This window comes from Corynebacterium sp. CCM 9203, from assembly GCF_041357675.1.
In the GTDB taxonomy this organism is placed as follows: domain Bacteria; phylum Actinomycetota; class Actinomycetes; order Mycobacteriales; family Mycobacteriaceae; genus Corynebacterium.
Genome location: NZ_JAUERY010000001.1, coordinates 692,056 through 749,726, shown reverse-complemented (window position 1 = coordinate 749,726; position 57,671 = coordinate 692,056). Strand labels below are relative to the sequence as shown.

Below are 57,671 nucleotides of genomic sequence, written 5' to 3'. Positions count from 1 at the left end.
ACCACGGAATCGCGGCGGGAGATGGACGTCACTTCGTGATCCTCCTGATTCTCCTGGGAGTTGACTTCCTTGTTCTGTCAACCGCCTACAGGTACGCGTCACGTCTTGGTTGGATCTCCATGAACTACGTCGAACACGGACTCCGCATGCGACTGACTGACCGCATGCTCGACCCACGTGGGCTTGGGGGCCGACGCAGACTTCCGGGTGAGCTGCTCGCCATCGCCTCCACCGACGCCCGGCAGGTTGCCATGAGTACGCAGGCGCTCCTCTACCCTGTCGGGCAGATGGTCGGACTCATCTTCGGTGCCGCTATTCTGCTGAGCATCTACTGGCCACTCGGTATTGCAACCATCCTTGGGGCACTCGCTGTCCTTTTCACGGCAGAGAAGGTCGGAGGTCCTCTGGCCAGCCGATTCCGTACCCAGCAACAGGCTGCCGCGGAGGCCGCTGGAACAGCAGCGGATATGATGCAAGGGGTACGGGTGATCAAGGGGCTAGGGGCGGATGGAGCAGCGGAGCGTCGTTACCGGAGCCTCTCCCGGAAAGCACTGGCGGCGACCCTACGGTCAGTGAACTCCAATGCAGTGCTGACCGGCTCCATGAGGATCACCGGGGGCCTGCTCATCGCGGCAATCGCCGTCGCCGGTGCGCTCCTCGCGGTCACCGGAACGATCACTCTCGGTCAGATGATCACGGTGATCGGACTGGCGCAACTTGTCACCGAGCCGCTCAACTTCATCGGGGATTTCGGAGCAGTCCTCTGGGCCACTGGAAAGGGCAGTGCCGACCGGGTACTGGGCGTTCTTCAGGCGCCACGGGTATTTGACGGTGTTCGATGTGATTCCCGGGTACCCGGCCCTGGGGTGGTGCTCGATGTCACGGCGGGTGCAGACAGGGTGCTTTTCCGGCCTGGCTCCCTGACCGTGATCGACCTGCCGTCCGCGGATGTTGCCCGACTGACCGATCTTTTGTCGATGACTGTTCCTGCAGCGCCCGGGCTGATCCGGCTCGGCGGCGTCGACGTCGCCGAGCTCGATGTTGACACGGTCCGATCGCGGGTACTCGTGTCACCGCATCGGGCGCAAATTTTCGGGGGAACCGTTATGAGCACGATCGAGGAGGGACTTGGGTACGCAGGAACACGAACACCCGGATCGTCGATAAGCGTCGATACGGCGGCACTCGCCGCGGGACTGGACGACATCATCACTTCGCCCCGTGGACTCGACACCGTGACCGGGGATGCCGGTGAACAACTTTCCGGTGGACAACGCCAACGTCTGGCACTTGCCCGTGCTCTGGTCGCTGATGCCGAGATCCTCATTCTCGATCATCCGACGACCGCGGTCGACTCGGTGACGGAAGCACGTATCGTCGCCCGTGTCAGCAGACTACGTTCCGGTAGAACCACGGTGGTGTTCACCGGTTCACCGACATGGCGTGCCGCCGCAGAACAGGTGTACGACGCAACAGCCGGAAAGAATGAGCTGACCTCGTGACCCGTCAACCAGATGGCACCGGCCGCACCCGGAGCCGTTGCCCCGATACTTCCGGTGCCAGCCATGCACTGCACATCGCCACCGGATCTCAGGTTTGGCGTGTGGTGACCACGGAACTCCGTCCACACCTCGGACGATTCACCTCAGCGCTCATCCTTCTGATTCTCGGCTCCGCAATCGGACTCGTCTCGCCCCGGTTGATGGGGGAACTCGTCGATCTCGTACGTGATGGGAGGCCTTTGCTGGGCCATACCGGAACCACAGCGGTCTGGTGGGCTGCGGCTGCGATGGCATCTGCGGTCGGTGCCATGGCACTGATAACGGGGTTTGGTTACATACTCATGGCAGGCACCGTGGAGAGGATCATCGCATCCCTCCGTGAACAGGTTGTCTCCGCTGGAATCGGTATGCCCGCTGAACGGATAGAGGAAATCGGTGTCGGGGATCTCGTCTCTCGAACAACCGATGACGTGGCGGAGATGACGCGGGCAGTGAATCAGTCACTCGCGTCGCTGGCCATTGGAGGCTTCGCGGTTGTGGTCACCGTCATCGGAATGGCGTTCCTGGATGTACGGTTTCTAGGGGTAGCGGCGGTGCTCATCCCTATCTACGTCGTCATTGTGCACCGGTACCGGAGGAAAGCCCCGGAGACCTACCTCTGCCAGCGTATGGAGATGGCTGAACGAGCGACCGGGATTCTCGCCAGCCTCCGCGGGCTCAGGACCGTGCGTGCCTTCACCCTCCAACCGGTCCGCCGAGAGCAGATCGGGGAACACTCCTGGCATGCGGTGGAACTGGGTATCTGGATACGGATCCTCATCAACCGCCTGTTCGGCGGCGTCAATCTGGCTGAATACCTTGGAATGACCGGAGTGCTGGTGACGGGTTGGTTCCTGGTTGACGGTGGACATGTGAGTGTCGGGGTCGTGACCACCGCTACCCTGTACTTCCTTCGACTGTTCCAGCCCATCGGAATGCTCGTCGTGCTCGCCGATCCACTCGCGTCTGCGGCAGCATCGTTGCGCAGGGTCGTCGGTGTCATAGTGGAACCTGACAGCCGTGCACCCGACACAGACGGTGGACCGGGGATCCCCGACGGGCCTCCACCAGATCTGAGAATTGAACACCTGAGTTTCAGCTATCCGGGCGGAAACCTCGTCCTCGACGACATTACATCCGCGGTTCCGGCAGGTACCGTGACAGCACTGGTGGGAGCCTCTGGTGCCGGGAAAACCACCCTCGGTGCTCTGATCTCAGGCCGCAGGCCGGCCACATCCGGCCGAATCCTCATCGGTGACACCGATACCCGAACTCTTTCTCCCGGCCAGCGGGCCCGTGCAGTGTGCCTGGTCACCCAGGAAGCTCATGTCTTCGCTGGGACACTCAGAGATGACCTGCACCTCGCCGCGCCGGGGGCCGATGACGGAGTCCTCCTCGACGCGCTCCGGAGTGTCGGCGCGGAGGACTGGGTCTCAGCATTGCCGGATGGCCTGGATACCGTGGTTGGAGAACGCGGTGAGGTCCTGGGGCCCGTCGAAGCTCAACAGGTGGCACTCGCTCGGGTACTCCTCGTCGACCCGCCGGTTGTCGTTCTTGATGAGGCAACCGCGGAGGCCGGTGCCCGTGGTGCTGCGGCACTCGAAGAAGCCGCGTGGAAAGTCGTCCGGGGGAGAACCGCCGTGATCATTGCTCACCGGCTTGACCAGGCGGTCCGAGCGGACGAGATCTGGTTGATGGATGCCGGACGGATCGTGGAGCAGGGGCCCCATCGGAAACTCGTGGCTGAGGGCGGTGCCTACGCCCAACTCTGGGAGGTCTGGTCCCGGGGGCGATGACGACTGCCCGGACACATATCAGCGGTCGGTGGCCGCGTCCGTGTCAGACATTACCTAGCGATAGAGTTTCAGGTGACCAGTGAACAATGTTCAACTCTGACGCGAGGAAGCGATGACCGACACCGTCACCTTTGACCAGCAACACATCTGGCACCCGTACAGTCCGACCCCGGCGGTAATGGATCCGCTGCCCGTGGCGTCGACCACGGGTGTGCGCCTCACCCTGGAGGACGGGCGGACGCTGATCGACGGGATGAGCTCCTGGTGGGCTGCCTGCCACGGGCACGGGCACCCGTCGCTGGTTGCCGCCGCCCACCGGCAGATCGACACGATGAGCCACATCATGTTCGGTGGTCTCACTCACCGTCCGGCGGTCGATCTCGCCGAACGGCTGCTTCGGATCGCGGGAGAGCCGTTGAACAGGGTGTTCTTCTGCGACTCGGGTTCCGTATCCGTCGAGGTCGCGATCAAGATGGCGCTACAGTACCAGCGGGGAAAAGGACACCCGGAGCGCAACCGACTGATTACCTGGCGGTCCGGCTATCACGGTGACACCTTCGGGCCGATGAGCGTGTGCGATCCCGACGGCGGCATGCATTCACTGTGGGCCGGAACCCTGACCGAGCAGATCTTCGCCCCTGCCCCACCTGTCCGGGGAACTTCGGTGGCACAGCGTCACGATTATCTTCGGCAGGTCGAGGAACTGATCGATGAATCGGTCGCGGCCATGATCATCGAACCCGTTGTACAGGGGGCCGGTGGGATGCGGTTCCACGACCATGAACTCGTCACCGGTGTCCGGGAACTGTGCGACCGGCACGGGATCCTGTTCATCGCCGATGAGATCGCAACCGGCTTCGGCCGCACCGGTGACCTGCTGGCTACCCGGGCTGCCGGGGTGCACGCTGACATCCTGTGCCTGGGGAAAGCCCTGACCGGAGGTTTCATGTCACTGGCCGCCGTTCTAGCAACAGATGAGGTTGCTTCGATGATCCAGAAGCCGGAGGGGGGTGGTGCGCTCATGCACGGACCGACCTTCATGGCGAACCCGTTGGCTTGTGCGGTGGCAGCCGCCGCCCTTGACCTGGTCGAGGAGGGATACTGGCGGGAGACGGTGCCCCGAATTGAACGAGAGCTTGTCCGTGGGCTTGAGCCACTCCGGGATCTCCCGGGCGTTGCAGATGTCCGGGTGCTCGGCGCGATCGGCGTTGTGGAGATGGTCCACCCGGTCGACATGCGCGCAGCGACAGAGGCCGCTGTTGCTGCGGGCGTCTGGCTCAGACCGTTCGGACGGTTGATCTACACCATGCCACCTTTCACCGCCACGACGGAGGACGTCGCGGAGATCTGTACTGCCGTCACCGCTGCTGCGGGAGCAATGGGGGCAGAATGACCGTGCACATCATCACCGGCACGAACACGGACGTCGGAAAGACCATCGCCACGGCCGCGCTCGCCGTGCGACTACACACCACCGGCCGTGCCGTCACCGTGGTCAAGCCCGCCCAGACCGGGGAACCCGAGGGACAGGGGGACCTGACGACGGTGCGCCGACTGGTCGGGGAGACCGTGACGACCGTCGAATTCGCCCGCTATCCCGAACCACTCGCACCGAATCTGTCGGCCCGGCGCGCCGGGCTTGGGCAGCTCGATCTCGAGGAGACATCGGCCAGGGTCCGGGACCTCGATGCCCGGGGCCGTACTGTGCTCGTCGAGGGTGCCGGTGGGCTGCTGGTCCGGATCGCCGACGACTGGACCATTGCGGATCTCGCCGCGGATCTCGCCGCCCCAGTCACCGTCGTCACCTCTCTCGGGCTAGGGTCCCTGAACTCGGCTGAGCTCACGGTGGAGGCTGCACGGCGTCGAGGTCTAGGTGTCATTGGCCTCATCGGTGGGTGTCTGCCCCCGAACCCGGACCTGGCGACCCGTCTGAACCTCCGTGAGCTGCCCGAGGTCACTGGTGTCCCGCTGCTCGGGTGTATTCCGCAGGGTGCCGGAAAACTTGACCCGGTGAAGTTCGCGCGCGCGACGGAGCACCTCGATGCGGAACCTTTTTCGAGGTGAAATGGCGTCCGGGCGTTGACCAGGCTAGAGTTGGCGCGTTACACAACCACATAGAAAAGGACACGATCACCGTGAACCAACCCGCTCGCCGAGACGGCACACCGGAAAAGAAGAAGCGCGCCGCTGACATCTACGTCTCCAAAGCCAAGCCAGCCCGCCACCAGCATGTCCAGTCCGACCATGATCACCGCGCAGCCACTGTCGGTGATGCCGCAGGAGAGGGTGTCCGACTCCAGAAGGTTCTCGCCCAGGCGGGCGTGGCCTCCCGCCGGATGGCCGAGAAACTCATCGACGCAGGTCGCGTCGAGGTCGATGGCCGTATCGTCACCACCCAGGGCATGCGCATCAATCCCAACACCGCCATCGTCCGTGTCGATGGTGCGAGAATCCGTGTCAACGAGGACATGGTCTACTTCGTGCTGAATAAGCCGCGCGGAGTGCAGTCCACGATGAGCGATGACATGGGACGCCCCTGCGTCGGAGACATCGTCGGCGAGAAGCTCGACGCCGGTCAGCGCCTGTTCCACGTCGGGCGCCTCGATGCCGCGACCGAGGGGCTGCTGCTGCTCACCAACGACGGTGAACTGGCCAACCGCCTCATGCACCCCAAGTACGAGGTGTCTAAGACGTACCTGGCCACTCTCGTCGGTGAAGCTGACCGCAAACTCGTCAAGGAGCTCAAGGAAGGCATTGAGCTGGATGACGGTGTCGCACGTGCGGACTACGTCCAGATCGTCGATGTCCACCAGGGAAAGTCCATCGTCCGCATCGACATTCACGAGGGGCGAAAGCACATCGTCCGCCGCATGTTTAAGACCGCCGGTTATCCGGTGGAGCGGCTCGTGCGCACCAAGATCCACACCGTGTCCCTGGGTGAGCAGACCCCGGGCGCGATCCGTGCCCTCAACAGTGCGGAGCTCGGTAGCCTGTACAAGGCGGTGGGAATGTGACGGCCGACCTATCGAACATGCCTGACGGTGGGCTAATCGTCGCCGTCGACGGTCCCAGCGGGACCGGCAAGTCCACGGTGTGCCGTGCACTTGCCTCCCGCTTGGGGGCCCGTTACCTCGACACCGGTGCGATGTACCGGGTGGCGACACTGCACGTGCTCAGGCAAGGCATCGATCCCGCTGATACGGATGCGGTCATCCGGGCGACCGCCGACCTCCCCCTCGAGGTTAGCGACGATCCGATGTCCACTGCGGTCCTGCTAGCTGGGGAGGACGTGTCCGGGGTCATCCGCGAGACGGAGGTCACCCGTAGCGTTTCGGCCGTGTCCGCCATCCCCGAGGTGCGCCTCAACCTTGTCGAACTGCAGCGCAGCCTTGCACGGCGTGCGCATCGGTGCATCGTGGAGGGCCGCGATATCGGAACCGTGGTGCTCGTTGACGCTCCGGTGAAGGTTTTTCTTACTGCTTCTCCGGAGGTGCGCGCACAGCGACGTTTCGACCAGGACACGGCCGCTGGTCGGGACGTTGACTATGACACGGTTCTCTCGGATGTCATCCGCCGTGATGAACTCGATTCCACCAGAGCGGCATCCCCGCTCAGCCCGGCCACGGACTCCGTGGTTATAGACACCTCCGACATGACGCTGGAGCAGGTCATCGACCGGCTCGTCCAGCTCACCTCGGATAGTGCAGAAAGGACGCGCTCATGAGCGACACACAGCATTCTTCCCCCGACGACGAGCAGGAGACGATGTTCGTCTATCACACCCAGGGTGGTGAGATGGATGCGGTCGGCGTTTTCGCCGATGAGGATGTGGCGGCTCCGCACGGAGGTCACGCCGCCAAGGACTTCGATCCGGCAGAGTTCGGTGAGCGCAACATCGACGATGCCGGGGACATCATCGACCCCGAGTTCGATGACACGGACTTTGCTGACGCCGATTTCGGCGAGGACTTCGGTGATGAGGACTGGGAACGCATGGAGGAGGCGTTCGGTGTCGAACGTCCCGAGCACGTCGAAGAATCCCTCTGCACGGTCGCGATCGTCGGACGGCCGAATGTGGGGAAATCGACACTCGTGAACCGGTTCATCGGACGCCGTGAAGCGGTTGTCGAAGACTTTCCCGGTGTGACACGGGACAGGATCAGTTACCTGGGGGACTGGAACGGGCGTCGCTTCTGGGTTCAGGACACCGGTGGCTGGGATCCCGATGCCAAGGGTATCCACGGCGCCATAGCCCGCCAAGCTGATGTGGCCATGGCCACCGCTGATGTCATTGTCCTCGTCGTCGATACCAAGGTTGGTGTCACCGAGACCGATGAAGTCATGGCCCGTAAGCTCCAACGCGCCGAGGTTCCGGTCATTCTGGTGGCCAACAAGTTTGACTCTGATTCACAGTACGGAGATGTTGCGGAATTCTGGTCGCTGGGACTAGGGGATCCTTATCCGGTGTCTGCGCAGCATGGTCGGGGAGGCGCTGACGTCCTCGATAAGGTTGTTGCTTCCTTCCCCGAGGAACCCCGCCGGAAATCGATTCTCGAGGGGCCGCGGCGGGTTGCGCTCGTCGGAAAGCCCAACGTGGGTAAGTCTTCTCTGCTGAACAAGATCGCGGGTGAAGAGCGCAGCGTCGTCGACAATGTCGCCGGAACCACCGTTGATCCTGTCGATTCCCTTGTCCAGCTGGATCAGAAACTGTGGAAGTTCGTCGATACCGCTGGCCTGCGCCGTAAAGTCAAGAATGCGCAGGGACACGAGTTCTATGCGTCGTTGCGCACCAAGAGCGCCATCGAGGCAGCCGAAGTCTGCATCTTCCTCATCGACGCCTCGGAAGCCATCTCTGAACAGGATCAGCGCGTACTGGCCATGATCATGGATGCCGGTAAAGCACTCGTCGTGGCCTACAACAAGTGGGATCTGATGGACGAGGACCGGCGTCCGCTCCTGGAACGTGAGATCGATCTGCAGCTCGCCCACATCCCGTGGGCGCGGCGGGTGAACATCTCGGCCAAGACGGGGCGTGCCCTCCAACGCCTTGAACCTGCGATGCTCGAAGCCCTGAAGTCCTGGGACACTCGCGTGTCTACGGGGCAGCTCAACACCTGGTTGCGGGCCGTCATCGCACAGAATCCACCACCCATGCGCGGTGGACGTCTCCCGCGTGTCCTCTTCGCGACCCAGGCGTCGACCCGACCGCCGGTGATCGTGCTGTTCACCACCGGATTCCTTGAAGCCGGATATCGACGCTACCTGGAACGCAAGTTCCGGGAGTCCTTCGGTGGTTTTGAGGGGTCACCGGTTCGTATCGCGGTACGTGTGAGAGAGAAGCGTAAACGTAAGTAACACATCGTTCGGCGGTGGCTGTACAACGCCCCGGTCATGGTGAGGACCCCGATCCTTGCACGACCGGGGCGTTGTAGCTGTTGATGACAGGACATTTTCAACAAGAGATCTTTGAAGATTTTATTCCCTAAAAAACTATTTTCAATAAATTTTCGTGAAAATACTGGTCATGGGGTTGCATGTTTGGGCTGTTTTCAACTACGATCATTTTTAGAGCGGCTGGTTGATCATAAGGTTTTCAATAAAGGAAACCTTGATTTCCTCGGTCACGTCTTCAACCCGATCACATCTAAGGAGCACCTGTCATGAGCCACACCTTCCACGAGGGTCACGATCACGAGCACGGCGAGAACTGCGGCCATGAGGCCGTCCGTCACGAGGATCACATCGACTACATTCATGACGGTCACCGTCACTACAAGCACGAGGATCACTGGGACGAGTGCGTTGCGGTCTAGGTCCTGCGCTTGATCCATACGACCGAGTCCACCGGACGGGAATTCCCGTCCGGTGGACTCGGTCGTATGTGGTGATGGATCGATGGGGCTTCGGGGTAGTGGATCCGGGTCATTTTACCGGTGGCTGGGGTGGGAAAATTGTCGGACGGTGTGGGGTATGGAACACCGCTACACTGGCCACATGAAGAGGAAGTAAAAATGAAGGGCCGATGTCTGAAAACATCGGCCCTTCATTTGGTCGGACTGACAGGATTTGAACCTGCGACCCCTTGACCCCCAGTCAAGTGCGCTACCAAGCTGCGCCACAGTCCGCTGTTGTTTCCGATATCTACCGGAGCAACTGCCATAGATTACAACAATATCCGGGGATAGCGCCAATCCGCAGGCCACGATAGGAAAAATCGGGCTAGATGATGAGCCCGAAGTCACCATCAGTCGCCAACGTAGAACCACCGTCCACTGACACGGACGAAGATGGACTTCTCCTCCAATGAGCCCGATCTGCCGTCAATGCTCCGGTAATACGCCGTGAAGTGCACGTACCCCGTTTGATCGAATGGTCCACCACCGGCCGTGTCATGGATGACGAGACGGAGAAAGTTCGTGCTGTCATCCATGACCAGGCCATCCGGGCGGGTATCCGGATGCCAGGACGACAGCAGATACGGAACATCTCCGATACAGAATGCTGAGTATCGAGAACGCATCAGAGCTTCCGCAGTCGGAGCCTTCCGGTGACCGGTGAGAAGCGGCGCGCAGCAGTTTCCGTATGTATCCCCGCTGCCACATGGGCACCTGTCAGTAGCGTCGAGAACAGAGTGCAGCACCTCAGTTGTCTCCGTCGATCAGTTCAGACGATGCGGTGATGATCCGTTCGATCACGCTCGTCCGTGCCGCTGAGAGAAGTTCGTTGCGCTGTTCGTCGTCAAGGTCGCCGATAAGTTCGATCCGGCGACGTAGAACCGTGGACTCGTCATCGGAGCCGACAACTCGGGACACCGTCACCTTCACATCATCCAGACCATGGATCCGAGCTTCCTTGGCTGCGATCCGGACGCACTGGGATGTCGCGGACGCAAGTGAGGCGATGAGCAGTGCGGTGGGCGAGAGCCCGAGGTTCCGCCCACCCAGGGAACGTTCCCTGTCAGTGGTGATCGTCTCGTGCTCGATACGAACCAGGTCGGTGAACTTCCCTGCAGGGATGGACCGTGCTTCGGCCACTCCCTCCGGCATGACATCGGTATCCCCATCTCCGGATTCACCACTGAGATAGGGATCGGCCCAGGTCCGGATCAGGTTCGCGGCCCGTTGCGCGACACCCGGTCGGGTGCAGAGGTGGTCGGCTTTGTCGAGTGCGATCAGTGACTTCGGGTAACGGGACAACTGGAAGATCTTCTGGGCGTTGTCGATTCCCACAGTCTGATCCGTCGGTGCGTGGAGGAGAAGAAGTGGGCGACGCAGGCGGCCTAGATATTCCTCGGGATTGATCTCTGCGAGGTCCTCGAGATAACCACGGGAGATGGTCAACTCGCGGCCGCCGAGGGTCAGAGTGACTGCTCCGGCAGCATCGACCTCGCTGATCCGGTCCGCAAAGTGGAGGACGGAGTGTGCCGGATCAAATGGTGCTCCGATGGTTGCGACAGCGCGCAGTTTAGGCATCTGTGCACCTGCCTTCAATGCTGCCGCACCGCCGAGTGAATGTCCGATGAGTAGTTGTGGTGCAGAGTGGTTCTCATCCAGCCAACGGTAGGCTGCGACGAGATCTGCGACATTCGAGGAGAATGATGTCTCTGCGAAACTCCCCTCAGACTGCCCGAGACCGGGAAAATCGAAACGGAGACACGCGATACCCTGTTCCGCCAGGGTCTTGCACACCCTGGATGCGGCCGGAGTAAATCGTGAACCCGTGAAGCAGTGGGAGAACATCGCCCACGCTGTCGGCGGGGTATCGGGAAGGTCGAGAGTTCCGGCCATCATCTGTCCGGAACTGCCGGGCAGCTTCACGCTGACGGAATGCACGGGTGCTCGCTTTCGGTTGCTGTGTGTAGCTGGGATTTCCGTGGCCTGATTCAGCCGTCGCCCAGTGTCAGGGCCACTCTATTCCAGAGGACGATGCTCCGCTAAGTAGTGGTCGGATCTCGTGTGGGGCGTGTGTTGGTTAAGGTCGTGGTAGCTACTAGTACGACAGTGAGCAGTCCCTGAAGAGTGACCGCTGTCCCCATCGACGAGTCAAAGGATGTCCCACGTGGCAGGATTCAACTGGTTCTGGAAGGCTATGGGCGGCCAACAGAGCCGTAACCAGAAACGGAGCCGTGCGATCGTCGACAAGGCGCGGGCGATCAATGAGGAGCTCGAGATCCTCGATGATGCCGCACTCGCTGACAGAGCGCGTGATTTGACAGATGGTGGTGCCATCAAGGATCCTGCCGCTCTTCTCGCGGTGCTCGGTGTGGCCGCCGGGAGAACTCTGGGAATGACTCCGTTCGCAGTGCAATCCCAGGCGACGCTTCGGTTGCTGGAAGGAGATGTCGTCCACATGGCGACGGGAGAGGGGAAGACTCTCGTCGGTGCAATGGCTGCGACAGGTTTCGCATTGACCGGAAAGAGTGTGCACTGCATCACCGTGAACGATTATTTGGCGAAGCGAGATGCGGACTGGATGTCTCCGCTGGTCGAGTTCTTTGGGCTGACCGCCGGTGCGATCTCGGAGAAACTGGATACGGAGGAACGACGCGAGATTTACGCTCGGGATATTGTCTATGGTCCGGTCAATGAGATCGGGTTCGATGTGCTAAGGGACCAGATGATCACGGATCGCTCTCAGGCCGTACAGCGGGGGGCTGATGTGGCAATTGTCGACGAGGCTGACTCTGTGTTGGTCGACGAGGCGCTCGTTCCGCTCGTCCTGGCAGGCAGTGAGCCCGGTCGCGCACCACGCGGCCGGATCACCGAAGTCGTCCGGACACTGGACCCGGGTACCGATTACAGCCCTGATGACGAACGACGCAATGTGTTCCTCACCGATGAAGGCGCGGCTAAGGTGGAGCACGCCCTCGGAATCAGCTCGCTCTACGACGATGAGCATGTGGGAACCACGCTCGTGCAGGTCAATCTCGCTCTACATGCGCGGGAACTACTAATACGGGACGTGCACTACATCGTCCGTGACGGAAAGGTCGCCCTGATCGACGCTTCTCGCGGCCGGGTCGCGGATCTCCAACGCTGGCCGGACGGCCTACAGGCCGCAGTGGAGGCGAAGGAAGGCCTCGTCGTCACTGAGGGAGGTCGGATTCTGGACACGATCACACTTCAGGCGTTGATGGGGCGTTACCCGACGGTCTGTGGGATGACCGGAACCGCCGTGGAGGCCACCGATCAACTTCGTCAGTTCTATGATCTGCGGGTATCGGTGATCGAACGGAACCGAGAACTGAGACGATTCGACCAGGCTGATCGGATATTCGCGACGCTCACGGAGAAGAACGACGCCATCGTGGAGGAGATTCGTGGTATTCACGAGACGGGTCAACCGGTTCTCGTCGGTACCCAGGACGTCGCAGAATCCGAGGAACTCGCTGCTAGATTGCGGGAACACGACATCGAGGTTTCGGTACTCAACGCGAAGAATGACGCGGAGGAGGCACGTATCATCGCCGAGGCCGGCGATCTCGGTAGAGTGACCGTTTCCACACAGATGGCTGGTCGTGGGACCGATATCCGACTCGGTGGCGCCGACGAAGCAGATCGTGAGTGTGTCGCCGAGCTTGGGGGCCTAGCCGTCATCGGTACCTCCCGCCACCGTACGTCTCGCCTCGATAACCAGTTGCGTGGTCGCGGCGGACGGCAGGGGGATCCCGGATTCAGTTTATTCTTTGTTTCTCTCGAAGATGATGTCGTTACCACCGGTGGTGCGGGGGAGGAAGTCACTGCAACACCTGATGCGAACGGGGAGATCGATTCGAAGCGTATCCGGGACTTCGTCGAGCACTGTCAGCGCGTCACCGAGGGCCAGTTGCTCGAGATCCACTCCCAGACCTGGAAATACAACAAACTGATCGCGGACCAACGAGAGATCATCGACGGCCGACGTGCTGAGATCCTGGATACTGCGGCAGCTTGGGACTCCCTGTCACAGCGGGCGCCTGACCGCGCTGCGGAGCTCGTGAAGAAACTGCCCTCGGAGGTGCTGGTGACGGCTGCTCGGGAGATCATGCTTTACCATCTCGATAGCGCGTGGTCGGAACATCTGGCGTTACTTGATGACATCAGAGAGTCAATTCACCTCAGGGCGATAGCACGGGAGACACCCATCGACGAATTTCACCGGATTGCGGTGAGTGAATTCAAGGAACTGGCGCAACGTGCGATGGCTGATGCCGTGGACACCTTCCGGAGCATCCGGATCGATATGGACGGCGCGCATCTGAAGGATCAGGGACTGATGCGTCCTTCAGCGACATGGACCTACATGGTCAACGACAATCCTCTGTCGGGTGCAGGTAACTCGGTTATGGGATCCATCACCTCGATGTTCCGGTGAGTGGGTCGGGTCGCGTGATAACCGCACGCCAGAGGGGGTGCAGGCCAGGGGGTGCAGGGCTGAGCCACCGGAGATGCCCGGTACCCGCTATGATGAGAGTCAACGCTAGTTTTTTGTGATTTAACGTCGATCCGGAGGTTTTACATGAGCGACAACACCGGCTTTCCCGAGGCACAGGCCGAAACCACCTCGGTATTCCGCGCTGACCTGCTCAAAGAGATGGAATCCGGCGCGGCTGCCGGATCTCCCGCGAACACCACCGGGATAACCGGGACGGAGAACCTGCCTGCAGGTGCTGCGCTTCTGGTGGTCAAGAGAGGACCGAATGCCGGTTCCCGTTTTTTGCTTGATCAGCCGACCACGACAGTCGGTCGTCATCCCGAAAGCGATATTTTTCTCGATGACGTGACAGTTTCCCGTCGCCACGCTGAGTTTCGAGCCGCCGATCAACGTTTCGAGGTCGTCGATGTCGGCAGTTTGAACGGAACATACGTCAACCGTGAGCCGAAGAACTCTGAAGTTCTCTCCAGTGGTGATGAAGTCCAGATCGGAAAATTCCGTCTGGTTTTCCTTGCCGGGCCGACGAAGTAGCCCGCACACGGACACACCACCGAGGATGCCGTCTCCCGTGGAAATTCTGCGGGAGGCATTCCCAGATTTCCCGATAACCCGATCCGACGAATCCGAGTGACCACGCACGTGACTGCCCTAAGAAAGACCGCAGGCGACAACGCCCCGGGTACCCGTTCCTCGAAGCCCACCAAAACCATGTCCATTGGGGTGGTTCTGGATCATCTGCGCACCGAATTTCCTGATGTGACGGTGTCCAAGATCCGGTTTCTGGAGTCCGAGGGCCTGATCACCCCTCAGCGGACGGCGTCCGGGTACCGCCGTTTCACGGAGAGTGATGTGGAACGGCTGCGCTACATTCTGGTTACGCAGCGGGATAATTATTTACCGCTCAAGGTTATCCGTGAGCAGTTGGAGGCCATGGACTCGGGTGCCGTCACCGCGATCCTCACCACATCTGAAGCAGCTCCTCTGATCAGCCCGGAGAACTTTCGTGCACCAGTTCTCACCCGGCTGACCGCAACTGACGTTGCGTCCCAGGCCAGTGTTGAGGAGCATTTCGTCACCGAATTGGCGGGTGCTGGTCTGATCCGGACGGATGAATCCGGTTTCTTTACCGCAGATGATGTCCGAATCGTGCACACAGCTAGTGCACTCGGCGAATTTGGTTTTGATGTCCGCCATCTGAAGAGCCTACGAACCACAGCGAACCGTCAGGCTGGTCTCATCGGCCAGGTCGCCGCACCAGTGGCAAAATCGAAAGGTGAGGGTGCTCGTCAGCGAGCTGAGGAGCTTTCCCAGCAAATGACCGCTCTCGTCGTCTCCCTCCATGCGTCACTGGTGAAGAACGCCCTGCGCGACGAACTTGGCTGAGAGACTGGTGTTGTCCGACTTCCAGGTAGAAGCCATATCGCCGTCCGTAGAAAGGTCATGAGGTATTCGATGAACGAGGATGAGCCGGTCGAGGTCACGTACCGTGGCGTTTATGTCGCCGGGCCGGAGAGCTTTACCTGCATGGTTCTCGACTGGCCTGGTACCGGACGGGTACTTCCCATTTGGATAGATACAGCGCAGGCCGTGACACTGAAAGCTCTGGCGGAGGGAACCTCTCAACGACGTCCTGGTGCTCACGAGATCATTGAGTCGTTGTTGACCGGTTTTGGTGGAGGACAACCCCACATCCAGATCAGTAGCTGTTGGCAGGGAGTCTTCAACGCTGAAATTCACACGGGGCTTGATCATCCGGATGCGGAGTACGCGATGGTCGATGCAAGAGCTTCGGACGGTGTCTTGCTGGCGTTGACTGCCGGTTACCCCATTCTCGTCAACCGCTCCGTCCTCGTCTCCCAATCCGTGTATCTCGGCGATGCATCGCCGGAATCGCTGTTTGACGGATCTATGGACTTCTCTTCGGCGAGCGGCGATCTTCCTACTGCGGAGGTTGTTTCTGCGTCCGGAGACGCCGCAGCGGATGCGGATTTCGAACAGCTCATGGAATCCCTCGGGGTGTTCGAAGCTGATCTCCTGGGGGCGGTATCGTCGGCAGACGATACGGATTCGGGTTCGTCCGGGGGCGGAACCGGGGGTGAAACTGGAAGCTCATCGAGTGTGCTTGATCGGGAACAGGGCGGGGTCGAAAACACGGTGAATGACAGTGATGTTACTGGTGATGGCCGTGATGGGGATGGTGGCAATGATGACCCCAATACTTAAATCTAAAGTTGAGGTTTAAGTTACCGGCGTGTCGCCGCAGTGCTCCTTGACGCTGAACTAGTCTTACCGAAGAATGAGCTGCAGGAAGCTAGATCACACAGGAGAGATTCATGAGTAATACCACCCGCCCCGTTCAGGAGACACTGTTTGATTTGGGGCCCGATAAGGAAGTCGGATACCGGGTTCCTACGGCCTGTCAGGTAGCGAACATCACGTACCGTCAGCTCGACTACTGGGCTCGGACGGATCTGGTCGTTCCCTCGATTCGCTCTGCTCGGGGATCCGGATCGCAGCGGCTCTACTCCTTCAAAGACATCCTCGTACTGAAGATCGTCAAGGGGTTGCTTGATACGGGTATCTCACTCCAGAATATTCGTCAGGCTGTGGAGAAATTGCGTGATCTTGGTGTCGAGGATCTCGCGACGATTACTCTGGTATCCGACGGAACCACGGTATACGAGTGCCGTTCGGCAGAAGAGGTCATTGACCTTCTCGGTGGTGGGCAGGGTGTGTTTGGCATCGCTGTCCCCGGGATCATGAAAGAACTCACCGGAAGTATCTCCGCTTTCCCCCACGAGCGTGTCAATCAGGATTCCGATACTGCGATGATCGTGGCTGAAGATGAGCTAGCTGCGCGTCGCCGTCGTCGTAACGCCTCTTAAAGCTGTTCCCACCCGCATGCGTTTTGCGGCGGACCCGGACTCTAAACCACCCCAGGATTTCTCTCCTTCCGGGGTGGTTTTTGTGTACTGGGGTTGCAAGACGTACTGAAGAGCGGGGCCGTTCGATCAGGGGCGCTCCACGCCGAAAGCGTTCTGAAGGTGCTCGGCGATGGATGCGACCGTCATTTCGGAGACGAAGTTGTTCCCTCCGCGGGATGTCGCCCATTCTGCGAGAATCGGATCCACGGGGCCGGTACCGACGTGTACCACCTCCGGGGTGACCAGATCAGAGGTTCGTGTGCTGAGTGAAGTACGGAAAGCGCCATCGCTGATGTCATCCACAGAACCGGAAGTGATGATGATGAAGCGGACCGGGCCACCGGTTTCGCGGGCATGCTCTGACACCGCGTCAAGGGCAGCCGGAACCGCTTCCCTCGTTAGAGGAACACCACCCGTTCCAAACCCCTTGACCGCCTGTGCTGCATTGATACCGGCTGAATCATCAAGGAAGCTGATATTGTCCCGCCAGCCTTTCGTCACGCCGGGTGACAAGGGCGACGAGTAGTTCCACAGTGCAACCCGGCCTCCGGCACGTCCGACAGAAAGAATTAGGGGATCAAGGAGCCGTGCAACTTCGCCTGCTATCCGGTGACCATCGAGGAGTTCGTCCATATTGCCTGAAGTGTCCAGAAGTACGAGTGTGTCGGCACCGGAGTCCACCGAACCCCGAGATTCCTCCGGTACTGTCGCGAAGCGTTCACTGATGACTTCTGCTGTGGTGAGCAGTTGTCGCTGCCGTTCTGTTGGCTGGGTCTGTTCGACATGTTCCGCAGCGTATCTGGCGAAGTCTGCCGCAGCCCTCGCCTGTTCCTCGTTCACCCGATCCGTGGCGGTCAGTGGAACAGCGACCGTGCTGATGGGGAGATCGTCAGGTGAGTAAAAGAAATAGCCTTCCGGGGTTAAGTCCTCCGTGACGGCAAGAAGTGGAGTACCGTCCGCCACAGCCTCTTCAACGCTGAGCGGGTGATCGTTGCGGAGGAGCTCGACCCCTTTGTCGGCGTCTCCGCCAGACAACGCGGAGGCCATGACGGCCCGGGTGTAAGGGTCAGTCCCGGTCGGGATCACGATGCCTTGTGTCGCCAGTTCATTCCAGTTTTCACCGGTGACGGCGATGTCACCGGTGTGTGCGACACCGATTGCCTGGGTGAACACGATCGGCCATGTGTCAGAGGCCGGAGAACGATCCACCGCGTTGAGCGCGGCACGGGTGACGGACTCTGGGCTGGATGTAAGAGTTAGGGCGGCATCAGTCTCCATCGGGACGATCTGGGGATCTATGCAGTAGTCCCGCACGACTGGAGCAGAGTTTCGGTAGTTGGAGAGTAGTTCGTCGACATGAGGGGAGGGCTCCGCTTGGATCGGAAGCGTGAGTGTGCCGTTCAGACAGGGAGGGGAGGAAGTCACATGGCTGCGATGGGTCTCGGTCCGCACGCCCATCCACCACATGATGACGCCGACAATCACCCCGACGCTGATCAATCCGATAATGAGTTCTCGGGACAGCCGCCAGTTATCATGTCCGTCTGCGTGTCGTCCCATGTCGTTCTCCTGACTGTTTTCTCTCCCGTCCTCTCCTCTGAGTAGCACGGGTCAACATCTTGACCGGAAGGCATCTACAGAGCAACTCTACTTGCTGCATCAATGAGATTGATCAATCTACGGCGAAGAGGTGCTGCGCGTCGGGAGAGGTCGCGTTGCCGGTTGATGTAGGTACGCTTTCCTTCGGTGGTTTCGATCGGTACCACACCGAAACCGAGACCCCGAACATCGTAGGGTGATGCCTCCATATCCAGGACACGGGCTGCACGGGCCAGCGCGAAGCAGTCGAGAAACAGATCTCCGGGTACGAGTGGAACGAGTTTACTCGCCCACTTGTACAGGTCCATCGTGGCGTGGACGCACCCGTGTTGTTCCTTTCGGAGCTGTCCCTCCCTACTCAGCGGGGTGATGTTCAGGGGCCGGGCAGGTTTGGTGAAGAAGCGGAATGCATCGTAGTGGGTGCACCGGATCTGGTGCTTCTCGACGACAGAGTTGGTGCCACTTTGTCCCAGCCGGAGTGGCAGATCGTGACGGGGGGTTTCAGTCCGGTAGACCATTGCCCATTCATGTAACCCCAGGCAGTCAAAGTGTGCCGTATTTTCTTCGGTGGAAGAGAGAAGCTCACGGATGTAGTGGAAGGATCTACTCCGCCGATCCCACAGTCCGGTGATGTCGACACCTGCAGATCCATCGACGGTGGTTTCGTAATCGCGCCATTCACGATGAGGGCAGTCACCGGTGAGCCTCACTCCCGCACCGGGATGCCACCTGGCGAGTTGAGCGGGCGTCACAGGGTAGTAGTCGAAGAGAAAATCCCAGACGGGATGCTTCTCACCGCGGCTACGCCGTCTCAGATGGTCGGCGGTGAAGTCGTGGGCGCGTTCTGCGTGAGCGGATGCGAGGGGAAGCCACTGATCTGGCGTCAGGATCTCCATGCGCATCATGCCTCTTCGTGGGTCCAGTCTCGGACCGTACCAACGAATTCTTCGATGAGATCCTCCAGGGTGACGATGCCGATGAGTTCACCGCGCTCATCACGAACCTGGGCCATATGTGCGGAGCGTCGTCGCATCAGCCGCATCGTGTCGTCGAGGGTTCCTGCAGCCTCGACAGTGATGAGTGGCCGTAGTTCGGACTGTTTCACGACGTCTTTGAGCGTCGCGGTGGGAGAGACCATCCGATCGAGAATATCCTTGACATGTATGTATCCGACGTAGTTCCCGGCAACTCCGGTAATCGGGAAACGGGAGTATCCGGTCTCACTGACTGCATGCTCCACTGCACCCAAGGTGGGGCCCTTCGCCCCGAAGTCGAGGGTGTGGACATTCGGACACGCGATGAGAACTTCTCTGATCGTCCGGTTGTCAGATTTTAATGCCTTGTTGAGGCGGGCATGTTCCTCGGCGTCGAGTAGACCCTCGGAACGGGATTCGGTAATCATCGTTGCCAGCTGCTGTGGCCCGACCGAGGTATCCATTTCTTCGCGCTGCTCGATGCCGAACATTTTCAGGGTCACTCCGGCGAACCAGTTCATCGCCACGATAACCGGGCGGGTGACCTTGACGAATAACATGTGGGGTGGGACCAGAACCATTGCGACGGACTCGGGCCCGGCGAGTGCGATGTTCTTCGGAACCATCTCACCCAGCACGATGTGAAGATAGGTGACGATTCCGAGTGCGACGGCGAACGCGACCGGGTGTAGAAGATTGTCCGGTAGACCCAAGAGGTGTGCAGGCCCCTCGATGAGGTGTGCGATTGCCGGTTCCGCAACTTTACCGAGAAGAAGGGAAGCGATGGTAATGCCGAATTGAGCACCAGCGAGCATCATCGACAGTCGCTCCGAAGCCCACAGAACGGACCGAGCGCGTGTCTTTCCCTGTGCTATCAGGGAGTCGAGCCGATCACGGCGGGATGAAATCAGGGAAAACTCGGCGCCGACGAAGAATGCGTTGATCGCGAGGAGAACGACAGCGAATAAGACCGCTGAATAGTCACTCATGCGTACTGCTCCGCTTCTTCGTCGGTGATGGGGGTGAGGTAGACGCGTTCTACGCGTCGTTCATCCATGACTGTGACCCGGGCGATCCAACGCCCACGGATGCCGGATTCGAATTCGTCCATCGAATCCCTCCCTGTCTGGGGGAGCAAGACGATGTCCCCGGCACGGGGGATTCGTCCGAGCGTTGCCATGATGAGACCGCCGAGGGTTTCGTAGGGTCCATCTGGGGCGAAGTAGCCGGTCTTCTCCGGAAGGTCATCGACGCGGACGAGTCCCGAAACATCCCAGTTAGCTCCGTTCTGGACGTAGTCGCGCTCGGCGTCGGCATCGTCATGTTCGTCGTACACCTCGCCGAGAATTTCCTCGACGACGTCCTCGATCGTGACGATTCCTGCGGTTCCACCGTATTCGTCCGCTACGAGTACAACCTGGGAACCTGCAGAACGTACAGCGTCGAGTACTGCGTCGCCATCGAGACTTGCGGGAATGACGGGGATAGGGCGTGCGAGAGTTCGTAAGCTGGTTCTGGCACGGTTCTCTCGAGGTACCGCGAAAGCCTCTTTCACATGGACGACACCCACCGTCGCGTCAAGGTCTCCATCCGTTACTGGAAAACGGGAGTGACCGGTGGACAGAGCGAGATTGAGTAGATCCTCGACGGTGTCATCGACATCGAGATCCTCGATAGTGGAACGTGGGGTCATAAACTCTTCAGCGGTTGCCTCTCCAAACTTGAGGCTTCTGTCCAGCATGATGGCTTTCGACTTGTCCAGACCACCGTGTTTCGCGGAATTCCGGACGAGAGCACCGAGTTCCTGGGCACTACGTGCGGATGCCAGCTCATCTGCGGGTTCGATGCCCATCCGACGCACCAGCCAGTTCGCGGTTGAGTTCAGAGATTTGATGAACCACCTGAATATCTTGTTGAAGATGCGGACGGGGCCGACCGTGATTCTCGCCGCCATGAGGGGGTCGGTGATCGCCAGGTTTTTGGGCACGAGCTCGCCGTAGACCATCGACAGCAGCGTTGCCGCGACCATCGCCAGAACGAGTGCTATGGGCCGCGCGGCCGCCTCGCTCAGACCGAAGAGCTCAAGAAGCGGATCAAAGAACTGCGCCAGCACCGGTTCCGCGAGATAACCCGTTGCGAGGGTGGTGATCGTGATACCGAGCTGCGCACCCGACAGCTCGAAGGAGAGATCGTTGTGCGCTTTCTGAATGTGTTTCGCCCGGGCATCGCCCTTGTTCGCCACATGGTTCTCGATGCTGGATCGTTCCAAGCCGGTGAGTGCGAATTCGATGGCGACGAAGAATCCGGTCCCGACGGTCAGGGCGATGAACCCGATCAGGGCGAGAATGCTGAGGAGTATGTCCATGAGCCAATCGTATGGGTGGAGGGGACGCGGTCAGCGGCGGCGTCGGCGACGCGGAGTACCATCTGCACCGGGTTCCGGCCGGGGTTTGCGGTCGACGGTGCGTTCAGCGCTGGGGGAGACCTTACCGCGTGCCTGGCCGGTTCCCCTAGCTGCCGCTGAGTCTCCGGAGGGGCGTGCGGAGCGTCGACGCTTGGGAGGGACACCTCTGGCGCCTCCACGGCCCTGACTCCGGGACTGCTGTTGCTTGGCCCCCGGATTCGTGAGGGGCTGACCTGACGGAGGCCGAGCACCTGTGATGGTTGCGAGTTCGGGGGACGTCGGAGTCACTCTGATTTCATCGGCGGTGACTCCGGCTTTCTTGAACAAGGTGCGGATTTCGGCGACCTGCTCGTCAGTGACCAACGTGACGACGGTCCCTTTCTCTCCGGCGCGGGCGGTACGTCCGGCACGGTGGAGATAAGCCTTGTGTTCGGCTGGAGGATCAATATGGACAACAAGGGACACATCGTTGATGTCGATTCCACGGGCTGCGATATCCGTGGCTACGAGAACCGGGATCGTTCCGTCAGCGAAACCCGCGAGAGCGTTGGCTCGGGTGTTCTGTCCTTTGTCTCCGTGTAGACCGACGGCATTGATACCGACGCGACGGAATTTTTTCACCTGCCTGTCGACACCGTGTTTGGTGCGCATGAACATGATGGTGCGCCCGACGCGGGCGGCGATCTCGGCGGCGACCTCACTGCGATTGTCGCGGTCACCGACAAGAAGGCGGTGGTGGGACATGGTGTCGACGGAGGCGCCGACGGGCGCGGTGGAATGCGTCACCGGGTCGTGGAGATAGCGTTTGACAAGCTTTGTCACGTCACCGTCCAGCGTCGCGGAGAAGAGAAGTCGCTGTCCACTTTCCGGGGTGAGATCCATGAGCTTGCGGACCTGCGGGAGAAACCCCATGTCGGCCATCTGATCAGCTTCGTCGAGGGCGGTGATTTCGACATCCTGGAAGGACAGGATTTTTTGGTTGATCAGGTCCTGGGCGCGTCCCGGTGTCGCGACGAGGAGGTCGACGGGACGGGCGAGTGCGCTGATGTTGCGTTTGATGTTCACTCCGCCGACGACCTCGAGAACACGGAGACCGAGTGCTTGCGCCGGAGCGTCGAGACGCTCTCTGACCTGGGCCGCGAGTTCCCGGGTAGGGACGAGGACCAGGGCGCGGGGACGTCCTGGCTTGGAGGATCCGGACCCAGCTAAGCGGGTGAGCATGGGGAGACCGAAGGTGAAGGTCTTACCCGAGCCGGTCGGCCCACGGCCGAGAACATCCCGCCCGCTCAGTGCGTCCGGGATGGCCGCAGCCTGGATGGGGAAGGGTTCGGTTATGCCCTGTCGCTTCAGTTCATGAACGACGGGTGTGGGCAGACCGAGATCGGAAAAAGTTGTCATTTAGTCTTGGACCTCTGACCTGTCTCCGGACCACAACGTGTGGAAGTGTCCGGGACGGTCGGTTCTTTCATAGGTGTGGGCACCGAAGTAGTCTCGTTGCCCTTGGATGAGAGCTGCAGGGAGCCGCTCTGCACGGAGACTGTCATAGTAGGACAGAGAAGATGCAAATACCGGGACCGGCAACCCCTGGCGAGTTGCAGTGATGACAACCCGGCGCCATGAATCGACAAGATCCACCATCTCACCGGTGAAGTAGGAATCGAGCAGCAGGGACTCGATCTCCGGGTCAGCGTCGTATGCGTCCCGAATACGATTGAGGAACGTGGCTCGAATGATACAGCCGCCGCGCCATATCGTCGCCAGATCGCGGGGGTCAACGTTCCAACCGTGCTCCTGCGATCCCGCGCGGATCTCATCGAAACCCTGTGCATAAGCCACAAGCTTGGAAGCATAGAGCGCCCGTCGGACGTCCTCCACGAAGCGTTCCCGCTCATCGGCGGAGACCGGTCCCGCAACGGTCCCCGAAGGGAGAACCCCTGCTGTCGCTGCACGCTGGGAACGTGCACCGGACAGCGCTCGTGCGAACACGGCCTCGCCGATAGCGGTCACGGGGATTCCGAGGTCGAGAGCTGCCTTGACGGTCCAGCGACCGGTCCCCTTCTGGCCCGCAGCGTCGACGATGACGTCGATCAACGGGCTGCCGGTCTCCGCGTCGACCTGATCGAGTACCTCAGCGGTGATTTCCACCAGGTAGGAATTGAGGTCACCTGTATTCCATTCCCGGAATACTCCAGCAATCTCCTTCGGCTTCATGCCCGCCGAATAGCGGAGGAGGTGGTAAGCCTCGCCGATGACCTGCATGTCGGCGTACTCGATACCATTGTGGACCATTTTGACGAAGTGGCCTGCGCCATCTGGGCCGATATGGGTGCAGCACGGCGTGTCGTCGACCTGTGCCGCGATGGATTCGAGGAGAGGCCCGAGATGTTCATAGGATTCGGCGGGGCCACCGGGCATGATGGCTGGGCCGTTCAGTGCACCTTCTTCGCCGCCGGAGATACCGGCACCCACGAAGTGCAGACCACGGGCCCGCATCTCCGACTCACGGCGGATCGTGTCGGTGTAGAGGCTGTTGCCCCCGTCAATAATGATGTCACCCTCATCCATGGCGTCAGCGAGTTGGCTGATGACGGCATCCGTGGCGGTACCGGCTTGAACCATGATGAGAGCTCGGCGGGGGCGCTGGAGTGAGGCGACGAAATCCTCGATCGTCTTCGCGGGGAGAAAGGTACCCTCGTCCCCGTGTTCGGCGATGAGAGTATCGGTGCGCTCGGGGCTGCGGTTGTACACCGCGACCGTGTGTCCGTGGCGGGCGAAGTTCCGGGCGATGTTGGATCCCATCACAGCAAGTCCGACAACGCCGATCTGGGCGAGGTGCTTCTGGTCAGTCATGTCTCCACATGGTACCCGCTCATGGTGTCCGACCGGGCACTGGAGGTCTGCTAACTGGGTGAAAGCCCCAGATGTGACACTTCACGCTTCGTGCCCCCTGTCACGTTTCCACGCCAAGCGGTGGAGATGATTAAGGTTGAAGTATGGATCCCAGTAGCCTCAATCTCAGCCAACTCTTCGCACTCGCCGCCGATCGCCCGCTGCACATGCGTGAACTCGCCCGCTTCGCCGACTTGAACGACGGAGTCGACCGGCTGCTCGGTCTCAGGTATCTGGAGATCACCCCGGACGAGGTTCGGGCAGAAATGCACATCAGCTCAGATCACCTCGATTGCGGAGGTAGCTCGGTGTCCCGTGCGGTGTGCCTGGCTGTCGCGGAATCCGTCGGAAGTGTAACCGCCGCCGTAGCTGCACGGGGGAAGCCGATTACGGTAGCCCACGTTTCCGGTGAGTTCTGCCGGAACATCGCCGCAGGGGTTATCGAGATCACTGGCACCCTCATCAACGACGGTCCGGTCGCGCTCGTGGACGTCAGCGTGACGAACCGTGGCGAACTTATTCTCCGCAGTACACAGCGTTCCGTGCGGGTGGCGCCCACCGCCCATTAACCATGCTCGGTAGTTCGGACCGCGATCGCACCTGGACGGAAGTACTTCGGAAACTATGCTGTTCAGCATGGAAACAGCGGAGCCGACACTTGCCGAACTGATCATGCGTGCCACGGACCGTGACCTGACACCTGGAGAGATCGCGGACGTCAACCACTACAACAAAGGGGCTGATCGGCACCTGGGTACCCGGTACACCCGAATCGGACCAACTGGTGTGCGTGCGCGTCTTAAAGTCGGTCCCGAACATCTGCAACCCTTTGGCCTCGTCAATGGAGGTGTGTTTGCACTGCTCGCAGAATCCACGGGTTCAATCATGGCGATTATCGCGGCGAAGGCTGTCGCAGTCGGAGTCAACAACAACACGGACTTCCTCAGATCCGTGACGTCCGGAGTGATTGAGGTCGAGGCAGTTCCCGTCCATGTCGGCGGTACGACTCAGGTCGTTGACATCACGATGAAGAACAACGGCCAGGTTGTGGCGAAGAGCCGCCTGCGGACGTTGTGTCTCCGTGGCTAGTCTGTTCCAGGTATATGTCATTCCGTGTCAGGTGGTGCCCTGGTTTTCACTGTCGGGAGCATGTGGCAGTGCAGCGGAGATCGGGCGATGGCCGGGTCTCGGGATCCGTGACAGTCACATGATTCAGCCTCGGCAGATGGAGCCTCATCTCCAATTCGATGTCCAGCTTCGTGATGTGGGCACCGAGAGAGAAGCCAGCAGAGTTCAGACGTGAATAAAAGATAGCTCCGTGTATCGACTGTCGGCAGAGAGTTCCCGTGCTTGTTGGCTATAGCCGTTATCATGTGCGCCTCAACCAGCCTCGTGATGAGAATAGTGACGAGCGGACGGGCAGTTGCGGATTTTTCTTAAACAGGTGACGTTGGAAAGAGGGCCTCGTACATTCGTGAGTTGGAGGATCTACATTCTGAACCTGTCCGCCTGATCGAAGAACTCTCGTTCGTGGACACACGCGCTGAGGTAGGCTCGTGCAGCCAGAGCCCGCTGCTGTGGGGATGCCGCTGCGAGTGCTCGTTCGACACGCTCCACCGCAGACTTTGTTTCGGCGATAAACTCATCTGCCGCGTATTCCTCCAACCATGCCCGATATGGATGTTCGGCGTGGTTGTGTTCGGACAGTGTGAGTCCGATTTCCACGTACAACCAGAAGCAGGGGAGTACTGCAGCGGCGCCGATCACATAATCTTCGCCGAGTGTGCTGGCGCGGAGAAAATCAGTGTAAGCGGTGGTCACCGGTGATGGTCCGCCGATTCGTTCCCGATGTGTTAACCAGGACCGATGTAGTTCAGCCTCTCCCAGGATGCAGCCCACCGCGTTTTGTGCCCACCCGATACGGTCCTCGGTGTTCGGGGCTTTGACGGCGAGCGCAGCGAGTGCTCGTGAGTATTCGTCGAGGTAGTGGGCGTCCTGATCGAGGTAGAACGTGAATGTGTCTTCCTGGAGCGTTCCGTTACGCAGGCCACTGATCAGGGAGAGCTCCATGATCTCGGTCCAGACGTCTGCGGTTGCAGCCCAGAGCGCAGCGGTCCAAGGTCCGGCGGGGGCAACATGGGGGGTAGGTGCGGTTCTTTTCGACGGAACGACCAGGAAATCTGGGGAATCAGCCGTTGGAAGCGGACCTGTGAGATGCTTCCAGGGGGTGGTGTCGGCGGCGCGGGCCAGCCGTCGGGCGCGGTGTCCGTGATCAATGGGACCGTGTCCCCCTCCGACCTCGAGACGGTGCGCGTGTAATATCGCTTCGTTCAGCCAGCTCGTCACCCACTCCAGTGCCGTGCCCGGGTCTCCGTCGGAGACGAGGCGTGTTGCTAGAGCTGAGGAGAGGGAGCATCCAGTTCCGTGTGTACAGGTCGTTTCGTGACGGGGTGCGGACACCGGGTGCACCTGTCCGTCAGGAGTGACGAGAGCATTGCCCGCATCCTTTCCGTTCAGGTGTCCGGCCTTGACTACGATGGAGGTTTTCGTCGCAGCGGCGAGTCCACGTGCCTGGTTGACCGCGCCGACAAAATCCGTCGCAGGTTTTTCTCGGCACAGGATTGCGAGTTCGGGGATGTTTGGGGTCACAATGTCGACGTCGCGTATGAATTCGCGGAGTGCATCCTCGGCGTTGGAGCTTAGGAGCCGGTCCCCCGAGGTCGCGACCATGACAGGATCCAGAACGATCCACCGGGGACGATGTGCCTCCAGATACCGCTGTACCGCAGTGACCGTGGCGGTGTCTCCGAGCATTCCGATCTTCACGGCATCGACCTGCACATCGTCGAACACAGCGTCGAGTTGGGCGTGCAGAAAATCTAGCGGCGGGGTGTACACCTCGCGCACCTCGCGGGTGTTCTGTGCGACGAGTGATGTGGTGACCGCCATTCCGTAGCCTCCGGCGGCGGTGATTGACTTCAGGTCCGCGTGAATGCCTGCACCACCACTTGGGTCTGTGCCGGCGATGGACAGGATTCGGGGGACTGCTGGGGTCACTTCTTCTCCTAATTTGTTAGCTCTGAATGGATGACCGAGGGCCGGAATCGGGTGAGGAGTTGACGGGCGGTGTCGCGTGGTGCCGAAGAGGTCATCAAGGCTGAAGAAACGCAGATACCGTCCACCGCGGTTACCCCCAGCTCCTGTACGTTGTCGACGGAAATTCCCCCTACGGCGACACTCGTGACACCGGCTTTGAGTGCAAGCCGTGCGATCTCGTCCACTCCTTTTGTTCCTAGCGGAGGAACCTGTCGGCGCCTCGATTTGTTCGACCAGACTGGACCGATGCCGATCACGTCGGGGAGTCTGACTCCCTGATCTGTGCATGCGGTGAGAAGATCCGTCAGATAATCGGGTTCGTCCACCGACACACCGATCATCAATTCACCGGGCATCCTGCGACGTGCCTCAAGGTAGTCGATGTCATCCCTGCCGATGTGAAGGTGGAATCCGTGCCGGAGCGCTACCCGGAAACGATCGTTGACGAATACAGGGACCCTGAATGGGGTGTGAGGGCCCGGCTCCGCGACGGTGCGGGACACCGCACCACGGATGCGTAGTGCCTGTTCCGCGAACACAGCATCGCTGGCAGTCTTGTCCCTAACCTGGATCACCGTTGCACCGCCCCGGACGGATTCGGTAACCACCTCGGAGACATGCTCGGCCGATGTGGTGCCACCGGGATCAGCGATCAGATAGAGACCCCAATGGGTGTCAATGTGATCAGGCACTGCTACTCCTCGTTATCCCTGGGAACCGTAGTCAGGTGGCCGGATCCCGATGACAGATGACTGTTTTGCCGAGGGTAACACGAGTCCCATTTGTTCGAGTTAGGATCACCTTCTTTCCGGCGAGTTACCCGGTTCCTAGATGCTGTGGTCGGTAGCGTGGACCCCATGCCGACGTGGAAAGAAGTTCTCGCAGCGAATCCCGATCATTCCGAACAGTATGCAGCTCGGTGGCGTACATTTGCCGCCCAGGGCCGCGACCTTGATGGCGAAGCCCGACTACTCGATGCACTAGCACGACGACGGGGGGCGCGAATCCTTGATGCGGGCTGTGGCACAGGCAGGGTCGGGGGCGTACTGGCTACTCGGGGGCATCAGGTCACCGGCGTCGACCTCGATCCGGTTCTGATCAGTCACGCCAGGGCCGATTTCCCCGATTGTCGCTGGGAGGTTGGCGATCTCACTGTCGGAGAGATCCCGGGGAGGGACTACGACCTGATTGTCTCCGCTGGAAACGTAATGACATTTCTGCCTGTAGACGGCAGGGTATCGGCGTTACGGTATCTTGCGGGGGTGCTCGCTGAGAACGGGCGAATGGTGATCGGTTTCGGTGCCGGTCGGGGCTATGGATTCGATGAATTCATTGACGATACGGTCGAAGCAGGGCTTCAACCACAGCACCGGTGGTCAACCTGGGAAGCTGACCCCTTCACCCCGGAATCGGATTTCCAGGTTGCCGTTCTCGTCCACGGTAGGCCGCCCGCGGAGTTTCTCCGATAGGGGCGAGGCAGGGCGTCGGAAGTTGACGCATTCTCCGGCGCTGAGAGGGGCACGGAAAACGGGAGTGGCCCGCCGAGGTTTTCGGTGGGCCACTCCCGGGATCATGGGCGATCATCGAAAATCGCCCTAACAGGGGTGCGCTCAGGCATCCTCGGTTTTTCCGGAGAAACGGGTGGTGTCCTTGACCTCGATGAGGTCATCACCTTCGCCGGCGAGGTCTCGCAGTTTCGAGAGAGCTGTGCGGGCGTGCATCTGCTGCCGGGTGGTAGCCAACTGCCAGCGATTCCTCGACAGGACATTCAACCCCCATGCGATGGCTGCAACGAAACGGTTGCGGAAGCCGACCAGGAACATTACGTGGACGGCGAGCCAGAGTAACCAGGCGAAGAAGCCGGTGAATTCGACCTTGCCGATCTTTACGACAGCGGAGAAACGAGACACCGTCGCCATCGATCCCTTGTCGTGGTACTCGAAGGGCTCACGCTCGGAGGCGGGGACACCGTCGATGGAACGGATGATCTGCTCGGCGGCATACTCGCCCGCCTGAATGGCGACCTGTGCGACACCCGGCAGTTTGTTCAGCGACATCATGTCGCCGACGATGAAGACGTTGTCGTGCTTTCCGACGGAGCAGTCCGGGTTCACGGGGACACGGCCTGCACGGTCGGCCTCGACACCGCACTGGTCTGCGACAAGTTTGCCCAGCGGGGAAGCCTGAACCCCAGCAGACCAGATCTTACAGAATGCTGGGATCGTCTCGACGGAGTCATCGACCATGGACTTGTAGGTGACGGCAGTCTCGTCGACGTTCGTGACCATCGCATTCAGCTTCACTGTGACGCCGAGCTTTTCCAGCCGACGTTGTGCACTCCTGCCTAGGCGCTTACCGAAGGGGGGGAGGACCTGGGGCGCACCATCGAGGAGCACGATCTTTGCGGCAGCAGGATTGATATTAGAGTATTCGCCTTTGAGGGTGCGGTGCGCCATCTCCGCCAACTGGCCGGCGAGTTCCACGCCTGTGGGACCGGCGCCGACGATGACGAAGGTTAGCAGGCGATCACGCTCAGCCGGGTCGGTGCACAATTCGGCGCGTTCGAACGCGCCGATAATACGGGCACGGAGTTCCAGCGCATCGTCAATGGACTTCATGCCCGGCGCGTATTCGGCGAAATGATCGTTGCCAAAGTACGACTGACTCGACCCAGCGGCGACGATCAGAGAGTCGTAGGAGAACGTCCGGCTGAAATCACCGAGCTGTGCTGAGACCTGCTTTTCATCGACATCAATGTCGGTGACCTCGGCCTTGACTACGTGGACGTTGTCCTGGCTCTTGAGGATCTGGCGGGTGGACGGAGCGATCTCACCGGAGGAGAGGATACCTGTTGCCACCTGATAGAGCAGAGGCTGGAAGAGGTGGTGGTTGGTGCGATCGATCAGGGTTACGTCGACGTCGGCGTCCGCGAGTTTCTGGACGGCGAACAGGCCACCGAAACCCGAGCCGATGACGACGACGTGATGGCGGCCGCCTTCGGGACGGAAAGGCTTGTCAGTCATATAGGTGTTGTCTCCTGGATGAGGATCTGGTGCCGCGGGAACAGCCGCAGGCGGTACGGGGACTCATCGTAGTACGTTGTCGGATGAATCACATCACCCCGGCTCCTCATGCGCTGTCTACCGGTGGCGCAGGCAGTGACGGGATACTATCGATGTACGTTCATGAGGCGCTCCACCCGGCGCTTGCTGCACACCTAACCGCCCCACAGAAAACGGAAGTAACCAGCCCCATGCGTGGCCCGACATCCGGGGGATACACCCCTGCCCATCTCGCCCATGTCAACGCCGACCGGTGGCCAGGCGTCGCTATTATGCCTGACAACAGGCTGCTTCGTTACCGGGCACGGGCCGCTGAATCGCGTTTTGCTGCCGCTTGCGATATGGCCGGGATCAGCCTCGACCCGGATTCTCCGGGAGGTGCGGATCTTACGGTCGAACACGAAGAGCTTTTTCTGCGGCTGGCGGACAGTGGTTGGTTGGGACTTGCAGAAGGCTACATGGCTGGGGAATGGCGAAGCCGTGACCTCGTTTCCAGCCTTGCGGGGCTTCTGGAATCCGGTTTCGCACCTCGTGGTCGGCTGCGTTCAGGGGCCCCAGTGTCTCTCAAAATCGGCGGGTACGCGGGTGGGGAACTCCCCAGTGATCTGGTACGGCTCTTTTCCGGGGACGGGATGTCTGCTTTCGGTGCGCGATTTGCTTCCGGGGTTCCGACGACGGTGCGTACCTCGGTCCCGAGCTTTGTGCGGGGAGCAGGCAGGGGAAGTGAACCATCGGGCCACTTCGTAGATATCACGACTCTCGCGCCACCTGTCGCTGTCGAACGGGCGGATCTCGGTGCAGCGCAACAGCGGGCCGCTGAGTCGCTGCTTGATGCGGCGAGAGTTCGCAAGGGAACGGATCTGGTCGAGTTTCCGTGTGGTGGCGGTACCGTCGCGCTCGCCGCTGCACGCCGCGGTGCCACCGTCGACTGTCTGACGGCAGACCCCGGCCTGGCTGAGAGTGTCCTCCTGCTCCTCGATGAAGATCCGGATGGAGGGCGGGTACACGTGGCGGTTACCAAGAACCCGATTCCCACGCGCCTGGACTGGGGCGGCAGATATGATTCCCTGGTGAGTGTGGAGAAACTGGAGGTTCTCGGGGCGACGGAGCGGACACACTACCTGCACTCCCTGGAACGGATGCTCACTCCGGGAGGATACGCTGCGTTGCAGAGCGTTGTCGCTACGGAGAAGATGGGGCGTACCGGTCGGGATGCCCTGTCGATAGGCCGAGCCTACATTTGGCCTTCACTGGATCATGTCATGGTGGAGGAGATCCACCGGGAGATCGACAGAATGACGAGGCTCCGAATCGTCGCTGAGGCGCATTTCGGGTCCCATTACGAGACAACTCTGCGTCTGCAACGGGAGGTGTTTGCCGCAAACGAGAGGAACGCCGCGGCAGCGGGATTTGATGTCGTGTTTCGACGTCTGTGGGATTACCAGTTGGCACTGATGGAGGCGATGTTCCGACTGGGGTGGTTGGATGCGGTTCAGGTGACCGTGACAGGGCGATACCACCGCTTCCGTTGAGGGTTATCTGTCAGTGGTTCCAAGCACGCAGGATCCAGTCTCCGAATGCACGCCCGGCGGGTTCGACGATGACGATGCCGGTGTTCCGGAGGGGAATCATAGCTGCACGTGCCCCGTCCGCTCCCGTCGCGCTCGCCGTAAAGAGCTTCATTGCGGTGGCGTGGGTGACCATCACGACATCCCGTCCAGAGGCCGTGGTGTCGGGTTTCGTCTCGAGCAACGCGTCGACGACTGGCCGGAACCGGGAGAGGAACATGGCGAGGGTCTCTCCTCCCGGAAGGCTTGCTCCTGGGTCTCCACCCAGGGCACGTAGACAGACCTCCCGGTAGTGGGTTACTGCGTCGTTAGAGGTGAGCCCCTCCAATTCGCCGGCCGAGAACTCGTGGATGCCGGTCTGTGTGCTGACGGGTACCGTACCCGGTGGAAGGGACGCCGATTGTTCGATCGCTGTGGAGAGGAGTTGTCCTGTCCGTACCGCTCGGACCGCAATCGACGTCACCACTGCAGCTAGTCTTCCGGGCTGGCCGTCGTGGGCTCCAACGAGATCGGCGATCCGGTGGCCGACCGCGGTCGCCTGTGTCTCGCCTCGGGCGGTGAGGGAAGCTCCCGGTGGTTGAGTGTCCAGTACACGGCGAACATTGGCGCTGGTTTCTCCATGCCGGACGAGAAGGAGTCGAGTGTTCATGTGCAACCTTCCGTGCGTTCCCTCAGAAGTGGCGTGGTGGTGTGCCCAGTGTGGTTTTGGTCGGGAGTCGGATCAGTTTTCCCTGATGGTCGCGGTGTGTGTGACCTCGGATCGGTGATGTTCCTCGATCCGGGCACGGGCTTCCGCGCGTCTGGCGGTGCGGATGATTCCGATGATCTTTATCAGCATCGGGATCAGTACGAGGGAGACACCTATCAGGATGAACCAGTGCATGAAACGCTGGACGAGGGGTATCTCGCCGAGGAGGTATCCGGTTAGTGTGAGCCCGGCTCCCCAGAGAATGCTGCCGATGACCGAGTAAAAAGTGAAGGCGCGATGGCTCATCCGGGAGAACCCGGCGACTACTGGGGTCACCGTTCGGACCACCGCGATGAATCTGGCGAGAGTCACTGTTGCGGGTCCGAAACGATCAAAGTAGTGGTTGGTTCGTTCCACCGCCTCGGGGCCGATCCAACGCATGGTCTGGGATTCGAGAACCTTCGGTCCGACCCGGCGGCCGATGAAGAAACCGAGCTGGTCACCGAGGATCGCGGCCAGTGGGATCCCGATCAGCAGAGTCCACAGCGGGGTGAATGGTTTCTCGGCGTGCGCCATGATACCTGCAGTGAACAGCAGGGTGTCCCCCGGGAAGATGAAACCGATGAGAAGTCCAGTCTCCATGAACACAACTATGAGGATGCCCGCGAGCCCGAAGGAAGTCAGCAGCATGTCGACGTCAAACAACTTCTTCCTCCTGATGGGAGAGTTCCTGCAGGAGGATCCGAATCGATTCACCTGCGTCGTGAAAAAAGAGCACCGTTGTGGATAATTAATATCCAAATGATACGGCACCGCGGAGGGTCCTGTTTCTGCGAGGTAGCTCGGGGCGCCGAAGAAAGGGCTTACCACACGAATCGAATCTGGAAAACGGGAGGTCCACGGGACGGTTTCCTACCGCATCGACTGGAGTCGGTGGATCGGGTGAGTACCTTCCTGGGTAAATATCCAGCCCATCCGGTGGTGACCGTTCTCCGGGGATGGATGTCTGAGGGGATTATCCGCCACGGTGTCGACCCAGGCACCGTGGCGATTCCTCCGGGATTCGGCTGGTCCCATCCGTGGTCACGTTGTCGATCATTTCGCCACGGCGGATCGGCCAGCCGGGTGGTCGATGAATGCTCCACGAGGGGCAGATGAACGCTGAGCCTCCGCTGTTCAGCTCGCCGTCGATGGTCGTGAAGGTATCGTTCTGCTAGATCTCCGTCATATCCAGATTCCGGGTTTCCTGCATTTTCCAGATGGCGAAGAGGGAGACCAGTGAAATGAGGGTGAGATAGGCGCCAACCGATGCAACCCCGTAGTTCGCGACGAGTGCGGTGGCGATGAAAGGCGCGACCGCTGCGCCGAGGATCGAGGCGAGGTTGTAACTGATTCCTGATCCGGTGTAACGGATGTTGGTGGGGAATAGCTCGGGGAGAACAGCCGACATTGGCCCGAAAACAAGACCCATGATGAACATACCGATGGTAAGGAAGACCAGTACGCTGATAACGTTCGCGGTATCGATGCTCAGGAAGAGAGGGAAGCTCAACCCGTAGAGGATCAATGCCACGGAAACGGCGATGAGGGTGGACCGGCGCCCACGAGAGTCGGCCAGCCGGCCCGCTAACGGAATGCCGATGACGAAAGCGAAGATGGATATGAGCTGAATCTTCAGGAAGTCGATGTAGGGGATACCGAGGCCCAACCCCTTATCTCGGGAGCCGATTCCGTAGGAGAGTACCCAGGTGGTGACGAGGTAGAACAGGGTGTAGCAGCTCACCATGATGAATGTGCCGAGGATCAGCCTACGCCAGGAAGTCCGGAAGACCTCCGCAACCGGGGCCTTGACTTTCTTACCGCTTTCGACTGCTTTGGTGAACACCGGGGTTTCTTCAAGCTTGAAACGGACATACAGGCCGACAATGACCATCACTGCGGACAACAGGAAAGGAATCCGCCAGCCCCAGGTCATGAATGCCCCAGTTGTGTCGCCGTTCTCGTGTCCCAGGATGCTGACGAGGATGAGGAATAGTCCGTTGGCTGCGAGGAATCCGAAGGGGGCACCGAGTTGGGGCCACATGGCGGCCCAGGCGCGTTTTCCGTCCTCGGCCGTTTCGGTGGCGAGTAGTGCGGCTCCGGACCATTCGCCGCCGAGACCGAGCCCCTGGCAGAACCGCATCAGCGCCAACAACGCCGGAGCGATGATTCCTACCGTTGCGTAAGGGGGGAGCAGTCCGATGAGGAACGTTGCGATCCCCATCGTGAGGAGGGAACCAACAAGAGTTGCCTTCCGCCCGATCCTGTCACCGAAATGTCCGAACAGGATTGATCCGAGTGGCCGGGCCACGAAAGCAAGGCCGAAGGTGGCGAATGAGGCCAGTAGTGCGATGGTCGGGTCCTCGTTCTTGGGGAAGAACAGGTAGGGGAATACGGCTACTGCAGCGGTGGCGTAGACATAGAAATCATAGAACTCGATTGTGGTACCCACCAGTGAAGCGATGATGATACGGCGACGCGTGCGTCGGTCGAATTTCGGTGTTGGAGCGGATGAGGTGGTGGTGATTCCGGTCATGGATGTTCGTGGGTCCTTCAGACTTGAGGAATAAACGTGTCGACGGTCGGATCCCCGTTCTGTAGCGACTCGGATGAGAAGGGAAAACGACTGCCAATGGGATTAGAAAACCGGGGTGTGGCGGTGGGAATCGCCACGGTTGAGCAAAAGATACGGTACACCCATAATCCTCTTCCGTAGAACCTTAATTTCATGTTGTTGAAATTCGATTCCTGATTCTAGTCGTCACACTGCGGTGCGTTTCTCTGCTGCTGTGACAATGTTCCGGGCCATGGTGGGGAAGACCATTCCGTGGAAAGGCAGGATCGAGTACCAGTAGATGAATCCGGTGAGTCCTTTCGGGAAAAAGATCGCCCGCTGCCGGTAGATGGTTTTTCCGGAATTATCGACGTCTGTCCGGAACTCTAGCCAGGCATCCCCACTGACCCGCATGTCAGCTCGGAGGAGAAGTCGATTGGGGCGATCGATCTGCTCAACCGTCCACCAGTCGAGAACGTCACCGATCCGGAGGTGTTCCATCGAACGGCGTCCCCGGATCAGACCAGGTCCTTGGGCGAGCTGATCCAGAACGCCTCGGATCTTCCACAGCAGTGGTACTGAATACCAGCCGTTCACCCCACCCACGGATTCGATCACGGAGAAGAGGTCATGCGGGTTGGCTTCAGTGGAAAGTGCACGCTCATCGACGAATACCTTGCGTCCGGACCATTCAGGATCGCTGGGCAGGGGTTTTGCTGCGGTGGTGCGGTCATCTGTCCAGTGGGTCTCCACTGAATCGGCCTCAAGGTCGGCCAGCGCAAGCCGGATTGACGTGGGGTAGTCGATGAGTCCCTGTTCCGGTGGCGGGATCACACGGTCGATGTCCCGTTCCCCGACGATCGCGTCGACGGAAAGGGACTGGATCAGTGGTTTCGCAACCCCGGAGGGGACGGGAGTGATTATCCCGACCCAGTGCGAGGCCAACCACGGGGAGAAGACGGGGACCGGTAGCATTGGACGCTCGCGCAGCCCGGCGATCCGAGCGTACAGGTTCATCATCTCACCGTAGGTGTGGTTATGCGGTCCGCCGATGTCCCAGGTTCTGGACCCCGGTACCGTGACTGTCGCTGCGGCAGCGAGATAGTGGAGGACATCATCGACGGCGATGGGGGTAACCCGGTTATGAACGAACCGGGGCGTGATCATCACCGGGAGTCTGTCCGTCAGGTGTCGGATCATCTCAAATGAAGTGGAGCCAGATCCGACGATGATCCCAGCCTGGAACACGATGGCGAGCAGACGCGATGTGAGAAAAACATCCCCCACCGCGTGTCGTGAATCCATGTGTTGGGAAGACCTGTCGGGGTCTTGTAATCCGGACAGGTAGATGAGGCGTTCGACACCGGCGGACTCGGCTAGCGCGGTCATCGTGCGGGCGCATTCCAGTTCCACCGCTGCGAAGGAATCAGAGTCCCCCATGGAATGCACGAGGTAGTAGATCACGTCGATGCCATCGCAACAGTCATGAAGCGAGTTCGGGTCGGTGAGATCCCCGGTGACTACGTCCACGGCATCAGCCCAGGGAACTCCGGTGATCCGGTCAACGTCGCGGACCAGAACCCGGACACGGTGACCCGCTTCGAGGAGATGGGGGACGAGACGCCCCCCGACATATCCTGTTGCGCCGGTGACAAGGATGGAACGGGAGCTTTCTGGGGTATCGGTCATATTCCCGAGCGTATCGGTTACTTCCTCGGTCAGGGGGTGACCACGGGTCGTGATGCCTTCTCCAGCAGACACGCGACGTTCTGGTAGGGCTTACCGGCAATCATCTCCAGCCCCATCTCACAGGTCCGGTTGTCGGAGACGAAAGCATCGAAATGACCGGTGAGCGCGCTGCGCTCTTCTCGGGTGGCAGATTCGAGCAGTTCGGGATGCAGTAGACCTCGGTCTCCGGCGGTCCCGCAACAGGTGGCCTTGTCCGGGACGACCACCTCATCGGCGACTTTCCCGACAAGCGCGACGAGATCATCGTTGATGCCCATGTGGGTGGTCGAACATGTTGGGTGGACGGCGACCCTCCCTGCGGAATCGGTGAACGTGAGCCCGTCGACTACTTCGTCCCGCAACCAGTCGACGACATCCAGTATCCGGATTCTGGCGAAGTTCTCCGCAAGCTCACCGTCGAGGACTCCGGGGACCTGTTCTAGGAGTCCGTGCGTGCAGCTCGCGGCGTCGATGACCACTGCCAGCGCTCCACCGTCAGTCCATCGCCACAGGTCGCTGGCGATGGTGCGGGCACGGTCCTCGAACCCCCTGGTGTATCCCTTGGATGACCAGGGGGTGCCACAGCAGTTGCCCTCGACGTTCCCAGGTATCCACACCGGTCGACCTGACCGGCGGCCGAGTTCGACGATGGCGTGCGGGAGTTCGAGCTGATCGGCCGGCGCACCGTGGGGACGGCCGAAGATCCGGTTGATGCAGGCGGGGAAGTAGACGGCGGTGGCACCCTCGCGGTGTGTTGTGGGCAGGGTACGGGGTGCTGGGTGCGGCAGCTTTCCCGGAATAGTGGGCAGAATGTCGGGTGAGATCACGGCTCTACCCGCGTTTGCCGCAGTTCGTAGAGGCCCGGTTCCTGCGGTACCCCCGAGGAGAGCGGCGGCCCTAACACCACCACGGGCCACCCTCTCGATGTGCCGGAAGTTCCGTGCGGCGCTGAGAGCGATGTGCTCGGCGGTACTATCGTGCTCCGCCGCACGGAACATCTTCATGACCTTGCCCGTGTCGATGCTGATCGGGCAGGCGATGGCGCAGGTTCCGTCGGCGGCGCACATTTCGACGGCGTCGTACTCGTATTCCTCCTGCAGCTTTGCGAGCACCGCACTGTCCGCGGCCTGCCGCGCCATTTCGCGACGCAGGACGATCCGCTGTCGGGGGGTAACCGTAACGTGACGGGAGGGGCAGATCGGTTCACAGAACCCGCATTCCACACAGGCGTTGATCTCGTCCTCGACTTTGGGGAAGGACTTGAAGCGTTGGAGGTGGATGTCCTGGTTGCGGGTCAGTTTCACGTTTGGGGCGAGAATGCCCCGGGGATCGATGAGCTCCTTTATCCGCCACATCAGGTTCCACGCACGCTCGCCCCACTCCCGGAGAAGGAAGGGCGCCATGTTCACACCGGTTCCGTGCTCGGCTTTGAGAGATCCCTGGTAGTTGTCGATAACCAGGCGCGCGAGATCATCCAAGAAATCCGCGTAGTGGGCGCGTTCGTCGTCATCATCGAGTCGGGGGAGCAGGAAGAAATGAAGATTACCGAAAGCTGCGTGGCCCATGACCATTTCCGGATACCCGTACCTGGAGAGAAGATCCAGAAGGTCAGCGGCCGCCTGTCCGACCTGTGCGGGCGGGAAGCAGACATCCTCGGTGATCAGTGCCGTGCCCTGCGGGCGGTCGGCACCGATGAGACCGAACAGTCCGTTACGGATCTTCCACGCCCCACGTTGGCCCGCCGAGGTACGGTCGAAGGTGAGTGGTGAGACGAGTTCAGCGTCAGCGAGGACATCCTCCGCAGTTGTGATGGCCTCGTTGAGTGCATCTTCGGAGGTCCCGCCCACTTCGAGCAGCAGTGCCGCCGTGTTGTCGTCGATGTCCGCCCACTCCCGGGGTGCTTCACGGAAGTTGTCGACGGATCGCTTCAGTACCGGTGCCACGAGCAGTTCACAGGCTAAGGCACCGGTCTCCATCAGTGGGGCGACATAGGAGGCGGCTTGTCGGAGATCAGGGAGCATCACCCATGCGACCGCCTTGTAGCGGGGCAACTGAATGGTGCGGATGACGGACTCGGTGATCGCTCCGAAGATCCCCTCGGATCCGACCATCAGGCGCATGAGGATGCGGACGGGAGTGTCCTCATCGAGGAAAGCGTCCAGACGTAGACCGTTAGTGTTCCGAATGGAGAACTTCCGACGGAGAAGCGCGACCAGGTCGGTGTCGCCCCGGATCTCATCACGCAGTGCCAGGATGCCGGCGACGAGCTCCGGATCGGAGGTTTCGAGTTTGGCCTCGGCATCGGGATCCGTCGTATCCACGATCGTTCCCGAGGGCAGGACGAAGGTGGCGTCCTCCAGCGTGTGATAGCTGTCTCTCTCGAGAGAACAACGCATACCACCGGCGTTGTCGGCGAGAACGCCCCCGATGGTGCACACCGAGGTGGAACCGGGGTCAGGGCCGATCATGTAGCCGTGGCGGGCGAGCACAGCCTGGGCATCGCCGAGGACCACACCCGGCCGCGACCAGATCCGCTTGCCACCATCTCTGATCTCCATGCCGGTGAAGTGAGTTTTCACGTCAACGAGGATGTCCTCGCTCATGGCCTGGCCGTTGAGTGAGGTGCCTGCGGAACGGAATGTGAGGTGCCGACCATTTCGCGCCGCGAAGCGCATGATGGCTGCTAGATCTCGCGCGTTCCTCGGTCGGACGACGACTTGCGGCACCGCCCGGTACGGGCTGGCGTCGGAGGCGTACCGCACCAGATCACTGACCCGTGTCGAGACGTTTTCTTTCCCGAGGAGCGTCTCAAGTCCTTTGCGGAGTGGGAGAGGGGTGCCGTTAACGCGCTCGGCGGGCACTGCATCCGGTTGCGGAACGGCACCAGCGGGGCGTCCGATACGGTGTGTATCCGGGGTCAGCAGCTTCTTCATGGGTGCAGTTTAACGCGCGTGAAATGACTCAAGATGACACATATCGCTGAATGCCTATGGTGGAAAAATTTAGGGTGACCTTGTTTTTCGCTGTCAGAGGTCGTCTACTTCGGAAAATCGTGATAATTCCTACACGTCATACGGGGGTATTTACATGGGGTAGGCAGAGTGGGATTCGGTTCACCGCTCCGCGGGGTCTCCGCTACGGTAAACCCGGAGTCACCGCAGCCCCGCTCAACCCAGGCGGTCGAACAGTGACAACCGGACCAGTCACCACCCCTGACAACCGGACCAGGTACCGTGCCGTGTGTGCATCGTGGCGTCGACATGCGTCCCGCACCATCGGCCGGACACAGCACCGCACAGTCAGTGGAAGGAAGCCCGTGTCCCTGCTCGACAGTCACAGCGCCCCGCACTCGCCCCAGGCATCGCATACCGAAGAGCGCTCCGCGACACTTGCCGTTCTCGCGTTCCCGGCGGTCGTCATCCTTTGCGCACTCATCGCCTATTTGACCCCGGGCGCATTCATCCCGATGAAACCCTGGATCACCCCGGGTCTCATGGTCATTATGTTCTGCATGGGGCTCACACTCACGCTGCCTGACATCGGGATGGTGGTGAAACGCCCGTGGCCGATCTTCCTCGGTGTAGTGGCCCAGTACATCGTGATGCCGTTGTCGGCCGTTCTCGTGGCGAAGCTGCTCAACCTTGGCCCAGAAATAGCCATTGGCCTGCTCATGCTCGGATCGGTCCCCGGTGGCACCGCCTCGAACGTCATCGCCTATCTCGCGAAGGGCGACGTCGCGCTATCCGTGGCGATGACCAGTGTGTCCACACTCCTTTCACCGATCGTCACGCCGATGCTCATGCTCTACCTCGCTGATGCCCAGGCGAACGTTGACGCAGCGGGAATGACCTGGTCGCTGGTCAAGACCGTACTCATCCCGGTCGGCCTCGGTCTCGCCCTACGGATGTTCTTCGGTCGTCTCGTCAATGCGATCCTGCCCGTGCTGCCCTGGTTGTCCATCGGAACAATCGGACTCGTCATCATGGTTGTTGTCGCGCTGTCCGCCGCGAAACTTGCCGTCGTCGGATTCGTCGTTCTCCTCGGCGTGATGATCCAGAATCTCATCGGCTACATCATTGGCTACTACGCGCCGAAGCTCATGGGGCAGAAGACCGCGGCCTGCCGGACCACAGCCATCGAGGTGTCGACGCAGAACTCCGGTCTCGCCTCTGCCTTGTCGACGCAATTCTTCACGCCTGAAGCGGCGCTTCCTGGAGCAATAGCCGCGATCTGGGCGAATGTGTCCGGAGCGATCTACGCTGCCATCGTCAGGCGCCGCCCGTTGCGGGACTGAGCATCCGCCGATAGGCGTGGGGAGCAGGGCTACCGGGACGATCGGAGCCGGGTCACGACCCGCGCGAGACAGTCAGCAGTGGTACGGAGTTCCCCGGCCGTCGTTGTGTGCCCGAGACTGAACCGGAGTGCTGTGCCGGCGCGGGCGTCGTCGATGCCGATGGCCCGCAGAACATGGGAAGGTTCGAAGGAATCTGCGGAACACGCCGGCCCGGACGAACACACGACCCCACACTGTTCCAGATCGATGAGCATGGTTTCCCCGGTGACACCATCAATGGTGAAGGAGGCTATCGACGGTAATCTGTTGCTCGGATCTCCGGTGAGCCTGGCACCGGGAACAATGTGCAGAACCCGCGAGATGAACCCGTCCCGAAGGGTGGTGAGTCGCTCGGCGTAATCGGGGCGCGCAACTTCTACGGCGGCGAGTGCGCTAGCCAGGGCGACGGCTCCGGCGACGTTCTCGGTGCCGGAGCGCAGACCTCGCTGCTGCTTCCCGCCATGGATGAGTGGTTCCAGCGGCACTGTGGAACGGAGCCACAGCAGCCCGATACCTTTCGGAGCCCCGATCTTGTGGCCGGACAGTGACAACGCATCGACACCGAGACCGTGCCCCCGCCCGGAGGGGGTAATCCTGATGTCGATCTGTCCCGCAGCCTGAACAGCATCGGTGTGCAGCGGTACCCCGTGGCGTGCGCACACCTCACCCAGGCTGGGTAGATCCTGCACGGTGCCTACCTCATTGTTCGCCGCCTGCACGGAGACCACTGCGGTGTCAGGACGGATGAGACGGTCTAGTTGCCGGGGATCCACGCGCCCGTGAGAATCACAGTCGAGGTAGTCGACGGACACACCGTGCAGTCGGCGCAGGTAGTCGGCGCTCTCGAGAATCGCACTGTGTTCGATCCGGGTGGTGATGATATGACCGCGGCCTCCGGATCGAGCTGCGGCCAGCGCGATACCCTTGATCGCCAGGTTATCCGATTCCGTGCCACCGGACGTGAAGATCAGCTCGTCGGGTCGGACCCCGAGTATGCCCGCGATGACCGTGCGAGCGGCGGTGAGTGCACTGCGCGCGGCAGCCCCGGGCTCATGGTGGCTCGCTGGATTACCGAATTCGGTGGTCAGATAGGGCCACATCGCTTCCAGCGCAGATCTGCGCACGGGTGTTGTCGCCGCATAGTCGAGGTAGATGATGCGGGTTATGTCACTGTCGTTCATCGGGGCACACCGTAATGTCGAGTCCGAGATCGATCGCTCGGGCACTGTGTGTGAGAGAGCCGACGGAAATGAGGTCCACCCCCGTCGCAGCGACCTCCCGGACAGTCGTCAGGTCGATGCCCCCCGACGCTTCCACGAGCGCTGCACCTCCGATGGCGGCGACACCTGCGCGGAGCTGGTAGAGCGTGAAATTATCCAGCATGATGGTGTCCACCCCGGCGGCGAGGACCGCAGGGATCTGATCGAGCCGATCTACCTCCACCTCGATGTGGGTGGTGTGGGGTAGTCGTTCTCTCATCTGGCGCAAGGTCTCTGTCACAGACAGCCCACCTGCAGTGAGGACCGTGAGGTGATTGTCCTTGACCATGACGGCGTCCGAGAGTGTGGCCCGATGATTGTGTCCGCCACCGTCCCGGACCGCTTTCTTCTCCAGCACCCGGAGTCCAGGTGTGGTTTTACGTGTGTCGACGATCCGGGCGCCGGTACCGTCCACGGCAGTTACGTACCGGTCGGTGAGCGTGGCGATCCCCGACATACGCTGTACGAAGTTCAGACCGACCCGCTCCGCTCGGAGAACAGATCTGGCGGTCCCTGAGACCTTGGCGAGGATGTCACCGGAACGGAATCCGGTACCGTCGGTGACCCGGAGAACGACGCAGGTGGCGGGATCGACGCGCTGGAACGTTGCCGCGAAGACAGGACCCCCTGAGAACACGCCGTCCTCGCGGGCTGTGAGGGTCGCGGTGGCGCGGGCGTCAGACGGGATCAGGGTCTCGGAGGTGATGTCGCCCCACGGTGCGTCCTCGCTGAGGGCGTTGTCGATGATCCCGTTGATCTGGACAGCGGTAGGGTACACGGTCAGTTCCCCTTTCCAGTGTTTGATCCGGCCATCGGGCGAGGGGCAACAGAGAGCATTCGTTCCAGGGCGACGGCCGCGCTCTCCGCGATCGCCGCGTCGACGGTGATCCGGTTCACCGTTTCGCCGTCGACAAGGGATTCCAGGACCCACGCCAGGTATCCGGGGTGGATCCGGTACATGGTTGAGCAGGGGCAGATCACCGGATCCAGACAGAAGATGGTGTGTTCGGGATGCTCGGCGGCGAGCCTCTGAACCAGGTTGATCTCGGTCCCGATCGCGAACACCGAACCGGGCGGTGCCGCGTTGATCGCCTTGACGATGAAATCGGTGGAGCCTGCGGAATCCGCAGCATCGACGACCTCCATCGGGCATTCCGGGTGGACGATGATGTTGGCGTCCGGGTACTCGACGCGGGCACGGTCGATCTGTTCGACGGTGAATCGCCGGTGGACCGAACAGTACCCGTGCCAGAGGAGGATACGGGCGTCTATAAGCTGATCTCGGGTGTTTCCACCGAACGGACGGTTGGGGTTCCACAGCGGCATCTGCGCCAGCGAGATTCCCCGGGCGCGGCCAGTGTTGCGGCCGAGGTGCTGGTCGGGGAAGAACAGGACACGCTGGCCCCGCTCGAATGCCCATTCCAACACCGCGCCAGCGTTTGAGGAGGTACAGACGATTCCGCCATGCTCACCAACGAACGCCTTCAGCGCAGCAGAGGAGTTCATGTAGGTGACGGGGACGACCGGGGCGCGACCATCCGGGGCGGTGGTCGAACCGTAGATCTCGTGCAGTTGCGCCCAACAGTCGATGACCGCACCGAGTTCGGCCATGTCCGCCATCGAGCAGCCGGCTGCGAGGTTCGGGAGGATGACCTTCTGGTGGGACCCCGAGACGATGTCAGCAGTCTCGGCCATGAAGTGGACCCCACAGAACACAATCGATTCCGCGTCGGGTCGGGTCCGTGCCGCGTTCGCGAGTTGAAAGGAATCGCCGACGAAATCCGCGTGCTGAACGATCTCATCACGTTGGTAGAAATGTCCGAGGACGACGACTTTCTCGCCGAGTGTCTTCTTCGCGGACCGGATGCGTTCGTGGAGTTCTGTCTCCGATGTGCGCCGGTACTCGGGAGGCAGGGTGCCCTGTCTGGGAGCGTCGTCGACTATCGGGTCTGACATGGATGCACCGGGTCCATATCCTGGGATGGCGTCGAATGCCCAGGGATCTTCGGTGAGTGAGCTACTGCAGGAAGATCCGGGACGAGCACCGGCAGCGATCAGCCGCAGTGCCCGATCTACGGAGGCCTCTGGACGTGAATGTGTGGTCGGAGGGGGAGTCGGCATTGTCTACTGTTCCTCGGGTTGCATATGGGTACTTGGTGGTTAGGCTTCGTACGAGGGGTGGGCTGGACCCGGAGCACGATAGCTGTAGAGCTTGGGCGGTCGATGAGGGGTGCCTGTGACTACCTGCCCGGTGTCGATGAGATCGGGGGATGAGGTCATCGAACGACGGAAGTTTGCGGGATCCAGGGGATGCCCGAGAATTGCCTCGTGAACGTGTCGTAGTTCGGTGAGCGTGAAAGTCTCGCCAAGGAAAGACCGTGCGATGGCTGAATACTCGACCTTGGTTCGTAGTCGATCTAGGGCGTAATCGACGATTGCCCGGTGGTCGAATGCGAGATTCGGCAGGTCTCCGGCGGGAAACCAGCGGACGTTTTCCCGTTCCCCGGCGTGCTGTGCCTCGTCGGTGCGGAGAAGTGCCCAGTAGATGACGGAGACGACCCTGCCGGTGGGAGAGCGGTCCACATCGCCGAAGGTGTAGAGCTGCTCGAGATAACTGGGTCGTAGGCCGGTGGTCTCCGCCAGTGTGCGCGACGCGGCGTCCTCCAACCCCTCGTCGACGGGTAGCCAGCCTCCCGGCAAAGCCCATTGGCCGAGGTGCGGGTCGCGGGTCCGTCTGACGAAAGGCGTCCACAGGGACGGTGTGGCCTCGGGTTCCGGACGAAGGGCGAAAATCACGGTGGATACGGCAAGGCGGGTATCGGGTTGGTGCACCGTTTCTCCTTTCATCATCCTTTTGGTCTCTGTGACCTTAAGGGTATCCATGAGCTTACAGTCATCCCGACCTAAAGGCCATTCGATAATTGGCTCTCGCCGTAAACGTGGTGAAGCCGTTCATGCAAAACTTGACAACACTCATGCCGGGATCAGACGGAGGAAGTTGGATGAACCATGAAGACGTTTGAAGCATGTTTAGGTGTTGCCAGAGGTAAACAGGCGGGCGTGCTGAACGCATGCCTTGGTCTATATAACCCTGGGATATTTATTTATTCGAGGGTTGAGTCGAACGGTGGTCTGAATGGCGGGGGGGGGGGGGGGAGTCGTCCATTCCGGTGCAGGGGTGAGGCCGGGTCCGTGGAAGTGATGGCGCTGCGCGAGTCTTAAATGACATAATGTACATTATCGGACATCTTATAGGGGTGGTGGAATATGCTGACGAGGGTGTTTGCAGTTTGGATTTCCGGTGGGATGGCTGAGTATAGGTGTTGATGCCCCATCTCTGGATGGCGTCCACGGGTGGGATCCTTCTTTGGGAGATTCGCCCCTGTCGGCCTAATGGTTATCGACGGGATGTGAGACCGTCGTCATTGGGTAGACTGGTTAGGTTTTGAGAAGCGGTGTGGAGCCGAATAAATATTCGAGTAACCGGTGATGATGTCCTGTGAGTGCTGAAAGATATCTAGATGATTGTTTGTTGTTCCGGGCGGCTGCTTGCTTGGCGGGGCCATGTGAGGGCTGTGCTCCGTCCTCTGCCTGGCTGCTATTTAGGTTGCCGTTTAATTAACTTCTTATTTAGGATGACCTCATGTATACATCGCTTGAAATTTGTGCCGGTGCCGGTGGACAAGCTCTGGGACTTGAATGGGCCGGATTTCGGCATGTGGCCGCCGTCGAGAACGATCACTATGCGTGCGATACACTTCGGGCAAACCGGGATAATGAGGACATTCCGCCCCAAGAACGCTGGAATGTCCTGGAAAAAGACGTCCATGATATAGACGGCCGTCAATTTGAGGGCATTGACCTGCTTGCCGGAGGCGTGCCATGCCCCCCCTTCAGTGTCGCCGGTCGGCAGCTTGGCGGTGAAGATGATCGAGACCTTTTCCCGAAGGCGATGGAGCTTGTCCGCGATACACGGCCGAAAGCGGTGCTTCTGGAAAATGTGCGGGGTCTTGGACAACCTCGGTTCCAACAGTATCGGGAATCGATACTTCATAAACTGGAGTTTGAGTTGGGCTACAAGGTAATGTGGCAGATGATTACCTCTGCTCATTTTGGTGTTGCGCAGCTTCGTCCCCGTTTTGTCCTGATCGGAGTTCGTGCGGAATACTGGGATTATCTTTCCTGGCCTACCCCGATACATGGAAATGCCGTAACGGTCGGTGAAGCACTCTATGAGCTTATGGGTGCCAATGGGTGGCCGGGGGTTGACAGGTGGTCTGTGAAGGCCAATTCTATTGGTCCTACGTTGGTAGGTGGCTCAAAAAAGCACGGGGGGCCGGACCTTGGGCCGACGCGAGCCCGACAAACTTGGGCAAAGCTCGGAGTTCGAGGAACGTCCATAGCTGAAGAAGCTCCGGGGCCGGACTTCCCCATCGATGAATCTCCTCGACTGACGGTTCAGATGGGGGCGGTACTTCAAGGTTTTCCCGAGAACTGGCGTTTTATCGGGGGCAAGACCGCCGCTTGGCGTCAGGTTGGAAATGCTTTTCCCCCGCCTGTTGCACGTGCTCTGGGTGAAAGCATCAGAAATGCTCTTGATAAGAAACATGTTGACAAGCAGGCTATGGTCTCGGCCCAGGATGGAGAAGATTGTGTCCTTGATATCTGATGCCCGACGGCGACTGCATGCTGCGTTAATTAAGAGTGGAACTCTGTCCGTTACTCGAAAAACTGTTGACGGAGAAACTCGCTTAGTTGCCAGTTTTTCAGATAAAAGTCAGAGAAGTTCCCGTGAGATCGGGCTTCATGTTGCGAGAGCTATTGGTGCCCTCGATCCTGTTGAGGCACTTTCGGGGCAGACTAGCGGAAAGAACTTCGAGGCATCTGTCAGTGATTTTGTGAGAGAGGTTCTTGGCTACCTTAAACCAATTCGCCCGGGAAGCTGGGAAGTTCAGTGTTTGGGCAGTGCTCGCGGGGCCTATCATCTCGCGCATTTTGAACCATACACCCATCTGGATGAGTTGGCGTCTGCTATTCGTCATGATCGAACTCTAGAAACTGTTCTTGGAAACTCTTATTCCATTTCCCCTGACATCCTGGTGATCAGAAAACCTGAGCCGGATTCCGTTATTAACAGAGAGTTTTGTGTCGTTGATGATATGTATGGTGTGCATTCCGTAATTAGGGCTGATGGGAAGAATTCGACAGCCCACGGAATTGTTCATGCTCTAATAAGCTGCAAGTTTTCGATGCGTTCTGACCGGGCACAGAATGCCCGTTCGGAAGCATTAAACGTCATAAGAAATCGCAAGGGACGTACCCCTCACATAGCGGTTGTTACCGCGGAGCCAACTCCCTCTCGTCTCGCATCGCTGGCATTGGGGACAGGTGACATTGACATGATGTATCACATCGCCCTGCCGGAACTTCAAAATGCGGTTGCGCAAACCGGTAATGATGAGGCGCTGACAATGCTGAATATTCTGGTGGACGGTCAGCGACTACGTGATATCTCGGATTTGCCGCTTGATCTTGCCGTCTGATGTATGCGGTTAGATATTCTATTTTCATTTGGGGTATCGGGATATCTGTTTCCGGGTAACGAGACGGATCCCGGCTCTAATGGTGGCTTCGTCGTGCCCCGTGGCTGGGTGTACTGGCACTCATCGACAATCTGGGGGGGGGGGGGGCTATCTCGGCCGGAATGATCTCATCTTCTTTGTTGACCGGGTGTCTTGTCCTTTGGGGTTGAGTGCCTGAGCTTCGCTCCCACGTACCTGACTTCGGGTGTTGTGAGCACTTCGAAGCTGGAATCCCGTCAGGACGAGAAGAACGACGCCGATTCCCGCGATCAACCACATCTGCGAGTACGTGGTGTAACCCAGAAAACCGATCAGGATGATGATGCGGAACCAGAGCATCGGGATCATGCGGTGTGCCATGTGGCTTTTCCTTACTTCTCGAAAACGAGGCGAATGTTGATCTCGCCTTCTTCGGCGATGGTTGCCGCGACGAATTCGGGTGTGTGTATGTTGTAGTCAGTCCGATTCACAGTGAGGATCCCGGCGATGATGACTCTTTCGCCTGTACGGAGGATGTCAAGGGTCGGGACCACGTCTCGGGAGGTTCCGTGCAACGTCAGAACCCCCGGTACTTCGGCGCTGACGACGGTGCCGTCATCGGGAAGTTCAGTCAGGTTCAATGGGCCTTTCACCCGGAATGTCGCCGTCGGGAACTCGTCGGTGTGGAGAATACTCCTGCGGACATTGATGTCGCGTTTCTCGATATCGGTTTTGATGGAGGTTGTATCGGCGACAACTTCACCGTCGGTCAGTTCTCCGTTCGACACATCGAGGAATCCGGTGACCTGGTATGTGGTACCCGATGTGGTCTTCCGTTCGCCAGGTAGAACCTCATTGAATGTGAAGCCGACGCCTGTTGTGTTCGCTCCGGATCCCGGTACGAGATTCCAGTGGCCGTCAACACCGGTCGATGCTGGTATGGCGTTCTCTGCATTGATCCCACCGGTGCGGATACCCGGATTGGTGATGAGTTTGTACACCAGGGGGCCGACGCTCGCCAGGGATATGACGATGATGGCGATGACGGTCAGAGCCACAAACGGCTTCTTCAGGGTTTCCATGGGTTCTCTTCCGGTTTGCGGAGTTAGCGGAGGTTTTCGGCGCGACGTGCGAGGGTGATCAATTCGGTGCAGAGATCTCTGATCTCTTCAGGGGGTGATCCTTCGTCTGCGGCGGTGGCAATATCCTCTGCCGCGCAGCGGAGTTCAAAGAGTAGGTCGGTGAGCTGTTCCACCTTCTCCGGGCCCATGATCACTGCGTCCGGAGGAATCGAGGTACCGGAGAACCGGGTTCGCTGCTCGTATGCGCGTTGCCGACATGAATGACTGCAGTACTTTCGCGGTCGTCCGCGACCCTGTTTCGGCACGGGACCCTGGCACCACTGGCATGTCGCCTGGCGCCTGACGATCGCTTCCTCTCTCACTCCCCCAACTCTAGGGCTTTGGTACCTCCCCCATCAACAATCACCCCGGTGTCGGGTTTCCGTTCCCTACGGCGCCGTCTACTTCCATTCAGGATCGGCGTAGTGGTCGGGAGCCCTGTCCAGGGTCTATAGTGGGGTGGATATACAACTCTGCTATCAGCGGCACTTCAACTCCTGTCCAGAGTACGGGGCTGGTGGATCCGTTGATTCCGTCGAACACATCGTTACTGGTGTGGTGGATGGGGTGAACCAGGCACTCTTAAGATGGGTGTGGTACGTCTGATCAGGGCTGTCAAACCAGTATTTCGCACAGTAAAGGACTGATACCTCTATGGCAGATCGTGTTCTCCGCGGTAGCCGCATGGGCGCCGTGAGCTACGAGACCGACCGTGACCACGACCTCGCGCCGCGCCAACTGGTGAAATACCGTACCGACGACGGAGACGTTTTTGAGGTTCCCTTCGCCCATGACGCGGAAATTCCGGGTACCTGGATGTGTAAGAACGGACAGATGGGTACCCTGATGGAGGGGGAGGGTGTTGAAGCCAAACCCACTAAGCCGCCGCGTACCCACTGGGACATGCTTCGTGAGCGTAGGAGTATTGAGGAACTCGATCAGTTGCTTGAAGAGCGCATCGAGTTGCTGCGGAAGCGTCGCCGGAACGCTGCCCGTCTGCTCAAGCAGCAGCAGGAGGAAGCGAAGAAGAACGGGTCCTAGATTTCCCGTCGACGACACTGGAATGGACTGCCGGGGCGATCACTGTTGATCGGGCTCCGGTGGGTCCTTTTTCGCCTCATGCGGACCGGAAAACCGGAATCGTGCAGCGGTCGTCCCGTCTCCCATCCGTGGCTTCGTCACCGGTGGGAGCCGGAATGCTCCTGCCCTTCTGTGAAGGCGTCAGGGATATGCCCCGGACACGTTTTCGCCTTTCGTTTCGTTTTCGGTGGACCGCCGGACCTGTTCGTGATGTGGTGCCACTCCCCTGGCGGGAGACCATGGCTCGGGCGGGTCGTTCTACTCATCACGCGGGATACTGGGGACACATCAGGAGGCGTCAGACGAGTTCTGGGAGGTCCGCCGATGTACAGAAGTTGTGGTCTCCTCCGGCGCATTGGCTGTCAAAGGGGCCTCTGATCCGGGAACACTGGAGGACCCTCGGCCCGGCCCGGATAACCCTCCGGAGGAAGCTAGCTGCGGTGGCGCTTCCGGCGACGGAACTCGATCTCTTTCTTTACCTCGTCGATCACTGCGGAGAGCTGTTCCCGCCGGTGTTCGACACCCCACGCGGTTACCTGAGCGAGGGAATCCTTGACGAAACTGCCGTCGAGTTTGGACTCGCCAATCTCCCGTTCGGTGAAGGTGATCGGTACTTCGCGGACGTCGAAGCCTTCACGAACCGCCCGCCATGCCAAGTCGACCTGGAAGATGTATCCGGCCGCGGAGAGTCCGTCCAAGTCGAGAGACTCGAGCAGCTCCCGGCGGTAGGCACGGTATCCGGCGGTCATATCGCTGAGTCCGGCTCCAAGAGCCAGGGAAATGTAGATGTTACCGCCCTTGGACAGTAACCAGCGCTGCTTGGGCCAGTTGACCACCTTTCCACCGTCTATGTAACGGGAGCCGATGACAAGTTCTGCGCCATCATCGATCTGATCGAGTAGAAGATGTAGTTGTTCGGGAGAATGAGATCCGTCAGCGTCCATCTCGCACAAGACGCGGTAACCGCGTTCGAGACCCCACCGGAAGCCCTCGACATAGGCGCCGCAGAGCCCTCCTTTACCATCCCTGTGTAGAACGTGGATCTGTTCGTCGGATGAGGATATCTCGTCAGCGAGCTCACCTGTACCGTCAGGGCTGGCATCATCGACAACGAGAATGTCCACCTCCGGGGTCGCTGATCTGACCCTGCCGGTGATCAGGGGAAGATTGTCCCGCTCGTTGTAGGTCGGGATGATGACCAGTGTTGCGGCGCTCGGCTTCGGCATGGGTGAGTCATACTCCTCGGTGTGGCTGGCGCCTGCGTCGGGAACAGTCCGGACCGGTAGACCGACCGGCGATGAGCGCGACTAACAGACATATCCATCCAATTGTACCCAGTGCGACTTCAATCAGGGAACCATACCGTGAGGCGATGGTTAGCCGGTCGCGCAGGGGGAGGGTTTCGGTGAGGGTCGCGGGAGTGAAGATCTTCGTGCTTGCTCTGACTTGACCATCGGGTCCGATGATTGCGGAAACCCCGGAGGTTGCGGCGACCACGACAGCGCGGTCGAGCTCCAGCGCCCGCATGCGGGACATCGCCAACTGCTGGTACGTCATGTCGGAAAAACCGAACGTGGCGTTATTGGTGGGGGTCGTCAGTATCCGGGCTCCGGCGTTGACCGCCCCTCGCCCCGCAGCGTCGAAGGCGACCTCGTAGCACGTCTCCACCCCCACCCCGATCATGTCCGTGGTACCGGGCACCCTGATGTGAACGACCCCGTCACCGTCCCCTGGTTTGTAGTCGCCAGCTCTGTCCACGTAGGGAGAGAGTGGACGGAGTAGCTCACGGAACGGCATCCACTCACCGAATGGTTGCAGGTACTTCTTGTGGTGCCACTCCCCGGGGCCGGTGATTGGATCGAATACGACTACGGTGTTGCGGTCGCCTACCTCATCACGAGTCAATGTACCGACCAGTACAGGAGCCTCGGCGGACCGTACGGCTTCGTCGATGAGTTCCCTGGCACGTTGGTCGGCGAAAGGATTGACGTCCGCAGAGTTTTCGGGCCAAACTACCAGATCAACGGGCTGGTCGAGGCTTTCCGTCACCCGGGCGTGATTCGTCAGCACCGCGCGGCGTTGCGCGTTGAAATCGAGACCGAGCCGCGGGACGTTGCCTTGCACGGCGGAAACGGTGAGCTCCCCCGTGTCCGCGCGATCACCGGGACTTGTGGCCCAGGATCCGACTGTGATCATACTTGGTACGGCGATGAGCAGAAGCCCGGTCACTTGTTTACTGTGCAGCATGAATGATGCGATTCCGGCGGCGACGAGGACAACAGCGAAGGTGATCACCACGGGGCCACCGAGTGGTGCGAGGAAGCGTAGTGGACCATCGATCTGTCCCCAGGCGAGACGGACCCACGGGAACCCGCCGAACGGCCAGGAACTGCGTAGCCATTCGACTGCCACGGCGATGAAGGCGTAGAACACCACACCCCATCTGTGTCTTGCCGCCGCAGTGACACCGAGCCCCAAGAAGATCGCGTAGAGCGCCTCAGTCACCGCGAGTGCGGCATACGGAAATGTGCCCACCAGTTCCCCGATCCACGGGAGGAGCAGAAGATAGAGAACTAGGCTTTGGACGAACGCAAGGAGCGCTCCCGTGTGTAACCGTGGCGATGACGTGAACCGGCCCCACTTCCATGGCGCGAGAGCGATGTAGAGCAATGCCATACCGGGTATTGCCGCAAGCCACCAGCCCAGCGGTTCGTAGGAGGTGTAGACCAGAATCCCGCTACTCAGGGCTAGGAGCAGGCGTAGGAAAAAGCTCATGTGACAGGGCGTCAGTCCTTTGGGCGGCTGTCGCCGTCGCCTCGGTGTTCGCCGAGGAAATCATCAGGGGTGATCTCGTTGCTCCAACGCTGGATCTCCTGATCATCCGGTGCGTGTGTGGTGGGGGAATCTCCCGTCGAATCATGTTCCACGACGAAGGTTCCATAGCTTGTCTGTTGACGGTACCTGTTGGCGGCCTGAAATCCACGGACCCCGAGATCCTCGATCCTGCGCCGCATCTGTCGAGCGAGGACACCTCGGACGACGGACCTCGTTGGGGGGATGATCAACAACAGTCCGACGAGGGTGGTGATGAAGCCGGGCATCGCGACACCGAGAGCACCCGCTGCGACGAGGCCATAATCCCCGGCCCCGCGACCGGCATCGACACGCCCCTGGGCGAGCTTCACCGCGATGCGGCGCATCTCATTGGCTGCGAGCAGCAGCCCACCGAAGAAGAAGGTGATCAGCAGGAGCAGCGCCCAGCCGACTCCGATCCATCTGGACACTAGCCAGAAAGCGAGGGATTCGATCAGGATGTACGGGATGGCAATCAGAAGAGGCACCTGACCGAGTGTACCGGTTGCCCCTCGTACGAGAGCTAACGGCGGCCCGGCCACGGCTCGGGGATATCAAATCGGCATTCACGGAGGAGACAGACCGTAGTATCAGCACATCGGTGGACTTACCTGAAATATCGGTGCGTCTGCTTCTGGTTGACCAACAGAGCCGCCAGGTGTGAGGTTATTCGAAGAACGGGGTCAATCGCCGTTTCGTGCTTCCAGTTCTCCCTCCGTTTCAAGGTAGGTTTCCCGCAGCAGCTCCATGGCTTCCTCGGAGGGTTCCTCCCACAGCCCGCGGTCGGCGGCCTCGATGAGACGCTCGGAGATGTCCCGGAGTGCCCAGGGATTCGACTGGCGGAAGAACTCACGATTGACCTCGTCGCGGACATAGGTGTCGGTGAGGGTTTCGTACATCCAGTCGTCCATCAGGTTGGTCGTGGCGTCGTAGCCGAAGAGGTAGTCCACGGTCGCCGACATCTCGAAGGCCCCCTTGTAGCCGTGCTTCCGCATGGCCTCGATCCAGCGCGGGTTGATCACGCGGGCGCGGAACACGCGGCGTGACTCTTCGTGGAGGGTGCGGGTGCGAACGGTCTCCTGGCGGCGGGAGTCTCCGATGTAGGCCTCGGGATCGTTTCCGGTGAGTGCCCGGACGGTCGCGATCATTCCTCCGTGGTACTGGAAGTAGTCGTCGGAGTCGGCGATGTCGTGCTCTGCGGAGTCGACGTTCTTTGCCGCGACCTGGATCCGCCGGTAGGCGGTGCGCATGTCCTCGGCGGCCTCGACGCCCTCGATACCGCGCCCGTAGGCGTAGCCGCCCCAGGAGGTGTAGACCTCGGCGAGATCGGCGTCGTCGCGCCAGGCACCGGACTCGATGAGCTGCAGCAGACCGGCGCCGTAGGTCCCGGGCTTGGACCCAAAGATCCGGTGGGTGTGTTCGTCGAGGGTGCCGTCGGCACGTGCGTGGGCCCGGATGTAGTTGCTCTCGTCCGGCTCGTCGAGGTTCTTGACCATCTGCACCGCGTCGTCCAGTAACGCGAGGACATGCGGGAACGCGTCGCGGAAGAAACCGGAGATCCGGACGGTGGTGTCGATGCGCGGGCGCCCCAGTTCCTCGAGATCGATGACCTCGAGGTCGGTAACTCGGCGCGATGCCTCGTCCCAGACCGGACGGACCCCGAGGAGGGCGAAGACCTCGGCGATGTCATCGCCGGACGTGCGCATCGCGGATGTCCCCCACACCGACAGTCCGACGGACGTCGGATAGACGCCATCATGGTCGTCGCGGTAGCGGTCGATCAGCGAGTCGGCGAGCAACTGTCCGGTCTCCCAGGCGAGGCGGCTGGGCAGTGACTTTGGGTCGACGGAGTAGAAGTTTCGGCCGGTCGGCAGGACGTTGATCAGGCCACGCATCGGGGAACCCGAGGGACCGGCGTCGATGAAGCCGCCATCGAGGGCGTGCAGGATCTGGGTGATTTCGCGCGGGGTTTGGGCGAGTCGGGGGACGATCTCGGTGCACGCGAAGCGCATGATCGCGGCCACCGTGTCCCGGTCCGCGGTGTCGGGCATGGGAGTCCCGTCGAGTACGGAGTCGACCTGCTCGACGTCCCAGCCGAGTTCGTCGAGGCGGCTGAGGATCCCGTGCGCGACCTCCTCGACCGTGTCCACCCGGGTCCGGGTCTCGTCGCCGGCCTCGGAGAGACCTAGTGCTTCCCGCAGGCCCGGGACACTGCGCTCCCCGCCCCAGAGCTGGCGTGCACGCAGCATCGCGAGGACGAGTTCGATACGCATCTCGCCGGAGATGTCCCCACCGAGGATATGCAGGCCACCGCGGATGGCGACGTCCTTGATTTCGCAGAGCCAGCCGTCGATGTGCATGAGCATGTCATCGAAGACCTCCTCGTCCGGGCGCTGTTCCCAGCCGAGGTCCTGATCCATCTTTGCGGCGGTGAGCAGGGTCCAGATCTCCTGCCGGATGGCTGGCAGCTTCGCCGGGTCCATCGCCGAGATGTTCTGGTGCTCGTCGAGCAGTTGTTCGAGCCGCGTGATGTCGCCGTAGGACTCCGCGCGGGCCATTGGCGGGATCATGTGGTCGATGAGGGTGGCGTGGGCCCGGCGTTTCGCCTGGCTCCCCTCTCCCGGGTCGTTCACGAGGAACGGGTAGATCAGCGGCATGTCGCTGATCGCCTGGTCGGTGTAGCAGTCCGCGGACATGCCGACGGTCTTTCCGGGCAGCCACTCCATATTGCCGTGCTTGCCCATGTGCACGATGGCGTCCGCGCCGAAGACGTGACGGAGCCAGTGGTATGTCCCGAGGTAGTGGTGGTTCGCCGGCAGGTCCGGGTCGTGGTAAATGCCGACCGGGTTGTCACCGAAGCCACGGGGCGGCTGCACCATGACGACGACGTTGCCGAAGACGAGCCCCGCGACGTAGAGCTCACCGGTGGCGGGGTTGACATAGTGCGTGCCGGGGGCCTCACCCCAGTGTTCGGTCATTTCCTCTCGCATACTTTCCGGCAGGGTGGCGAAGTAGTCGAGGTAGTCCCGCTTCGATAGTTTCAGGGGATTATTGGCCAGCACCTCCTCGGTGAGCCACTCGGGGTCGTGGCCACCGGCGGCGATGATGGCGTGCATGAAGGTGTCGCCGTCGAGATCGTCGTAACCGGGAATCTCGGAGGTGTCTCCGAGATCATATCCGGCCTCTGACATCGCCCGCAGTACCTTGAGGGTGGACACCGGGGTATCGAGGCCGACCGCGTTGCCGATCCGGGCGTGCTTCGTCGGGTACGCCGACAGCATGATGACGATTTTCTTCTCCGCGTTGTCGAGATGCCGCAGCCGGGCGAAGCGGCAGGCGATCCCGGCGAGCCGGGCGCAGCGCTCGTGGTCGGGGACGTAGGAGATCAGGCCGTCCGCGTCGTACTCCTTGAAGGAGAATGGCACGGCGATGATCCGGCCGTCGAACTCCGGTACCGCGACCTGGGTGGCGACGTCCAGCGGTGACAGTCCGTCATCGGACTCTTCCCACCTGGAGCGTGGGTTGGTCAGCGCGAGCCCCTGGATGATGGGCACATCGAGTGCGGCGAGAGCCGCCACATCCCAGGCCTCGTCCTGCTCCCCCGCCTGTGCGGTCGCGGGTTTCGTGCCACCGGCCGCGAGCACCGTGGTGATGAGCACGTCCATGTCCGCCAGCTCGGTGAGCAGGTCATCCGGTGCGGTTCGGAGGGAGGCGGAGTAGATCGGCACCGCGCGCACGCCGAGGTTCTCGATCGCGTCGGCCAGACCGTGGATGTAGTCCACGTTGCCGGCGAGATGCTGCGCCCGGTAGTAGAGGATCGCCACTCGCGGCGCGTCGCTCGGTCCGGAGAACTCCGGGCGGTCCAGATGACCCCAGAACGGCATCCGGACCGGCTCGTCGAAGCCGAGTCCCGTGAGCAGCACCGTGTCGGAGAGGAAGTTGTGCAACTGGTGCAGATTGTCCGCGCCACCCTCCGCCAGGTACGTGTGCGCCTGGGTGACCACACCGGCGGGCACGGTGGACAACTCAGTGAGTTCTGCATCGACAGCGAGCTCGCCGGACACGACAATCGCCGGAACACCGCTGCGCAGGATGTGGTCCAGTCCGTCCTCCCATGCCTGCTTGCCACCGAGCAATCGCACGATCACCAGGTCGGCGCCGGAGAGATGCTCGTCGAGCATCTCGGTGG

Annotated in this window: 46 protein-coding genes, 1 tRNA gene and 1 pseudogene (2 of these 48 only partly in view); 20 read left to right on the top strand and 28 right to left on the bottom strand. The window is 60.5% G+C overall.

Annotation, left to right across the window (positions count from 1 at the left end; translation table 11 throughout):
- From QWU44_RS03265 to der, 7 genes are all read left to right on the top strand, one after another.
- On the top strand, positions 1-1,502 hold the 3' portion of the coding sequence (locus tag QWU44_RS03265) for an ABC transporter transmembrane domain-containing protein (RefSeq protein ID WP_370914252.1). Its footprint begins 100 nt before the window's first position; only the last 1,502 of its 1,602 coding nucleotides appear in the window; the start codon falls outside the window, past its left edge; the stop codon is at positions 1,500-1,502.
- Positions 1,499-3,337, top strand: coding sequence for an ABC transporter ATP-binding protein (locus QWU44_RS03260; protein ID WP_370914251.1), 1,839 nt, complete (start codon positions 1,499-1,501; stop codon positions 3,335-3,337). Before QWU44_RS03265 ends, QWU44_RS03260 begins: the two co-directional genes overlap by 4 nt.
- A 112-nt stretch (positions 3,338-3,449) precedes the next feature.
- Positions 3,450-4,730 (top strand): adenosylmethionine--8-amino-7-oxononanoate transaminase, encoded by a 1,281-nt coding sequence (locus QWU44_RS03255; protein ID WP_370914250.1) that lies wholly within the window; start codon positions 3,450-3,452, stop codon positions 4,728-4,730.
- The gene (bioD, locus tag QWU44_RS03250) at positions 4,727-5,401 is read left to right on the top strand and encodes a dethiobiotin synthase (protein ID WP_370914249.1); all 675 of its coding nucleotides are present in this window, start codon (positions 4,727-4,729) and stop codon (positions 5,399-5,401) included. Before QWU44_RS03255 ends, bioD begins: the two co-directional genes overlap by 4 nt.
- Before the next feature lie 71 nt (positions 5,402-5,472).
- Positions 5,473-6,351, top strand: a complete 879-nt coding sequence (locus tag QWU44_RS03245; RefSeq protein ID WP_370914248.1) for a pseudouridine synthase — start codon at positions 5,473-5,475, stop codon at positions 6,349-6,351.
- A 17-nt stretch (positions 6,352-6,368) separates the two neighbouring features.
- On the top strand, positions 6,369-7,061 hold the full coding sequence (cmk, locus tag QWU44_RS03240) for a (d)CMP kinase (RefSeq protein WP_370914310.1): 693 nt from the start codon (positions 6,369-6,371) through the stop codon (positions 7,059-7,061).
- Entirely contained in the window at positions 7,058-8,692 is a 1,635-nt protein-coding gene (gene der, locus QWU44_RS03235) for a ribosome biogenesis GTPase Der (protein WP_370914247.1), read from the top strand. Before cmk ends, der begins: the two co-directional genes overlap by 4 nt.
- A 266-nt stretch (positions 8,693-8,958) precedes the next feature.
- Here der and QWU44_RS03230 read toward each other — a convergent pair whose 3' ends face one another.
- The 4 genes from QWU44_RS03230 to QWU44_RS03215 form a co-directional block, all read right to left on the bottom strand.
- Entirely contained in the window at positions 8,959-9,168 is a 210-nt protein-coding gene (locus QWU44_RS03230) for a hypothetical protein (RefSeq protein ID WP_370914246.1), read from the bottom strand.
- A gap of 217 nt (positions 9,169-9,385) precedes the next feature.
- Positions 9,386-9,462 (bottom strand) — tRNA-Pro (locus QWU44_RS03225).
- Positions 9,463-9,581: 119 nt separating this feature from the next.
- Positions 9,582-9,977: a YchJ family protein gene (locus QWU44_RS03220; RefSeq protein WP_370914245.1), complete on the bottom strand. Its 396-nt coding sequence runs from the start codon at positions 9,975-9,977 to the stop codon at positions 9,582-9,584.
- Position 9,978: 1 nt separating this feature from the next.
- A complete protein-coding gene (locus tag QWU44_RS03215; RefSeq protein ID WP_370914244.1) occupies positions 9,979-11,169 on the bottom strand; it encodes an alpha/beta fold hydrolase in 1,191 nt (396 codons plus the stop codon).
- 226 nt (positions 11,170-11,395) lie between these two features.
- Here QWU44_RS03215 and secA2 point away from each other — a divergent pair, with 226 nt between their 5' ends.
- The 5 genes from secA2 to QWU44_RS03190 all read left to right on the top strand — a co-directional run bounded on the left by secA2 (position 11,396) and on the right by QWU44_RS03190 (position 16,635).
- On the top strand, positions 11,396-13,690 hold the full coding sequence (gene secA2, locus QWU44_RS03210) for an accessory Sec system translocase SecA2 (protein WP_370914243.1): 2,295 nt from the start codon (positions 11,396-11,398) through the stop codon (positions 13,688-13,690).
- A 144-nt stretch (positions 13,691-13,834) separates the two neighbouring features.
- Positions 13,835-14,281, top strand: a complete 447-nt coding sequence (odhI, locus tag QWU44_RS03205; protein WP_370914242.1) for an oxoglutarate dehydrogenase inhibitor Odhl — start codon at positions 13,835-13,837, stop codon at positions 14,279-14,281.
- 108 nt (positions 14,282-14,389) lie between these two features.
- Positions 14,390-15,133: a MerR family transcriptional regulator gene (locus tag QWU44_RS03200; RefSeq protein ID WP_370914241.1), complete on the top strand. Its 744-nt coding sequence runs from the start codon at positions 14,390-14,392 to the stop codon at positions 15,131-15,133.
- Positions 15,134-15,190: 57 nt separating this feature from the next.
- Positions 15,191-15,973 (top strand): bifunctional nuclease family protein, encoded by a 783-nt coding sequence (locus QWU44_RS03195; RefSeq protein WP_370914240.1) that lies wholly within the window; start codon positions 15,191-15,193, stop codon positions 15,971-15,973.
- Positions 15,974-16,083: 110 nt separating this feature from the next.
- Positions 16,084-16,635: a MerR family transcriptional regulator gene (locus QWU44_RS03190; protein WP_370914239.1), complete on the top strand. Its 552-nt coding sequence runs from the start codon at positions 16,084-16,086 to the stop codon at positions 16,633-16,635.
- 126 nt (positions 16,636-16,761) lie between these two features.
- Here the strand turns inward: QWU44_RS03190 and QWU44_RS03185 are convergent, their stop codons facing one another.
- From QWU44_RS03185 to gndA, 6 genes are all read right to left on the bottom strand, one after another.
- On the bottom strand, positions 16,762-18,234 hold the full coding sequence (locus QWU44_RS03185) for a vWA domain-containing protein (protein WP_370914238.1): 1,473 nt from the start codon (positions 18,232-18,234) through the stop codon (positions 16,762-16,764).
- Positions 18,235-18,308: 74 nt separating this feature from the next.
- Positions 18,309-19,169, bottom strand: a complete 861-nt coding sequence (locus QWU44_RS03180; RefSeq protein WP_370914237.1) for a 3-methyladenine DNA glycosylase — start codon at positions 19,167-19,169, stop codon at positions 18,309-18,311.
- Between the two features lie 5 nt (positions 19,170-19,174).
- Entirely contained in the window at positions 19,175-20,236 is a 1,062-nt protein-coding gene (locus QWU44_RS03175; protein WP_370914236.1) for a hemolysin family protein, read from the bottom strand.
- Complete coding sequence (locus QWU44_RS03170; RefSeq protein WP_370914235.1) at positions 20,233-21,612, bottom strand: hemolysin family protein; 1,380 nt, start codon at positions 21,610-21,612, stop codon at positions 20,233-20,235. Before QWU44_RS03170 ends, QWU44_RS03175 begins: the two co-directional genes overlap by 4 nt.
- Before the next feature lie 30 nt (positions 21,613-21,642).
- The gene (locus QWU44_RS03165) at positions 21,643-23,049 is read right to left on the bottom strand and encodes a DEAD/DEAH box helicase (RefSeq protein ID WP_370914234.1); all 1,407 of its coding nucleotides are present in this window, start codon (positions 23,047-23,049) and stop codon (positions 21,643-21,645) included.
- Positions 23,050-24,501 (bottom strand): NADP-dependent phosphogluconate dehydrogenase, encoded by a 1,452-nt coding sequence (gene gndA, locus QWU44_RS03160; protein WP_370914233.1) that lies wholly within the window; start codon positions 24,499-24,501, stop codon positions 23,050-23,052.
- A gap of 143 nt (positions 24,502-24,644) precedes the next feature.
- Here gndA and QWU44_RS03155 point away from each other — a divergent pair, with 143 nt between their 5' ends.
- Together QWU44_RS03155 and QWU44_RS03150 are read left to right on the top strand one after the other, a co-directional pair.
- Positions 24,645-25,109 carry a hypothetical protein gene (locus tag QWU44_RS03155; RefSeq protein ID WP_370914232.1) on the top strand — a complete coding sequence of 155 codons (465 nt, stop codon included), beginning with the start codon at positions 24,645-24,647 and terminating at the stop codon, positions 25,107-25,109.
- 67 nt (positions 25,110-25,176) lie between these two features.
- Positions 25,177-25,629, top strand: a complete 453-nt coding sequence (locus QWU44_RS03150) for a PaaI family thioesterase (RefSeq protein WP_370914231.1) — start codon at positions 25,177-25,179, stop codon at positions 25,627-25,629.
- Positions 25,630-26,028: 399 nt separating this feature from the next.
- Here the strand turns inward: QWU44_RS03150 and QWU44_RS03145 are convergent.
- Positions 26,029-28,328: pseudogene (locus tag QWU44_RS03145) on the bottom strand (bifunctional hydroxymethylpyrimidine kinase/phosphomethylpyrimidine kinase).
- A gap of 165 nt (positions 28,329-28,493) precedes the next feature.
- Here QWU44_RS03145 and QWU44_RS03140 point away from each other — a divergent pair.
- The gene (locus tag QWU44_RS03140) at positions 28,494-29,105 is read left to right on the top strand and encodes a class I SAM-dependent methyltransferase (protein ID WP_370914230.1); all 612 of its coding nucleotides are present in this window, start codon (positions 28,494-28,496) and stop codon (positions 29,103-29,105) included.
- Between the two features lie 141 nt (positions 29,106-29,246).
- Here the strand turns inward: QWU44_RS03140 and QWU44_RS03135 are convergent, their stop codons facing one another.
- Positions 29,247-30,659 (bottom strand): NAD(P)/FAD-dependent oxidoreductase, encoded by a 1,413-nt coding sequence (locus QWU44_RS03135; RefSeq protein ID WP_370914229.1) that lies wholly within the window; start codon positions 30,657-30,659, stop codon positions 29,247-29,249.
- A gap of 230 nt (positions 30,660-30,889) precedes the next feature.
- Here QWU44_RS03135 and QWU44_RS03130 point away from each other — a divergent pair, with 230 nt between their 5' ends.
- A complete protein-coding gene (locus QWU44_RS03130) occupies positions 30,890-32,230 on the top strand; it encodes a class I SAM-dependent methyltransferase (protein ID WP_370914309.1) in 1,341 nt (446 codons plus the stop codon).
- Positions 32,231-32,240: 10 nt separating this feature from the next.
- Here QWU44_RS03130 and QWU44_RS03125 read toward each other — a convergent pair whose 3' ends face one another.
- From QWU44_RS03125 to QWU44_RS03105, 5 genes are all read right to left on the bottom strand, one after another.
- Positions 32,241-32,915 carry a histidine phosphatase family protein gene (locus QWU44_RS03125; RefSeq protein ID WP_370914228.1) on the bottom strand — a complete coding sequence of 225 codons (675 nt, stop codon included), beginning with the start codon at positions 32,913-32,915 and terminating at the stop codon, positions 32,241-32,243.
- A 72-nt stretch (positions 32,916-32,987) separates the two neighbouring features.
- Positions 32,988-33,659, bottom strand: coding sequence for a DedA family protein (locus tag QWU44_RS03120; RefSeq protein ID WP_370914227.1), 672 nt, complete (start codon positions 33,657-33,659; stop codon positions 32,988-32,990).
- A gap of 508 nt (positions 33,660-34,167) precedes the next feature.
- Positions 34,168-35,529, bottom strand: coding sequence for an MFS transporter (locus QWU44_RS03115; protein ID WP_370914226.1), 1,362 nt, complete (start codon positions 35,527-35,529; stop codon positions 34,168-34,170).
- Positions 35,530-35,754: 225 nt separating this feature from the next.
- Positions 35,755-37,236 (bottom strand): SDR family oxidoreductase, encoded by a 1,482-nt coding sequence (locus QWU44_RS03110; RefSeq protein WP_370914225.1) that lies wholly within the window; start codon positions 37,234-37,236, stop codon positions 35,755-35,757.
- Positions 37,237-37,265: 29 nt separating this feature from the next.
- Positions 37,266-40,208, bottom strand: coding sequence for an FAD-binding and (Fe-S)-binding domain-containing protein (locus QWU44_RS03105; RefSeq protein WP_370914224.1), 2,943 nt, complete (start codon positions 40,206-40,208; stop codon positions 37,266-37,268).
- A 383-nt stretch (positions 40,209-40,591) separates the two neighbouring features.
- Here QWU44_RS03105 and QWU44_RS03100 point away from each other — a divergent pair, with 383 nt between their 5' ends.
- Positions 40,592-41,569 carry a bile acid:sodium symporter family protein gene (locus QWU44_RS03100; protein WP_370914223.1) on the top strand — a complete coding sequence of 326 codons (978 nt, stop codon included), beginning with the start codon at positions 40,592-40,594 and terminating at the stop codon, positions 41,567-41,569.
- A gap of 29 nt (positions 41,570-41,598) precedes the next feature.
- Here the strand turns inward: QWU44_RS03100 and QWU44_RS03095 are convergent, their stop codons facing one another.
- The 4 genes from QWU44_RS03095 to QWU44_RS03080 are packed head-to-tail and all read right to left on the bottom strand — an operon-like array spanning position 41,599 to position 45,699.
- On the bottom strand, positions 41,599-42,789 hold the full coding sequence (locus QWU44_RS03095; RefSeq protein ID WP_370914222.1) for a cysteine desulfurase family protein: 1,191 nt from the start codon (positions 42,787-42,789) through the stop codon (positions 41,599-41,601).
- Positions 42,776-43,645 (bottom strand): carboxylating nicotinate-nucleotide diphosphorylase, encoded by an 870-nt coding sequence (gene nadC, locus QWU44_RS03090; RefSeq protein ID WP_370914221.1) that lies wholly within the window; start codon positions 43,643-43,645, stop codon positions 42,776-42,778. Before nadC ends, QWU44_RS03095 begins: the two co-directional genes overlap by 14 nt.
- Positions 43,646-43,647: 2 nt before the next feature.
- Entirely contained in the window at positions 43,648-44,988 is a 1,341-nt protein-coding gene (gene nadA, locus QWU44_RS03085; protein ID WP_370914220.1) for a quinolinate synthase NadA, read from the bottom strand.
- Between the two features lie 39 nt (positions 44,989-45,027).
- On the bottom strand, positions 45,028-45,699 hold the full coding sequence (locus QWU44_RS03080) for an NUDIX domain-containing protein (protein ID WP_370914219.1): 672 nt from the start codon (positions 45,697-45,699) through the stop codon (positions 45,028-45,030).
- A gap of 811 nt (positions 45,700-46,510) precedes the next feature.
- On the opposite strand from QWU44_RS03080, the gene QWU44_RS03075 reads away from it, so the two are divergent.
- Entirely contained in the window at positions 46,511-47,536 is a 1,026-nt protein-coding gene (locus tag QWU44_RS03075) for a DNA cytosine methyltransferase (protein ID WP_370914218.1), read from the top strand.
- Positions 47,520-48,410 carry an NgoMIV family type II restriction endonuclease gene (locus QWU44_RS03070; protein WP_370914217.1) on the top strand — a complete coding sequence of 297 codons (891 nt, stop codon included), beginning with the start codon at positions 47,520-47,522 and terminating at the stop codon, positions 48,408-48,410. Before QWU44_RS03075 ends, QWU44_RS03070 begins: the two co-directional genes overlap by 17 nt.
- Before the next feature lie 147 nt (positions 48,411-48,557).
- On the opposite strand, the gene QWU44_RS03065 is transcribed toward QWU44_RS03070, so the two are convergent.
- From QWU44_RS03065 to QWU44_RS03055, 3 genes are read right to left on the bottom strand one after another with little or no spacing between them, the layout of a single operon-like run.
- On the bottom strand, positions 48,558-48,809 hold the full coding sequence (locus QWU44_RS03065; protein ID WP_370914216.1) for a hypothetical protein: 252 nt from the start codon (positions 48,807-48,809) through the stop codon (positions 48,558-48,560).
- Between the two features lie 11 nt (positions 48,810-48,820).
- Positions 48,821-49,510, bottom strand: a complete 690-nt coding sequence (locus tag QWU44_RS03060) for a YceI family protein (RefSeq protein WP_370914215.1) — start codon at positions 49,508-49,510, stop codon at positions 48,821-48,823.
- 23 nt (positions 49,511-49,533) lie between these two features.
- Positions 49,534-49,815: a hypothetical protein gene (locus QWU44_RS03055; protein WP_370914214.1), complete on the bottom strand. Its 282-nt coding sequence runs from the start codon at positions 49,813-49,815 to the stop codon at positions 49,534-49,536.
- Positions 49,816-50,203: 388 nt separating this feature from the next.
- Here QWU44_RS03055 and QWU44_RS03050 point away from each other — a divergent pair, with 388 nt between their 5' ends.
- A complete protein-coding gene (locus QWU44_RS03050; RefSeq protein WP_370914213.1) occupies positions 50,204-50,590 on the top strand; it encodes an RNA polymerase-binding protein RbpA in 387 nt (128 codons plus the stop codon).
- A 470-nt stretch (positions 50,591-51,060) separates the two neighbouring features.
- On the opposite strand, the gene QWU44_RS03045 is transcribed toward QWU44_RS03050, so the two are convergent.
- The 4 genes from QWU44_RS03045 to cobN all read right to left on the bottom strand — a co-directional run.
- The gene (locus tag QWU44_RS03045; RefSeq protein WP_370914212.1) at positions 51,061-51,855 is read right to left on the bottom strand and encodes a polyprenol monophosphomannose synthase; all 795 of its coding nucleotides are present in this window, start codon (positions 51,853-51,855) and stop codon (positions 51,061-51,063) included.
- A 7-nt stretch (positions 51,856-51,862) separates the two neighbouring features.
- Positions 51,863-53,404 carry an apolipoprotein N-acyltransferase gene (lnt, locus tag QWU44_RS03040; RefSeq protein WP_370914211.1) on the bottom strand — a complete coding sequence of 514 codons (1,542 nt, stop codon included), beginning with the start codon at positions 53,402-53,404 and terminating at the stop codon, positions 51,863-51,865.
- 11 nt (positions 53,405-53,415) lie between these two features.
- Positions 53,416-53,970 (bottom strand): FxsA family protein, encoded by a 555-nt coding sequence (locus tag QWU44_RS03035; RefSeq protein ID WP_370914210.1) that lies wholly within the window; start codon positions 53,968-53,970, stop codon positions 53,416-53,418.
- A 195-nt stretch (positions 53,971-54,165) separates the two neighbouring features.
- A protein-coding gene (cobN, locus tag QWU44_RS03030; protein WP_370914209.1) for a cobaltochelatase subunit CobN crosses the window boundary here: on the bottom strand, positions 54,166-57,671 show its 3' portion. Its footprint extends 103 nt past the window's final position; only the last 3,506 of its 3,609 coding nucleotides appear in the window; its start codon lies beyond the right edge, outside the window; its stop codon occupies positions 54,166-54,168.

What these genes read in the sequence shown, in the direction of transcription:
- QWU44_RS03255 (WP_370914250.1), top strand. Translation starts at nt 3,450, where the DNA reads ATGACCGACACCGTCACCTTTGACCAGCAACACATCTGGCACCCGTAC.
- bioD (WP_370914249.1), top strand. Translation starts at nt 4,727, where the DNA reads ATGACCGTGCACATCATCACCGGCACGAACACGGACGTCGGAAAGACC.
- cmk (WP_370914310.1), top strand. Translation starts at nt 6,369, where the DNA reads ATGCCTGACGGTGGGCTAATCGTCGCCGTCGACGGTCCCAGCGGGACC.
- der (WP_370914247.1), top strand. Translation starts at nt 7,058, where the DNA reads ATGAGCGACACACAGCATTCTTCCCCCGACGACGAGCAGGAGACGATG.
- QWU44_RS03230 (WP_370914246.1), bottom strand. Translation starts at nt 9,168, where the DNA reads ATGGATCAAGCGCAGGACCTAGACCGCAACGCACTCGTCCCAGTGATC.
- odhI (WP_370914242.1), top strand. Translation starts at nt 13,835, where the DNA reads ATGAGCGACAACACCGGCTTTCCCGAGGCACAGGCCGAAACCACCTCG.
- QWU44_RS03195 (WP_370914240.1), top strand. Translation starts at nt 15,191, where the DNA reads ATGAGGTATTCGATGAACGAGGATGAGCCGGTCGAGGTCACGTACCGT.
- QWU44_RS03190 (WP_370914239.1), top strand. Translation starts at nt 16,084, where the DNA reads ATGAGTAATACCACCCGCCCCGTTCAGGAGACACTGTTTGATTTGGGG.
- QWU44_RS03185 (WP_370914238.1), bottom strand. Translation starts at nt 18,234, where the DNA reads ATGGGACGACACGCAGACGGACATGATAACTGGCGGCTGTCCCGAGAA.
- QWU44_RS03180 (WP_370914237.1), bottom strand. Translation starts at nt 19,169, where the DNA reads ATGGAGATCCTGACGCCAGATCAGTGGCTTCCCCTCGCATCCGCTCAC.
- QWU44_RS03175 (WP_370914236.1), bottom strand. Translation starts at nt 20,236, where the DNA reads ATGAGTGACTATTCAGCGGTCTTATTCGCTGTCGTTCTCCTCGCGATC.
- QWU44_RS03170 (WP_370914235.1), bottom strand. Translation starts at nt 21,612, where the DNA reads ATGGACATACTCCTCAGCATTCTCGCCCTGATCGGGTTCATCGCCCTG.
- QWU44_RS03165 (WP_370914234.1), bottom strand. Translation starts at nt 23,049, where the DNA reads ATGACAACTTTTTCCGATCTCGGTCTGCCCACACCCGTCGTTCATGAA.
- gndA (WP_370914233.1), bottom strand. Translation starts at nt 24,501, where the DNA reads ATGACTGACCAGAAGCACCTCGCCCAGATCGGCGTTGTCGGACTTGCT.
- QWU44_RS03155 (WP_370914232.1), top strand. Translation starts at nt 24,645, where the DNA reads ATGGATCCCAGTAGCCTCAATCTCAGCCAACTCTTCGCACTCGCCGCC.
- QWU44_RS03150 (WP_370914231.1), top strand. Translation starts at nt 25,177, where the DNA reads ATGGAAACAGCGGAGCCGACACTTGCCGAACTGATCATGCGTGCCACG.
- QWU44_RS03140 (WP_370914230.1), top strand. Translation starts at nt 28,494, where the DNA reads ATGCCGACGTGGAAAGAAGTTCTCGCAGCGAATCCCGATCATTCCGAA.
- QWU44_RS03135 (WP_370914229.1), bottom strand. Translation starts at nt 30,659, where the DNA reads ATGACTGACAAGCCTTTCCGTCCCGAAGGCGGCCGCCATCACGTCGTC.
- QWU44_RS03130 (WP_370914309.1), top strand. Translation starts at nt 30,890, where the DNA reads ATGCGTGGCCCGACATCCGGGGGATACACCCCTGCCCATCTCGCCCAT.
- QWU44_RS03125 (WP_370914228.1), bottom strand. Translation starts at nt 32,915, where the DNA reads ATGAACACTCGACTCCTTCTCGTCCGGCATGGAGAAACCAGCGCCAAT.
- QWU44_RS03115 (WP_370914226.1), bottom strand. Translation starts at nt 35,529, where the DNA reads ATGACCGGAATCACCACCACCTCATCCGCTCCAACACCGAAATTCGAC.
- QWU44_RS03110 (WP_370914225.1), bottom strand. Translation starts at nt 37,236, where the DNA reads ATGACCGATACCCCAGAAAGCTCCCGTTCCATCCTTGTCACCGGCGCA.
- QWU44_RS03105 (WP_370914224.1), bottom strand. Translation starts at nt 40,208, where the DNA reads ATGAAGAAGCTGCTGACCCCGGATACACACCGTATCGGACGCCCCGCT.
- QWU44_RS03095 (WP_370914222.1), bottom strand. Translation starts at nt 42,789, where the DNA reads ATGAACGACAGTGACATAACCCGCATCATCTACCTCGACTATGCGGCG.
- nadA (WP_370914220.1), bottom strand. Translation starts at nt 44,988, where the DNA reads ATGCCGACTCCCCCTCCGACCACACATTCACGTCCAGAGGCCTCCGTA.
- QWU44_RS03075 (WP_370914218.1), top strand. Translation starts at nt 46,511, where the DNA reads ATGTATACATCGCTTGAAATTTGTGCCGGTGCCGGTGGACAAGCTCTG.
- QWU44_RS03065 (WP_370914216.1), bottom strand. Translation starts at nt 48,809, where the DNA reads ATGGCACACCGCATGATCCCGATGCTCTGGTTCCGCATCATCATCCTG.
- QWU44_RS03060 (WP_370914215.1), bottom strand. Translation starts at nt 49,510, where the DNA reads ATGGAAACCCTGAAGAAGCCGTTTGTGGCTCTGACCGTCATCGCCATC.
- QWU44_RS03050 (WP_370914213.1), top strand. Translation starts at nt 50,204, where the DNA reads ATGGCAGATCGTGTTCTCCGCGGTAGCCGCATGGGCGCCGTGAGCTAC.
- QWU44_RS03045 (WP_370914212.1), bottom strand. Translation starts at nt 51,855, where the DNA reads ATGCCGAAGCCGAGCGCCGCAACACTGGTCATCATCCCGACCTACAAC.
- lnt (WP_370914211.1), bottom strand. Translation starts at nt 53,404, where the DNA reads ATGAGCTTTTTCCTACGCCTGCTCCTAGCCCTGAGTAGCGGGATTCTG.